This window comes from Planomonospora sp. ID82291 (assembly GCF_015711645.1).
Classification (GTDB): domain Bacteria; phylum Actinomycetota; class Actinomycetes; order Streptosporangiales; family Streptosporangiaceae; genus Planomonospora.
Genome location: NZ_JABTEX010000003.1, coordinates 1,146,578 through 1,202,304 on the forward strand (window position 1 = coordinate 1,146,578; position 55,727 = coordinate 1,202,304).

The window sequence follows — 55,727 nt, forward strand, 5'->3', positions numbered from 1 at the left end:
GCGCGATGCCGTTGGTGATGACGGAGATGGCCTCGGCGGTGCTGAGCGTTCCGCTGGGCGACTTGACCTTCGTCCGGCCGTCCTCGGTGACGCCGGTCCGCAGCTCCCGGAAGACCGTGACGACGCGGCGGATCTCCTCCAGGCCGGTCAGCGTCTCGGGCAGCTCCAGGGAGCGGCCGAGCTGCTCCACCCGGCGGGAGACGATGTCCACCTCCTCCTCGGCGGTGGCCGGCACCGGCAGCACCACGGTGTTGAACCGGCGGCGCAGCGCGCTGGACAGGTCGTTGACGCCGCGGTCGCGGTCGTTGGCGGTGGCGATGACGTTGAACCCGCGCGCGGCCTGGACCTCCTCGTTCAGCTCCGGGATCGGCAGCGTCTTCTCCGACAGCACGGTGATCAGCGCGTCCTGCACGTCGGAGGGCATCCGGGTCAGCTCCTCGACCCGGGCGATCCGTCCCTCGGCCATCGCGCGCATCACCGGGCTGGGGGTGAGCGCGTCCCGGGACGGGCCCTCGGCCAGCAGCCGGGCGTAGTTCCAGCCGTAGCGGATCGCCTCCTCGGCGGTGCCCGCCGTACCCTGCACGAGCAGCGTGGAGTCGCCGCTGACCGCGGCGGCCAGGTGCTCCGAGAGCCAGGTCTTGGCGGTGCCGGGCACGCCGAGCAGCAGCAGCGCCCGGTCGGTGGCCAGCGTCGCCACCGCCACCTCCACGATGCGGCGGGGCCCGATGTACTTCGGGGTGATCCGGTCGCCGTCGCCGAGGATGTACGTGGTCACCGCCCAGGGCGACAGCTTCCAGCCCGGCGGCCTGGCCCGGTCGTCGTCCTTGGCCAGCACGGCCAGTTCCTCGGCGTACTGGTCCTCGGCGTGGGCGCGCAGCACCGTCGTCATGGAGTGAGCTCCTTCAGCATGTCGTCACGGAAACGCAGGAGGGCGGCGACCTCCTGGATGGGGGGTTCGAGCGAGAGGCGCTCCGCCAGGCCGTACAGGGCGGGGTCGGCGCGCTCGCCGGCCAGTCTGACCAGCTCGCCGACGTTCCACGCCTGCGTGCCGGACAGGTCGAGGATCTTCTGCAGCACGGCCCGGGTCAGCGCGGGCCCCCAGGGGGCGGCGGCGCCGCCGAGGACCATGATGAGCTGCCCGTCCAGGCCGTGGTCCCGGACGAACCCGGCGGCGACGGCCTCCTGCTCCCCGCGGGGCAGTACGGCCAGCAGGTCGGCGAGCGGGTCCCGGGCGAACAGCTCCCGCGCCCAGGCGGGATCGCCCTGGAGCACGGTCGCCCTGACCCATCCGGCCACGACCTCCCGCTCCCAGTCGGGGATCTTCGCGCGGACCAGCTCGCCCGGCGGGCGGCCGAGCAGGGAGGGCCAGACCTGCAGCGGGGTGCGGGCCACGAGCTGCTGCAGCCACCAGCTCCGGGCGCCGGTGCCGTGCGGCGGCCGGGACCGGACGCCGTCGCGCTCCATCGCGGCGTCGCACTCCTGCGGCGGCGTGACCAGGATCCGGCGGCCCGCCGCGGTGAAGCAGCGGGCGGCCCGCTCGGCCATCCGGCGCGCCAGCCGGGAGTCCGGCAGGCGGGTGAGCAGGTCGGCGGCCTGGTGCCTGACCTCGCGGCGGCGGTCGTCGAGCGCGGCCTCCAGGAACGGCTCGTCGCCGGGGCCGAGCCCGTCGGCGAAGGTCTCCAGGAAGGCCGCCCGGTCGTCGGGGGTCTCCTTCTCCCAGGTCGCCGCGAGCAGCTCCCGGGCGGCGGCCGGGTCGTCGGCCCGCAGCGCGGCCAGGTAGGCGCGGCGGTCGCCGGGCGTGCCCAGCTCCCACTCCTGCGGCCTCGGCCGGGCCGCCCCGGCCTCCTGCTCCAGGAAACCCCAGGCCGGGTTGAGACCGGCCAGCCAGCGGCCCCGCCGCCCGGCGAGGACGGCGGCGAACGGCCGGATCGAGCGGTCGCGGGCGGCGTGGTCCAGCAGGTCGGGCAGCAGGTGCGCCGGGACCCTGCGGCCCAGCCCGGCGGCGGTCCGCAGCCATTCGGTGAGCAGTCTGGCCTGCTCGCCGCCGAGGATCCGGGCCAGCCGGTCGCCCGCGGCGCGCGGGACGGCGGGCTGCTCCTCGGCCGGGGCGGGCTCCAGCGGCTCCCCCCGCCGGAGCCGCCGCCCGGCGCGGACCCGCACGGTGTGCACGGCGGCCTGCTCCAGCACCGCCGCCGCCGGGTCCGCCGCGCCGGGCGGCGGCCTGCGGTCGGTGCCGACGAGCGCGGTGGAGACCAGGTCCTCCCAGGGGGTCGTGAGGCCCGTCGCAGGGCTCGTCACCGGCCCCGCGGCGGGGACCGGCACCCCGCCCGCCGCCGGGGCCTCGGGCGTCGCGGGACCGGACACCGGCCCGTGGCCCTGCGGGACGTCCGCGGAGGCGCGCATCGGAATGTTCGCGTGGGTGCTCACAGCACGACCGGTCCTTCCTCGTTCCAGGCCGCCAGCGGCAGCAGGCCGCGCGGGGTCCACTCGGCGGCGACGGTCAGCGGGTGCCCTCCCGAGACGGCGAGCAGCCGCCAGGGCGCGCCCGCCGACGGGTGCAGCGGGAGCCCGCCGTCCGGGCCGCCGAGCAGCCACCCGCCGTCCCGCATCGGGGCCACCCGGTCGAGCACGAGCGGCCACGAGTCGATCCAGGGATCGCCCGCCAGCGCCGCCGCCACCTCCGCGAGGGCCTCCTGCGGGGAGGAGCCGGGCGGGCCGCCCTCGGAGACGGCGCCGCGGCGCTCGGCGACCAGGGCGCGCAGCGGAGCCGAACCGGGGTAGAACGCCAGGTCGGCGTCCAGCGTGGTGCCGGTGACCAGCGAGGCGTCCAGCGCCTGCCCGGCGGGGGCGAAGGAGAGCACGAGCGCGGCCCGGCCGGTCGTCCTGCCGCGCAGCCACACCCGCCGCGCGGTCAGCCGGTCCTGCTCCTCGTCGCGCCGTCCGAGCACGTCCCACCGGTCGCGGACCGTCTCGCCGGCGAGCACCTCCTCCTTGGCGACGGGGAAGCCGATCCGCGTGCGCACGGTCTGCCGCAGCCCCGCGCCGAGCGCGTCCGGCGCCCCGTCGGGGACCGGCCGCCGGTGGGCGGCGAGCAGCAGGTGGAGCAGGGCGTACTCGCCGAGGAGGCGGGCCGGCCAGTCCTCGGCCGCCAGGACGGAGCCGAGACGGGAGACGGTCCCGGCGACCCCGGGGGCCTGCGCGTCGACCAGGCGCTTGACCAGCCCGTCCCACTGGTCGTGCCGCCGCGTCCCGGCCAGCCCCTGCCTGACCTGGTCGGCCAGCCAGCGCTCCAGCTCCGCCAGGCCGGCCGCGACCCGCTGCTCACGCTGCTCGGCCCGCTTCGGGTCGGGGGCCGCCTCGCTCCGCTCCGCGCGGGCGGGGGCCGGCCGGGCCGCGCGGGCGCGGCGCTGGTCGAGCCACTCGGCCGCCCAGCCGGCGGGCTCGGCGGCGTCCGCGACGCCGCCCGCCGACCAGAGCAGCAGCAGGCCGAGGGCGTGCTTGCACGGGAACTTCCTGCTGGGGCAGGTGCACTTGTAGGCGGGCTCGGTCAGGTCGACGCAGGCCCGGTAGGGCGTGGAGCCGCTGCCCTTGCACTCGCCCCACACCGCGTCGGCGGTGACTCCGGCACCCGACCACTTGCCGGGCGCGGAGACCCCCTGGGCCGCTTTCTGGGACGAGGCGTCGGGCGCGAGCGCGAGCACCTGATCCCGGTTCCACCGTTCGATCACGTGCCGCACGCTATCGGGGCGCCCCGACAAAACCTCTGATCATGGTTCCGGACGCCCCCGCCCGAGGCGCCCGCCCCGGTCCCGCCCGCCTTCTAGGATCGGTGCGGTGACGACCTCTTCCCTCCCGTCTTCCCGCCCTCCGCTCGCCGAGGCCCTGGACCTGCTGCCCCATCCCGAGGGGGGCTGGTTCCGGGAGACCTGGCGCACCTCCTGCGACCTCGCCCCGCCCGGGTACGGCGGGCCGCGCGCCACCGCCACCGGGATCTACTTCCTGCTGGAGCCCGGTGAGGAGTCGCGCCCGCACGTGGTCCGCTCCGACGAGGTGTGGCTCTGGCACCGCGGTGGCCCGCTGACCCTGGTCCTGGGCGGCCACGAGGGCCAGCCGGTCCGCACGGTGACGCTCGGACCGCGGGTGGAGGACGGCCAGGTCCCGCAGGCCCTCGTCCCCGGCGGCACCTGGCAGGCCGCCCGCCCCGCCGGGGACGAGGGCGCGCTGGTGAGCTGCGTCGTCTCCCCCGGCTTCGACTTCGCCGACTTCCGCATGCTCTGACCCGACTTCCGCATGCTCTGACCCGACTCCCGCATGCTCCGACCCGACTCCCGCATGCTCCGACCCGGCCTCCGCGGGCCCTGCCCCGCCCTGCTCCCGTCCCGGGACGCCTCGATCCCGCCCCGGCCGCCCCGGCCCGGCGGGCGGATGTGACGGGCCGCCGGCGGGCGGAGAGAATGCGTGCACACGCCCTAGAAGGAGGTCAACGGTGACCCTCGACATCTTCTCCGTCGTCGGAGGCAAGGACGCGACCGGCGGCGCGGTCTACGACTCGATCAACCCCGCCCGCGTGGACGAGGTCGTCGCGCGCGTCCACCTGGCCGACGCCGGCGCGTTCGCCGCCGCCTGCCGTACGGCCGCGGCCGCCCAGGCGGAGTGGGCACGGGTGCCCGCGCCGGTGCGGGGGCGGGTGATCGCCTCGGCCGGACGGCTGGTGGAGGCCAACGCCGAGGCGCTGGCCCGGCTGGTCACCCGGGAGATCGGCAAACCGTACGCCGAGGCGCTGGGCGAGGTCCGGGAGATCGTCGACACCTGCGACTTCTTCCTGGGCGAGGGGCGGCGGCTCTACGGGCAGACCGTCCCCTCGGAGATGCCGGACAAGAGCCTGTTCACCTTCCGGGTCCCCGTCGGGGTGGCGGCGGTGGTCACCGCGGGCAACTTCCCGGTCGCGGTGCCGTCGTGGTACCTGGTCCCGGCGCTGCTGTGCGGCAACGCCGCGGTCTGGAAGCCCGCCGAGTACGCCGCGGCCTCCGCGCACGCGCTCTACCGGCTGCTGGCCGCGGCGGGACTCCCCGAGGGCGTGCTGAACCTCGTCCTGGCCGACGGCGAGCAGACCTTCGCCGGCCTGGAGACCGCGCTGGAGGAGGGCACGGTGCACAAGGTCGGGTTCACCGGCTCCAGCGGGGTCGGCCGCAGGATCGGCGAGCTGTGCGGGCGTCATCTGCAGTCGCCCTGCCTGGAGCTGGGCGGCAAGAACCCGATGGTCGTCATGCCGGACGCCGACCTCGACCTGGCGGTGGAGGGCGCGCTGTTCGCCGGGTTCGGCACGGCCGGGCAGCGCTGCACCTCGCTCGGGACGGTGATCGTGCACGAGAGCGTGCACGACGAGTTCCTCGCCCGCTACACGGCGGCCGTGGCGGGGGCGGAGATCGGCGACCCGGCCGGGGAGGTGCTCTGCGGACCGCTGCTGGACCACAGGTTCGCCGAGCGCTACGAGGAGTACCTGGGCTGGATCGAGCCGCACCACACGGTGGTCTCCGGCCCGGTCGGCCGGATCACGCCGGAGAACCCGCGGGGCGGCTTCACCGGTTCCGGCGGCCTCTACTACCACCCGGTGGTCGTGGACGGCGTGCGCGCCGACGACCGGCTCTTCCTGGAGGAGACGTTCGGCCCGATCGTGGGCGTGACCTCCTTCGGCACGCTGGAGGAGGCGATCGCCCTGGCCGACCGGCCCGGTTACGGGCTCTCGTCGTCGATCTACACCACCGATCCGAAGGCGGTCTTCCGGTTCCGCTCGGGCATCGGCGCGGGCATGGTCAGCGTCAACAACTCCACCTCCGGCGCCGAGGCGCACCTGCCCTTCGGCGGGAACGGCAAGTCCGGCAACGGCAGCCGCCAGTCGGGCATGTGGGTGCTCGACCAGTTCACCCGCTGGCAGGCGATGAACTGGGACTACTCCGGCCGCCTGCAGAAGGCCCAGATGGACGTCGCCGAGATCGTCCCCGACCTGGGCTTCCGCCTCTGACCCGCGCTCCGGCGCGGGGACGCGGCCGGCGGCCCCTCATGGCCGGACCGGAACGCGACCGGCCGCACGCCCAGGAGCGAGGCGGCCGGTCCCGGTCGGCGTTCCGCCAGGTCTTTGCCGTTGTGCGGGGTTCTCCCCATCATGATCGCGGCATGTCCTCAGAGGGCGGCCCGACGGGTCGCCTCCACCGCGGGGGCCGCGTGCTGCGGCGCGGCCTCCGCGGATCCCGGCGGAACCCACCCGGCGCCCGCCGATCCCGCGGAATCCGCGAGGGCCGCTCCGGCGGGCCGCTCCGCCGGGACGGCCCGCCGGAGGGGTCAGTAGAGCGGGACGGGCGGCTTGCGCGGGACGGGCGAGTACAGCGCCTCCACGGGAGGACGGCAGACGCCCGCGTCCGTCCGGGCCGCGGCCGACCGCAGTCGCCCCCCCTGCGGGAAGGCGCTCACCGTGGAGGCGCCGCATCCGGGGCAGTCCGCCCCCGACCAGGGAGGCTGGACCGGTTCGCCCGCCTGCGTCCAGACCACCGCCTCGTGACCGCGCTCGTCCGCGACGTGGCGGACGCCGTACCCCTCCTGCCAGACGCGCCCGCAGCACTGGCACTCCAGCGACCACACCTCGTGCGTGCTGAACTCGTCGCGCACGGAAACCACCCCCGTTGGTGACGGTGACGACCCATTCGAGTCCCCCTCCTCTCTTTTCCCCGAGGGCAGGCGGGAAGACATGCCGCTTGAATCTATCTCATATGAAGAGACAAGTCCTCTCATTAAGTGAGACGAATGCTACGGTCGATCCACTCGACGAAGGAGTGGCCATGACCGCGAAGGACGCCGTCTACACCCACGGGCACCACGAGTCGGTGCTGCGCTCCCACCGCTGGCGCACCGCGGAGAACTCCGCGGCGTACCTGCTCCCCCACCTGGTGCCGGGGATGTCGCTGCTGGACGTCGGCTGCGGTCCCGGCACCATCACCGCCGACCTGGCCGAGCGGGTCGCGCCGGGCGTCGTCACCGCCGCCGAGGTCACCGCCGAGGCGCTCGGCCTGGCCCGCGCCGAGGCGGAGCGGCGGGGTACGGCCGGCATCGCGTTCGCCGTGGCCGACGTGCACGCGCTGGACTTCCCCGACGACACCTTCGACGTCGTCCACGCCCACCAGGTGCTGCAGCACGTGGGCGACCCCGTCCGGGCGCTGCGGGAGATGCGGCGGGTCTGCCGGCCGGGCGGGATCGTCGCGGTCCGCGACAGCGACTACGCCGCCTTCACCTGGTTCCCGGAACCGCCCGGGCTGGACGAGTGGCTGGCCCTTTACCAGAAGGTCGCCCGGGCCAACGGGGGCGAGCCGGACGCCGGGCGCAGACTGCTGTCGTGGGCCCGCGCCGCCGGTTTCACCGACATCACCGCCACCTCCTCGACCTGGTGCTTCGCCACGCCGGAGGACCGGGAGTGGTGGGGCGGCATGTGGGCCGAGCGGATCCTGCAGTCCGACATGGCCCGCCAGGCCCTCGCCTCGGGCGCCGCGACCGAGGCGGACCTGCACCGCGTCTCCGCGGCCTGGCGGACCTGGGCCGCCGCGCCGGACGGCTGGCTGTCGCTGCTCCACGGGGAGCTGGTCTGCCGGGCCTGACCCGCGTCGGGCCCGGAGGCGCTCCGGGATGCGCGGTCGCCGGGCGGCGACCGCGCACCGGGCCGGGGGTCAGGCCCCCCGGGTGATCTTCACGTCGTCCACTCCGGCCTCCACCAGGGAGGCGCCCGAGGCGTCGGCCGCCTCGACCAGGATCCGGACGGTCTGCCCGGCGAAGGCGGAGACGTCCGCCGTCGCCGTCGCCCACGCGCCGTCGCGGTCGGCCGCCGCGCCGAGCTGCTGGAACACCTGGGTCGTCCCGGACGGGCCGACGACCTTCACCCGCAGGTGGTCGGCGCTGGAGGAGTTGGAGCCGTGCGCCAGGTACCACGCCAGCGACAGGGTCAGCGTCCCGCCGCTCGGCAGGGCGATCTCCGGCGACCGGATGCTCGTGACGCCGCCGTCGAGGTCGTGGGCGCCGGCCGAGGAGCCCGCCAGGCGCCCGGTGACCAGGGCGTTGACGCCGCCGGCCGTGGTGCCGGGCTGCTTGGTCCCGCTGGAGGAGGTGGCCTCCGGGTCGCCGCGCTCCCACTGGCCGGAGGTGGCGGTGTCGGTGCCGGACGGGTTGGCGGTCCAGCCGGTCGCCGTCTCGAAGCCGTCGGAGTAGACCGTCTCCGGCGGCGGGCCGGAGGAGCAGTACTGCGCCTCCTTGCCGGTGATCCGGTAGACGCAGTCGGAGTACTCCAGGAAGCGCAGGACCGCCTCCTTGTTCCGGCTCGTCTGCGGACCGATCTGCTCGTCGGGCGGGTAGAAGCCCGGCGAGGCGCCCGTCGGGTACATCTCGAAGGTGTAGCTGAAGATCTTGTGGACGCCCCACATCCAGTCGTCGATCGTGCCGTCGGTGATGTAGAGGTCGCTCGCCTGCTCGGGGGTGTAGCCGTTGGTGGAGGCCATGTTCCGGCCCAGGGCCGCGTAGGCCGCGTGGTCGTCCTGGGTGAGGCCGGGCGCGGTGTCGTCGTAGGTGTAGCCGTACGGCCACAGGATCAGCTCGCTGTAGGTGTGCCAGTCGATGTGCGACCTGATCTGCTGCCTGCCGCCGACGACCCGGCTGTTCACCCAGTCGGCGACCGCCCTGACCTCGGGGGCGGAGGCGGCCGAGGGACCGCGGTAGGTGTCGCTGGAGGGCGAGGTGGAGGAACCGCCGCAGCAGCCCCACCGGTAGGCCCAGTTGCGGTTCATGTCGGTGCCGACGGAGGAGGAGCCGGCGTTGGGCTGCCGGTTCTTCCGCCAGGAGCGGTAGGAGCCGGTCGCGATGTCGTACTCGCCGCCGTCCGGGTTGAGGTCCGGCATGATCCAGATCTCGCGGCCGTTCACCAGGCCGGTGATCCGGCCGTCGCTCCCGTAGCCGTCGGTGAGCGTGTTCATGATGTACAGCGCCATCTCGACGGTCAGGTGCTCCCGGGCGTGCTGGTGGTGGGTGAACAGCACCTCGGGCTCGTCCTCGTCGGTGGCGACGTTGTCGCTGATCTTCACGGCCATCAGGTCGCGGCCCTCGTAGGAGGTGCCGTAGCTGATCTTCCTGGCGATGGTCGGGTGGTCGGCGACGATCCGGTTCACCGCCGCGGTCATCTCGGCGTAGTTGTGGTACGCCGAGTCGGCGGGCGGGAAGTCGGCCAGCGACGTCGGCGGCGGAGGGGGTTCCTCGATCTTCGTGACGGTGTAACCCAGCTTCTCGATCGCGGCGACCTCGGCCTCCGTGGCGGTGACCACGACCGAGGCGGAGTCGACCTGGTCGATCGCGGCGCCGGTGGCCGCGACCGCGCTGCGCTGCCGGGAGTCACTCGGACCCTCGACCGTGTACCGGCTGTTGGGCGGCGGCTCGGCCGAGGCTCCCACCCCGGTCATGCCGAGACATGACAGCGCCAGGACGGCGATCCCGACGATCAGACGGCGTCTCACCCGTGTCCTCCTCAGACGCGTTCTCGGGGGTTGTCACGCGCCTGAACCGAGAGTCGGGCACACCGATCCGTCGGCAAAGACCCAAACACCACATCATGCGGAGGTTATGGCCGCCGGAGCCCCTGCCGTCCGGGGCTCAGAGGCGGCCCCGGGACCGCCGGAGACCGGGAGGGGACCCGGAGGGGCCCGGGGAGCGGCCCCGGGGAAGGATCCCCGGAAAGCCCGGGGGAGGGCTCAGAAGGCGACCTCGAACCAGAGGGTCCTGACTCCGCACGGGTCGCTCTCCCGGATCCCCCAGCGGGCGGCGAGCAGGTCCACCAGGAACATGCCGCGCCCGTTCTCCGCCTCGGGCTCGTTGCGCACGTGGGGTGCCGAACGCCCCGAGCCGGCGTCGCTCACCTCCACCCGCACGGCGTCCGCGCCCACCGCCACCGTCATCGCCACCCGCCCTCCGTCGCCGGAGCAGGAGTGGACCACCGAGTTGGTGACGACCTCGCTGACGAGCAGCGTCACGTCGTCACAGGCCGGGTGGGCCTCGCCCAGCAGCTCCCGGACGCGGCGCCGGGCCAGCGCCACGGACTCCGGTACGCCGTGGAGGGTGACCGTGGATCGGGGTGGAACGGTCTGCTGCCCGGTCGTCATGATCGCCTCATTCCCCGGTGGATGCATTCCCATGCGGACGCCGCTCTGGGATGGCACACTCACTCACGGTGAACCTTTCTATCAAGGACTGCAACAGCTCATATTGAAATTCCACAGTTTCTTCTACCGGACGATCGGAGGTGCGGGTGTGGCGTCCCGAAGGAGTCCCACCGCCCGGCATCGCCGTCTGATGGCCGAGCTGAACCGTCTGCGAGAGAACAGCGGCCTGTCGCGGGTGGAGGTGGCGGAGCGGATCGGCACCACCGACACCACCATCTGGAGGTACGAGACGGGCCTGACCCGTCCCAAGCCGACGGACGTGGCGGCCCTCACCGAGGTGTACGGCGTGACCGGGCAAGAGCGCGACTCCCTGGTCCAGATGGCCAAGGAGGCCCGGCAGCGGGGGTGGTGGCACCGCCACCGCCAGGCCCTCAAACCCGGTTTCGACTCCTACATCGGTCTGGAGGCCGAGGCATCCGTCGTGCGGTGCTACGAACCGCTCGTCGTTCCCGGCCTGATGCAGACCGAGCCGTACGCCCGTGCCGTCATCGAGGCGACCTCCATCACCCACACCCCCTCCGAAGTGGATGAGAAGGTCTCCGTGCGCATCTCGCGCCAGCGGTTGCTGCACGGCTCGAGCGACCCGATCCAGCTCGTCGCGGTGCTCGACGAGGCGGTCCTCCGGCGCCGGGTAGGCGGCCGCGAGGTGATGCGCGAGCAGTTGGAGCGGCTGATCGACCTCGGCAGGCTGCCCAACGTGGAGATCCGGGTGATCCCGTTCTCCGCGGGGGCGCACGCCGCGGTCGACGGCAAGTTCTGCCTGCTCGGCTTCCCCGAGCCCGAAGATCCCGACCTGGTCTACCTGGAGCAGGCCGCGAGCGGGCTCGTTCCGGAGGATCCGGAGGAGGTGCGCCGCTACACCCTGATGTTCGGAAGCCTGACAGCCATGGCCTTCGGCACCGAGGCGTCGGCGGCCTTCATCGCCCAGGTGGCGAAAGAACTGTGAAAACCGATCGAAGAGGAGAAATGCGGGTGTCCACTGTGGATCCGTCCCGCGTCATGTGGCGCAAGAGCAGTCTCAGCACCGGAGGCGACTGCGTGGAGGTGGCCGTCGTGCCCGGTGACCCGGCCCTGGCGGCGCACAAGGCCGACGTCGACGAGCTCTACCTCGTGCGCGACTCCAAGGACCCGCACGGCCCGGCGCTGGCGTTCACCCCGAGCGAGTGGGACGCCTTCGTCGGAGGCGTGAAGGCCGGCGAGTTCGACTGACATATCCCCGGGGGGACCGGACGCCGGTTCCCCCGGGGCCGTCAGTCGGCCCGGCGGTCGCCGCCGTCGTAGCCCAGCACGCGCATCGCGATCTCCGGATCGAGCGCGGCGGCCAGGAGCTGGGCCCGCTCCACCGCCCGGTCGCGCTCCGCCTCCGCCCTGACCCGCGCCGCCTGGACCGCCCGGACCGTCAGGAAGGCGATCCCCGCCAGCACGCAGGCGGCCACCACCGCCGCGAACGCCGCCATCGAGGCGCCCCGCCCCGCCGCGTCGGCCAGACCGGCCGCCGCACTGACCCGCCCGCCGCTGAACGCGTCCGCGCCGAGCAGCGTGAACGCGGCCAGCGCGACCAGACTCGCGGCGATCACCGCGACCCGCCGCAGGCCGCGCCGCTCCTTCCGGCCCTTCGCGCCCCCTGCACCCCCGCGGGTCTCCTGCCGCCCGTGCTCCTCCGCAGCTTCCCCCGCCCCGCGCCGCGGCGTGCCGTCCCGCCCCGGCCCCGCCGCGCCGGGCCGTACCGGGCCCGTCGCCCGGGCCGGCGGCGCCGGTGGGGTCTCCGGGCGGTCCTGCGCCCACGGCACGAACTCGGGTCCCGCCGGAGCGGGCCCGGCGACGGCCGGGGAGCCGTGGCCGTTTCCCGCCGCGACCGCGCCCGGGACCAGCGCGGCGGGTTCGATCCGGGGCACGGCCGCCGGGACGGGCAGGTCGCGCGCCACGCGGCTGTGCTCGCGGTGCGCCCGGGCCGCCTCCCGGTGGTACTCCTCGATCTCGGCGTAGAAGTCGTCGGAGGCGTAGACCGAGCCGTCGACCAGCGGCCCCCGGCGGTGCTCGATCACCGCCACCACGTCGTCGCCGTTCAGCGTCTTGTCCGTCTCCAGCGCGTGGGCGAGGCAGAGGACCTCCCGCCGGTGCGCGCGCAGCAGGTCCTCGGTCCGCTCCAGCAGCCGCACCAGGTTGTACTCGATGCGCTCGCCGAGGACGTCCGGGGCGATCCCCTGCCCGCCGCCCGCCGGCCGGGCTCCCCCGCCGGTCCCGGCGGGCTTCGGCAGGGACGTGCCGCCCATGATCTCCAGCTCCTGCAGGGCGGGCACCGACGTCACGCCGCGGCCCATCCCCCAGTGCGCCTCCATCAGCGCGGTGAGGTAGGTGGCCGAGTAGAGGTCTCCCGAGACGCCCGAGGAGTTGTCCTCGGCGAAGAACATCCGCTCCCCGGCCAGGGAGGCGAGCGAGACCACGATGTCGGCCTCGTGCTCGGACTTCCACCGGGTGAACTGGTCCTCGGGCTTGATGCTCGCGACCATGCCGAGGTAGTCGGCGCCCTTCTCGATCGTGGCGATGTCGATCTCGAGGTGGTAGCGGGTCCGGTAGGCGGCCACCGCGTGGCACGCCTCGTGCACGGCCACCGCGTGCCGCTCGCGCTCGATGTACTCCACGTCCTCGGGCGGGCCGAGCTGCTTGAGCCGCTTGGCCCGGGTCACGTCGGACCAGGTGATGACCTCCCGGCCGTCCCGGATCGCGGTGATCAGCGACTCGTTGACCAGGTCCTTGATCGTGGCGCCGGTGGCGTAGGGCGTGATGGTGGCCAGCTTGTCCAGCTGCTCGTCGGTCAGCTCGTGCCGCACCTTGTCGAAGTAGCCCCGGTAGGTGCGGACCCGGCCCGCCTTGGAGGGGTAGCCGACCTTGTAGATGCGGTCGATGCGGCCCGGCCGCAGCAGCGCCTCGTCCAGCGAGTCGGGCATGTTGGTGGCCATCATGACGAGGATCCGGTACTTCGGCGGTGGCTTGGGCCGCATGCCGAGCAGCCGCCGGACGTGCCGGTTGACGATGCCGCGCGGCTTCTTCAGGCCGGACAGCTCGGTCAGCAGCGCCTGCAGGGTGCCGGGGTCGCCGCCGCCGCCCATGTTCCCGCCCATGAAGAAGCGGCTGCGGCCGGTCTCCGGCTCTGCCGTACCGGCGCGTGCCCCCGCCCGGCCGAGCAGCCACCGGGTGTCCTCCGACAGGTAGCCGAGGCCGTGGCAGCCGCCGGAGTGCGGGGAGAAGCCCGGGCCGCCCCGCGGCCCCTGCTGCGCCAGGGAGCCGCGCCGCCCGAGGGAGTCGGCCTCGTCGAAGAAGACGATCACCCCGCCGTAGCGCAGGGAGAGCTTGCGGAGCTTGCGGAAGAGCGACTTCACCTTCAGGATGCCGATGCCCATGAACATGTTCACGAACGCACCGGGATCGACGAAGACGTACGGCTTGCCGGTCTCCCCCGCCACCGCCTCGGCCATCAGGGTCTTGCCGGTGCCCGGCGGCCCCCACAGCAGCAGGCCGCTGGGCACGTAGCCGCCGCGCTCCTCGATCTCGTCCGGGCGCTCCAGGAAGACGATGTTCTCCTTGACCCGCTCGACCACGTGGTCCTGACCCCAGACGTCGGAGAAGCGGGTCGTGATGTCGTCGGGGAAGTAGGTCTCCACCCCGCCCCGCGACAGCAGCCAGAACAGGCCGATGAACTGGAAGGCGATGAAGAAGAACGCGAAGGCCAGCTGCGCGGCGTACGGCAGCGCCTGCCAGAGCAGCGCGGGGGCCTCGAAGAGCGCGAGGGCGGGCGAGGTGTCCAGCATCTCGCCGAGGACGAGCGCCAGCACCGCGATCCAGAACAGCCACTTGACCGCGCGGGCCGTCCGGAAGCGGTTCCAGTCGGAGAAGCGGCGGTGGCTCCAGCGCTCGAAGCCGCCGAACACGCCGCGGGTCCAGAACCGGTGGTAGCCGGCGGAGCGCTCGCTGACCAGGAAGTGCAGCTGCCGCAGCAGTTCGGCGCCGAGCAGCCAGAAGATCCAGGGGGCCTCGATCGCCGTACGGAGCATCGCGTCCTGGAAGGTCATGATGCCCGTGAAAGACGCCAGCTGGTTCCAGACCAGGACGAGGTAGACGATCGTCAGCGCGAGGACGAACTTGATCCGGTCCCACAGCGGCATGCGCTTGCGGGTCTCGGCGCGCGGATCGGTCGGGCCGGTGCCGGGCGGGCGCAGGCCCTCGGGGTGCGGGGACGGGGGCGGCTTCATCTCCATAGGCGGGCTGCTCCTCACCCGATGGCTCTCTTGACCTTGAAGGACTGGGTGATCCTGTCGAGCTCGGCGGCGCGCTCGCGGTAGCACGCCGCCGAGCAGCGGACCAGCATCGTGGAGAGCCGCCGGCCGTCCTCGCTCAGGTAGGAGGTGAGGTCGAAGGTCTGCGTCCCCGCGCCCTGGACGGCGTAGTTGAACCGCACGTGCACCCCGCGCAGCCCGTCGCCCGGGTGGAGCACCTCGTCGGCCAGGAGCTCGAAACCGGTCAGCGGGTAGCCGGGGATCTGCTCCGCCTGGGCGCGCACCCCCTCGGAGACGGGCAGGAGAACGTCGCGCATGCCGTTCAGGGAGAGCGCGTCGAGCTCGGAGGGCAGCAGCGTGGCGACCCGCGCCAGGACGAACGGCTCGCCGGAGGCGCCCAGGCCGTACAGGTGCTGCACGGCGGGCTCGGCGTGGGCGTCGTAGGCGACCGACCAGACGAGTTTCCTGCGGGCCCGGGCGGTGGCCGACTCGGGATCGCTCCGCTCCAGGGCGGCGTCCAGGGCCTTCGGGTCGATCTGCCGCCAGACGGCCGGGACCTTGAAGTAGGTCCGCCCGTCGGTGTCGTGGACGTAGGTGAACTCGGGACTCGCGCATCCGGCGGCCAGGGCCGCGACGAGCGCCACCGGTGTCGCGGCGAGCCGCGCCCGTGAACTTCGCACCAGGGCTGTACCTCCGCGTTGCGGGCCGCCAAGAGATCTGTGCCCGTTTTTTGAGTATCCCTCCCATTCCGCCGATGGCAATCTTGGAAATCTCGACCAGATCTCGGCGATGAATCGGCTCTCTTCGTTACGCGGTTTCGGCGGAGCGACGGCGACGGACTCGTCCCGGCGCACGGACGCATCGCCGCAGGCGGCCCGCGGAGGCCGGGACCGGTCGCGGAGCCCGGAACTCATGGAGCCCGGAACCGGCCGGCGGCCCGGGATCCACCGGGATCTCACGGCGGTCCCGCCGGGGGGCGGCGTTCCGGGCACGGCCCCGAGTGTGCGATCTTGGACCTCGTCGGACGGCTCGGATCCGCGCTCCCGGAGAGCGCCGGTTCCGGCGCCCTCGACGATTTCCCGATGGGATGTTCATATATGTCGCGACTATTGGCGGGAAGGAGCTACCGCTCGCAGCGGAACCGGCCAAGGATGGAGGGACCGCGACGCCGCTCGTCGCGTCCGCCCCCGACCGGCCGACCGGAGCACTCATGAACGAGCACCTCGACGACACCGCTCCCGACCGCCGGGCCCGTGGATTGGAGATCATGAAGCAGGTTCACGGTGAGGACGACCCCCCGGGCGGCCCCGGCGACTTCTTCGGCATGACCGTCGAGCACCTGTTCGCCGAGGTCTGGTCCCGCGACGGGCTGAGCCTGCGCGACCGGCGGCTGCTCCTGCTCGGCCTGCTCGTCGGACAGGGGATGGACGGCGACGTCGACCTCCAGCTCGACGCGGCGCTGCGCACCGGGGAGCTGACCCCGGACGAGCTCCGCGAGATCGTCATCTTCCTGACCCACTACGCCGGCTGGCCCCGGGGGGCCCGGCTCAACGTGCAGGTCGAGGAGCTGCTCGCCCGGTTCATGAAGGATTAGCCGTCCTGTCCCACGAGGTGGGGGACGCGGCCGGCGGATGGCCGGCCGATCGGCGCGACGGGGCCGCCGGGCCTCACCTCCCGTGTTCGACGCGGAGCCTCACTGCCCGTGTTCGAGGAGCCGCCGCAGCAGGCCCTCGGCCTCCCGCCGGCCGGTCCGGACCCGTGCCGCGAGCTCCTGCCCGACCGCACCGGCCACCGACCACGGCAGCTCCACCAGCCGCGCCGGGCGGAGCGCGGCCCCCAGCGCCGAGGCGATCACCGCGGCTCCCACCGCCCCGGCCCGTCCCGCGGTGTGCAGGAACAGCGGCGTCCCCACCTCGTCGGCGAACCGCTCTTCGCCGATCCCCGCCTCGGTGAAGGCGGTGAAGAGGAACTCCATCGGCGGCGGCTCCGGCCGCTTCCGCCAGGCCTCCAGGAACCGCCTCCCGCCCGGACCGGTCCGGGCGCCTGCGCCGAGGTCCTCCCGTACGGCCTCGGCCAGGCCGTCCATCTCCTCGTCGAGGATCTCCGCGTGCAGCCGGCGTGCGACCGCCAGGACCGTGGCGGTCAGCTCCGGAGCCGCCGGTCCCGGGCACGGCGCGCCGCCGTCCGGTTCCGGGTACGGCGCACCGCCGTCCGGCCCGTCCGGCCCCTCCGGCGCGGTGGCCCCCGGCCCGCCGGATCCCGGACCGTCCGGCTCTCCCGGCGCGAAGCCGTCCGCTCCCCTCCCGGCCGCCAGGAAGGCGAGCTCGCGCTCGATCCGCTCGCGGTCGCCGTCGAAGCGGGCCGCCAGCTCGTCGGCGAACCTCCCGCCGACCGCGACGGCGCGCACCCTCCGGTACGCCTCCTGCGGGGACAGCCCGAGCTGGAGCAGCCGCGCCGGGTCGAGCACGGCCTGCACCATCCGGGTCGCCCCGTCCAGGCGGCCCCAGATCCAGTCGTTCACCCGCCAGGACCTCTTGTAGAAGGCGCCGAACTGGCCGAGTCCGGTCCCGGCGAGTTTCCCCGGGTCCGCAGGACCGCCGAAGGAGTTCGGCGTCCGGGCACTGATCTGCTGCAGGATCACCTCCTGCTCCACCTGCGGCGGCTCACCGCCGAGGACCAGCCGGCAGACGCCGGCGGCGAGCATCCGGCGCAGCACCGCGGCGGGCGACGCCGTCCCCTCCCCGGGCACCAGTTCGCGGAGCAGGTCCCGCAGCAGCCCGGCCTCGTGCGCGGCGGCCGGGACCGCGGCCCGCGGCGGCCCGTCCTCGCCGGCCCGGCCGGCGGCGCGCCACAGGTCGTCCCGGGCCCCCGCGAGCACGGCGGCGATCCGCACCGCGATCCCGCCCCGCCGGATGGCCGCCTCCGCCGCCGCCGAGGGTCCGCCGCCGGGCGCCGTCCGGGCCGTCGCCCCGGCCAGCCAGCCGTACAGCGTCCGGCGGCGGCGGTGCGGGTCGGGCGGCGGCGGAGGGAGCAACCGGACGTGCCCGGCCCAGAACCCCTCCTCCTCCCGGCGGGCCTCCGCCAGGTCCGCGAGCACGCCGTGGAGTTCGCGCCTGCGCTCCCGGAGCCTGCGGCGGAGCCCCTGGTCGGGCAGCGGCGCCAGCCAGATGGCGCGCTTGAGGACGTCGACGGCGAGCTCGCCCGCCTGCTCGATCGCATCGACGTCCCAGTCCCCCTCCCCGTCCGCGGCGGCCGGGTCGTCCCCGGGCAGCGCGGCGGGCACCCGGCGGACCACGTCGCGCGCCCCGGCGCACGCGGTCAGCGCGGCCTCGAAGTCCTCCCTGCGCCAGTCCGCCGCCCGCCCTCCCGCGCGGGCGGCCGCGGCGTGGATCCGGGCGGCCTCGCGGCGCGTCCGGATCCGCGCGTACTCGGGCATGAGCCGGGCGGCGAGCGCGCCGTCCAGCACCCCCATCAGGGACGGACGCTCCGCCCTGCGGGCGCGCACGCGCGCGTTGCCCTCCTCGATCCGCCTGAGCTCCTCGGCCACCGACTGCTCGAAGGGCAGCCGGAACAGGGCCTCCAGGACGTCCCCGAGTTCCGGCGGGGCGTCAGGGCGGGCAGGGCGGCGGCCATCATGCTCGGCATCGTGGCGGGCATCGTGGCCAGCGGGGCGGCGGGCGGGTTCCTCCGTACCGGCCGGGGCGGGCGCGGGGTTGACGTACATCAGCAGCCGCCGCACCTGGCGCTCCGCCGGCTGCCGGTAGATCGCCGACAGCGCCGGCTCCACGGGCCGGTTCAGCAGGACGCCGCCGTCCAGGACGTAGCGGCTCGAGGAGAAGGAGGCGACCGCGGGCCTGGTCCCGGCCGCACCCAGGTCGGGGTGGAGCCCGTCCGGCCCGTCGGCGCCGACCGGGGCGAACCCCGGCTCGAAGGCGAGGGGGAACGAGGAGGTGCACCGGGCGGCGAGCGCCAGCCGGCGGACGACGTCGTGGGAGAAGTGGAACGGATCCTCCTCCGGACGGGTGCCCGCCTCCCGGGTGAAGCGGAACATCCCCGCGGAGTCGATCTCGGTGATGGGGTTGCCGAAGTCGTCGTGGAACGGCATGCGCTCGCCGTTCATCAGGGTCCCCGTGATCATGAGGTCGATCGGCCGTTCACCCGGCGGGACGTATCGGTCCGGCCGCCGGTCGGGGGGCACCAGCCGGTCGAGGGCTCCGGCGAGCTCCGGCAGGAGGTGGCCGTCGCCGCGCAGCAGGGAGGGCCGGTGCGGGGAGACGGGACTGCGGAGCAGCCGCACCAGTGATCCCGTGTCGGCCCACACCTCGCCCAGCGACCGCAGATCCGCCCGGTACACCTGGGCGTACGCCAGCGCGGCCCCGTTGATCCCCCCGGCCGACGTGCCCGCGATCACGTCCACCCGGGCCGTCGCGCCCACCAGCTCCAGCAGGCCGCCGTAGACCTCCGCGCGGACGTCCTCCCGGTCCGCACGGGCGCCGCGGTCCGCACGGTCCGTACGGGTGCCGCGGTCCGCACGGGCGCCGCGGTCCGCACGGGCGCCGCGGTCCGCACGGGCGTCGCGGTCCGCACGGGCGTCGCGGTCCGCACGGGCGTCGGGCGAGCTCAGGGCCAGCCGGTTGATCTCGTTCGTCACCCCGCCCATCCACACCGCGAGGCTGACGCCGCCGTTCATCACGACGGCGATCCGGATGTCCTCCCGATCGTCGTCCGGAACGACGGCGGAGGGTGTGTGCCGTGCTCCCATCGCGCTCCCCCGGATCGGTCCTGCCCTGTCCCGCGACCGGTTCCATGACAGCGCCGAGCGCGGGCGTCCCCCCGGCGACCCGGCGGGTGCACGCGGAAAGCCGACCGGACCGGGACCCGGATTTCACCTCCGCTTTGCCCGTCACCCGGATTCCGACGAGGCGGCCCGCGGGGAGCGGGGAGCGGCGAGACGGCCCGCCAGGAACGGGGAGCGGCGAGACGGGAGACGGAGGGGCGGGCTTCCTGCCGGGTCCTCCGAGGGGCCGCGGGCGGCCTTTCCATAGACTGCGGACATGCCTTCCGCACTGATCACGGGCGCGACCGCCGGCATCGGCGCCGCGTTCGCCCGCCGCCTGGCCGCCGACGGTTTCTCCCTCGTCCTGGTCGCCCGCGACGAGAAACGCCTGCTCGTCCGCGCCGAGGAGCTGCGCCTGCGCTACGGGGTGGAGACCGAGGTGCTCCCCGCCGACCTGGCGGACGAGGAGGGTCTGGCCGCGGTCGAGCGGCGGCTCCGCGAGGGCGTCGACCTGCTGGTCAACAACGCCGGGTTCGGCCTGCCCGGCACGTTCCCCGACGTGCCGGTCGCCGACGAGGTGCGCATGCTGAAGGTGCACTGCGAGGCGGTGCTCCGGCTGACGCTGGCCGCCCTGCCGGGGATGCGCGAGCGCGACCGGGGCGCGGTGGTCAACGTGGCCTCGGTGGCGGCGTTCTTCACCCGGGGCACCTACAGCGCGTCGAAGGCGTGGGTGGTCAACTTCAGCGAGTCCGCGGCCACCGAGCTGGGCGGCGGCCGGGTCCGGGTGATGGCCCTGTGCCCGGGGTTCGTGCGCACCGAGTTCCACGAGCGCGCCGCGATGAACGTCTCCGGCATCCCCGGCATCCTGTGGCTCTCGGCCGACGACGTCGTCGGCGAGGCCATGCGCGATCTGGCCCGGGGCCGGCGGGTGAGCGTGCCCGACCTGCGCTACAAGGCGATCGTCGCGGTCGGCAGGCTCCTGCCGACCGGCCTGACCTCCCGGATCTCCCGCCGCATCGGCCGGAGGTAGCCGGGGACGGCGCGAAAGGGCCCGTGCCGCGGGAGGGGGTCGCGGCACGGGCCCGATCGTCTTACGGGGATGGTCAGATGCGGGCGTTGGCCGCGTGGCCGATCGCCAGGCCGGAGGTCGGGTCGAAGAAGTGCAGGTTGTGGGTGTCCACGACCAGCTCGATGTTCTGGCCGGGGCGGACGTGGCTGCGAGAGTTCACCCGGGCGGTCCACAGCGACTTGTCGCCGACCAGCGGCAGGGTCGCGTCCTCGTCGTCACCGGCGTCGGCGGCGGCGACGGTGTCCTGGTGCTGGACCGGCGGGGCGTCGATCAGGAACAGGACGTTGATCTCGGAGCCCAGCTCCTCGGTGACCTCGGCGCGGACCGGCAGGCGGACCCAGCCGCCGGCGTGGCCGTTGGCGGCGACGGCGTCCTCGAAGTCGGAGGGGCGGATGCCCAGGATGATCTTCTTGCCGATGTACTGGTCGAGTCCGGCCTTGTCGGCGAAGGTCGAGTCCGGGACCGGCAGCTTGTAGCCGGCGAAGGCCACGGCGGCGCCGCCCTCGGTGCGGATCAGCTCGGCGTTGACGAAGTTCATGGACGGGGAGCCCATGAAGCCCGCGACGAACAGGTTGACCGGCTTGTCGAAGAGGTTCTGCGGGGTGTCGACCTGCTGGAGCAGACCGTCGCGCAGGACGCAGACCCGGTCGCCGAGGGTCATGGCCTCGACCTGGTCGTGGGTGACGTAGACGGTGGTCACGCCCAGGCGCTCGTGCATCGTGTTGAGGGAGGCGCGCATGGAGACGCGGAGCTTGGCGTCCAGGTTGGACAGCGGCTCGTCCATGAGGAAGGCCTGCGGCTCGCGCACGATGGCGCGGCCCATCGCGACACGCTGGCGCTGACCGCCGGAGAGGGCGGCCGGCTTGCGCTTGAGGTACTGCTCCAGGCCGAGCATCTTGGCGGCCTCGCCGACCCGCTTGGAGATCTCCGCCTTCGGCATCTTGCGGAGCTTCAGACCGAAGGCGAGGTTCTCCTCGACGGTCATGTGCGGGTAGAGCGCGTAGTTCTGGAAGACCATCGCGATGTCGCGGTCCTTCGGCGGCAGGTGGTTGACCACCCGGTCGCCGATGATGATCTCGCCGCCGCTGATGTCCTCAAGGCCGGCGATCATCCGCAGCGCGGTGGACTTACCGCAGCCGGACGGGCCGACCAGCACCATGAACTCGCCGTCCTTGATCTCAAGGTTGAGGCCGTTCACGGCTTTCACGCCGCCCGCGTAGATCTTGTCGACGTTGCTGAGAACGATGGAAGCCATGGGAGTCCTTAACGCCTCGGGCCAACCCCGCGTTCACCCGATAGTGGATACGTTTTCATGCATCTCACCCGAACCGGACACCCATGTCAAGAGAAAAGCCCGTTTTCGGCCGTCATCGACTCCTCCGTTATCCCTCCGTGCTGGAGCGAACACGGAAAACATGATGGAATCGTTTCCATGAACACGCGCAGGACGACCATCAAGGACGTCGCGGAGGCGGCCGGCGTCGGCGTGGCCACCGTCTCGCGGGTCCTGTCGGGCGGCTCGGCCAGCCCCGAGACCCGGGAGCGGGTGCTGGCCGTCGCGACGCAGCTCGACTACCGGCCCAGCGCGCTCGGGCGCAACCTGCGCCAGCAGCGCTCCGGCGGGATCGGCCTGCTGGTGCCCGACATCACCGACAGCTTCTACGGCCGCCTGGCCGACGGCGTGCTCGCCTGCGCGCGGGCCGCCGGCGAGCCGGTGATCCTGGGCACGACCGGCGACGACGCCGAACGCGAGGCCGAGCAGATCGGCATGCTGCTGGAGCAGGGCGTGGGCCGGGTGGTCGCGGTCCCGGCCGGGGACGCGGAGATCTGGGCGCCGACCCTGCGGACCGGGCTGACCACGGTGTTCGCCCACCGCTCGGCGGCGGGCCATGACGACGTGCCCGCCGTGCTGGCCGACGACCGGAGCGGGGTGCGGACGGCGGTGGACTACCTGACCGGGCTGGGCCACCGGCGCATCGCCTACCTCGGCGGGCCCGGCCAGGAGCAGCGCGTGGCGGTCTTCCGGCAGGCGCTGGGCGCCCTGGTGGACGAGGAGCTCATCGTCTTCGCCCGCGGCAGCCGCGACTCCGCCTACGCCGCGGCGGCCGGGCTCTTCCAGCACCGCCCCGACCTGACGGCGGTGCTGGCCGGCGGCAACCTGCTGGGCGAGGCCGCCGTGCTGGCCGCCCGGGAGCTGGACCTGCGGGTGCCCAAGGACCTGTCGATGATCATGTTCGACGACGTGCCCTGGGCCGAGCTCTGCTCCCCGCCATTGACCGTGATCGCCCAGCCCGCGCAGGACATCGGCTACCGCGCGGCCGAGCTGGTGCTGCGCGAGGGAGGGCGCCGTCCGCGCGGGGTGCTGCTCCCCACCGAGCTCGTCGTCAGGGGCAGCTGCGGCCCCCGGCGCACCCCGTGAACCGCACCGCCGTACGGCCCGCCCCGTACGGCCGTACGGCGCCGCCTCCGGAGCGCCGCCGTACGGCACCGGCCCGGGGACGCCCCGGGGACTCAGGTCACAGGGACTTCTCGACCGCGTCGACCAGAGCGGGGTCCTCCGGTGTGACACCCGGGCGGAACCGCGCGAGCACCTCCCCCTCGCGGGAGACCAGGAACTTCTCGAAGTTCCACTGCACGTCGCCGGCCGCGCCCTCGGCGTCGGCGGCCCGGGTCAGCTCGGCGTAGAGCGGGTGCCGGCCGTCCCCGTTGACGTCGGTCTTGGCCAGCAGCGGGAAGTCCACCCCGTAGTTCGTCGCGCAGAACTCCCGGATCTCCTCGGCCGTGCCCGGCTCCTGGCCCATGAACTGGTTGCAGGGCACGCCGACGACGGTGAAGCCGCGGTCGGCGTAGGCCTGCTGCAGGCGGACCAGGCCGGCGTACTGCGGGGTCAGGCCGCACCGGGAGGCGACGTTCACCACGAGGACGGACTTGTCCGCCGCGAGCTCGGCCAGCGTGGTGGGGGCTCCGTCGAGGGTCTGCACGGGGATGTCACGGATGCTCATGGTGGGCAGCCTAACCGTCCGGCGGAAGGACGGCGGCCGGACGGTCCCGGCGGACGGTCCCGGCGGACGGGGCGCATCTGACGGACGGGGCGCACCTGCCGGACGGGCACGGGGTCCCCGGCGGGTGAGCGGGGACTTCCCGCGGGCGGGGAGAGCGGGCGACGCGCCGGGGCGGGCGCGCCGCGGGAGCCGCCCTCCCACCGATGCGGGCGGTCCAAACCCCATGCCGGGGCGATCTTTACCCCACTCCTCCGCATCGGCCCGTCCGCCCCGGTCAGCCGGATCCACTCGAACCGCCCCCCAACCGCGAAGATCGCGCAAACAGCCTTCCCGACCGTGTCGCAGGGCCCGTCCGGCGTTTCCCCGGCGTACTAGAAACCGCGTAGAGAGACCGCCGCGGTGTCCCGCCGGAAGCATGCCGGCAGGACGGGCGGGCGTCCTTCGTGCGATCCACGGGCGCGGGACCGGCCGGCGCGCCCGGGTGTCACGGTGCCCGGACGCGTCTCCCGCACGCGGCCCGAAGGAAGGACGGTTTTGGACAGTCACCGCGCTTTACGCGCCGCAGCCGTGACCGTGGTCGCCACCTCCGCCGTGGTCGGCTCCACGGCGACCGGCACGACCGAGGCGACCCGCACGACGGCCGTGGAGAGGACGACCGCCCCGGGGACGGCGGAGCGGCTCCATCTGGTCACCTGGTCCACCCGGGCCAGGCCCGTGACCAGGCCTCCGGAGAGGAGCACGAAGGGCAGGAACAAGGCGATCGCGTTCCGCCTCGTCTCCCGCCGGGCGTGGTCCCACGACCAGTTCCGCTGCCTGGACAGTCTCTGGACCAGGGAGAGCAACTGGAACCACCGGGCGTACAACCGCCACTCGGGTGCCTACGGCATCCCCCAGGCGCTGCCGGGCTCGAAGATGAGCGGCAGCGGCGGGGACTGGCGGTCGAGTCCGGTCACGCAGATCCGCTGGGGCCTGCGGTACATCAAGCAGCGCTACGGCTCGCCGTGCGGTGCGTGGGGTCATTTCCGGTCGACGAACTGGTACTGACCGCCCTCCACCGGGAGCGTCCAGGGGAAGGGCGCGCTCCCGCCGGACGCCCGGGGCCGCCGGCCCCGGGCGTCACCCGTGCCGCCCGCGCTGGACGGCGACGGCCCGGATGAGCAGTTCCAGGCCGAACTCGAACTCGGCCTCGTGGTCGCACGCGCCCAACTCGGCGGCCAGGGAACTGGTCTGGGGGAAGAGCACCGGATCCACCTGCCCGATCTCCGCCCGGGAGTGGTGGACCGGGGCGAAGGTCGGGGTCACGCCGACCTCCCGCAGCAGCGAGCCCACGATGTAGGCGATGAACACGCGCAGGACGCGCACCGCCTCCTCACCGCCGAACCCGGCGCCGTGCAGCGTGGCCAGCGCCCGCTCGACCGGGAGCAGCCCGGCGGCCGACTGGAGCTGGCGGCTGACCACCACCATCGTGCACCGCGGGTAGTGGTGGGCGATCTGCCGGAACGCCCGCGCCTGGATGCGCACCCGCTCGGTCCACTCGGCGTCGGGGTCGTCGGCGAACTCGATCTGCGACAGCACCGTCTCGGCCACCGCGTCCAGCAGCGCCGCCTTGTTGGGCACGTGGTTGTAGAGCGACATGACGCCCACGCCCAGCTCGCCCGCGATCCGGCGCATGGACACCGCGTCGGCGCCCTCCCGCTCGATCAGGGCGATGGCGGCGGCGACGATGCGCGGACGGGACAGCGGCTCGGGCGACATGCCCTCATTCTCTCTCCGCCCATTGACGCACGTACACCGTACGTGCCACGCTCGCGGTATACGTACGGTGTACGTCTCTGGAGGCCGCATGTCGACGCACGATCTCTACACGATCCCGGCCGAGCTCTCCACGTGGGACGTGGAGGCCGCCGGCGCCGCCCGCTTCACCTGGGAGTACGACGACGGCAGGGGCCGCATGCTCGCCCTCTACCAGAAGGGCAAGGACAAGCAGTGGGACTCCGTCAAGCGCATCGACTGGGGCCTGGAGGTCGATCCGTACAACGTGCTCGGCATCCCCGACACCACCATCGCGATCTACGGCACCCCGCTCTGGGAGCGGATGGGCGAGGCGCAGCGCCAGGACGTGCGGCTGCACGGCGCGGCCTGGCAGTTCTCGCAGTTCCTGCACGGCGAGCAGGGCGCGATGATCTGCTCGGCCCGGATCGTCGAGTCGGTGCCGGACCTCGACTCCAAGTTCTACGCCGCCACCCAGACCATGGACGAGGCCCGGCACGCCGAGACCTACGCCCGCTTCCTGCAGGAGAAGGTCGGCCTGGCCTATCCCATCAACGAGCACCTCAAGGCGCTGCTGGACAGCACCCTGAGCGACTCCCGCTGGGACATGCCCTACCTGGGCATGCAGGTGCTCATCGAGGGCCTGGCCCTGGCCGCCTTCGGCGTGATGCGCGACATCACCACCAAGCCGCTGCCCAAGCAGATCCTCGCCTACGTGATGCAGGACGAGGCCCGCCACGTCGCCTTCGGCCGCATGGCGCTGCGCGACCACTACGCCGGGCTGTCGGAGACCGAACTCCGCGAGCGCGAGGACTTCGTCATCGAGGGCTGCTACCTGATGCGCGACCGGCTGCGCGGCAAGGAGACCTGGGAGAACCTCGGCCTGAACCGCTCGGAGGTGGCCGAGGCCATGGAGTGCGTCGACCGCTCCGAGTACCTACGACTGTTCCGGTCCCTTCTGTTCAGCCGCATCGTCCCCTGCGTCAAGGACATCGGCCTGTGGAGTCCCCGCCTGCAGCAGGCCTACGCCGACATGGGCGTGCTGGACATGGCCGGCCAGAGCCTGGAGGCGCTGATGCGGCAGGACGAGGAGATCGCCGACAAGCTCGACGCCGAGCGCTTCGCCGCCGAGGAGGCCGAGCGCCACGCCGAGGTCGCCGAGACCATCGCCCTCGGCACCGACTCCTGACCCGGCCGCCGTACGTCCTCCCGCACGGCGTGCGCCGATCGGCGTACGCCGTAAACTTCCGCAATGCTCCCCAAACGTCTGGCGGCGCCCCTGCTGGCCATCGTCCTCGTCTCCGGTTGCGGAAGCGGAAGCGGTGAGCTCACCGTGCGGGGAGGAGATCCCGTCCCGGCTCCCGCCGAGGACGTGCAAGGACGCTGGTGGACCTGGGCATCGTCGGAGCCCGAGGAGACCAATCCGGTGGCGGACCCCACCGGGCGGTTCTGCGACCGGAACCAGCCGGAGGACGTCTGGTTCCTGGCTGGGACCTTCGGCGGCACGGTCAAACGGACGTGCGGCGTCCCCGCCGACAGGCCCATCGTGGTCCCGCTGGTGAACCTGGTCGCCGACCGGGCGTCCTGCACGTCGTTCATGGCGACGGCCGAGGGGTCGGCGACCCTCGACGGGAACGAGATCGCGCCCGAGCGTCTCGAGCGCGACGGCGTCTCCGTGACCGGGGTCGAGGGGAACCCCCTGACGGGGGCGTCCGGCAGCCAGGACTACTACGCCTGCGGCCTGTGGGTGCGGCTGCCGCCGCTGGAACCCGGCGAGCATACGCTGGTCGTCCGTGGCTCCTCGGAGGACTTCGAGGTAGGCGTCGACTACACGATCACCGTGGGAACCGCGCCTCGGGCATGAGGGGCCCGCGTCCCCGTCACCTCGTCGGGCGCGGGCCGCCACCACGGCGGCCGTCCCTGCGGGAAAGGTCCGGCACGGAGATTCCGGCGTCCTACGGCCTTGCCGGAGAGCCGGATCGGGCGTACCGTCCGGCCATGACCGTCGTACACCATCGGTCTCGTACGGCGTGGGACGCCGCACGCGCGTTCGTCGCCGCGGCGGACTGCGACGTCTACTGGTGGCTCACCGACGCGGTGGCGCACCACCTCGGCGCCGCCTACCGGCAGGCTCTGACCGAGACGCGCCTGCGCCTGCAGCGGCGGGAGGACGCGGTGTCCGCCGAGGCGGGGGCCTGGCGGGCGCGTCTGGAGGAGCTGCTCCAGGACCGTCCCGACCTCGCTCCCGTCCTCCGGCGGCTGGCCGCGGAGACCGCCGGGCGACTGCCCCGCTGAGCCCGTCGCCCTGCTGAGCCCTTCCCCGCCCCACCGGGTCCGGACCTCCTGGCCGGACCGGCGGGACAGACCGGTGAAGGCGCGCCGCGGTCACCGCGCGGATCCCGGCGGGCCGGGCTCCCCGAAGAAGGCGCGCAGTTCGGCGGCGAGCTGTTCCGGGGCCTCCTCCGCCATGTGGTGTCCGCTCTCGACGGCACCGCCCCGCAGGTCGTCGGCCCAGTCGCGCCAGACCGCGAGCACGTCGCCGTAGAGGTCCTCCATGTCGTCCCGGGTCGACCAGAGCACGAGGAGGGGGCAGCCGATCCGGCGGCCCGCGGCACGGTCGGCGTCGTCCGCGGCCCGGTCCACGCCGAGCCCCGCCCGGTAGTCCTCGCACATGGCGTGCACGGTCCGCGGGTCGTGGATCGCCCGGCGCACGTCGGCGTAGGCCTCCTCGCCCATCGCCCGCGGGTCCAGCCGGTACCAGGCGTCGGGATCGGCGTTGATCACGCGCTCGGCGGGCTTCTCCTCCTGCCCGAGGAAGAACCAGTGCCACCAGCGCCTCGCGAACGTCGCGTCGCAGCGGGCCAGCGCCTCGCCGATCGGCACCGCGTCGAGCACCGCGGCGCGGGTCACGGCCGACGGGTGGTCCAGGGCCAGGCGCTGGGCCACGTAGGCGCCCCTGTCGTGCCCGGCGACCGCGAAGCGCTCGTGGCCGAGGGCGCGCATCAGCGCCGCGCAGTCGCGGGCCATGGCCCGCTTGGAGTAGGTCTCGTGGCCGGGGGTGCCGGGCGGTTTGGACGACTGCCCGTAGCCGCGCAGGTCGGGGCAGACGACGGTGAAGCCGGTGGCCAGCAGCGGCGCGACGCGGTGCCAGGTGGCGTGCGTGCGGGGGTGGCCGTGCAGGAGCAGCACGGGCGGCCCGGAGCCGCCGTGCCGCACCCGCAGTTCCGCCTCTCCCACGTCGACGCGCTCGTCGGTGAAATCCTCGAACATCCCGTCCGCACTGCCCCGGCTCCGGCCGTTCAATGCAGCAGACCAGGATGTCCGGCGGACCCGGTCCTTCGGTACGGCGGACCCGGATGCCCGGCGCCGGCCCGCGATCCGTCCCGGCCGAGACGGCCGAGACGGCTGGGAGGCGCCTACCGGGACAGGACGAAGACGGCGGAGGCGGCGACCGCGGTGAGGGCGCCCAGCCAGGCCAGGACCGCGTCGGCGCGCTCGTCCAGGAGGCGGCCCCCGTGGAGGGCGTCCTGGACCCGCTGGTAGCGCACGCCGGTGCGGGCCAGCAGCGCGGCCCCGCACAGGGCCGTCAGGGCGAAGGGCGCGGCCACCAGCGGGGACGCTCCGGCGCGCAGGGCCATCCCGCCCATCCCCAGCCCGCCGGCGGCCAGCATGGCCGCGGTACGGACCCAGGCCAGCCGGGTCCGCTCGCTCTGCAGGCCCTCGTCCCAGAGGTCGGTCACCGCCCGCCCCCCGGCCCGGTCACCGCCCCGTCCGGCGGGGCGCACGCCCTTCTTCTCCGGCATCCGGTCTCACCTGGCCGTCAGGATCAGAACGAGCGCGAGCACGGCCACGGCCGCCACGCCGTACCCGAAGAGCGCGGCGAGGGCGGGCGGCGGGAGGGGCGCGGAGGTGCGCAGGGCGTGCTGGACCCGGCGCCAGCGCGGGTAGGCCATGGCCGCGGCCAGCGCCGACAGGGACACCAGGACGACCGCGAGCAGCGTCCGCATCCAGGGCACGAAGACGTCCGGCGAGACGGCCGCCATGGCGACGCCGCCCGCGGTCAGCGCGAGCGAGGTGCTCAGCCAGGTCAGGAAGGTGCGTTCGTTGGCCAGCGTGAACCGGGGATCCGGTTCCTTCCCGGGGATCTCCATGGGGCCGACGCTATTTCAGCGACATTTCCCCTAGAGAAGCCGGGATTGCTCCCTTGGGGATGCCGGGACCACCCGGGGAGCCTCAGCAGGCGTTGGTGAGCTGCTCGGCCCACTTCACGCCGTCGGCGGCGACCTTCTGCGCCGCGTCGACCGCGTCGTTGGCGTTCTGCACGTTGATGGCCTCCAGGCTGCCCGCCACGCCGTCGGCCGCCTCCTTGAGGGAGGTGTTGGCGGCCTTGTCGGCCACGTCGCCCAGCTTGGCGGCCCCGTCGTTCAGCGCCTTCTCCATCCCCGCGGGGTCGTTGAGCAGGCCGGTGACCTTCGCCATGGTGTCGGTGACGATGCCCGCGGCCTGGATGCACTGCTGGGCCCGGTCGACGCCCTCACTCACCTGCTGGATCTCGGAGCACCCGGTGGTCAGCAGTGCGGCGGCCAGGGCGGAGGCGGCGAGGGAGACGGTCCGTCGCGGAAGGGCTCTCATGTCCCGACTCTACCCAACAGGTGGTACGGCGCGGCGGGCCCGCGACGGCCCGCCTCCGTGCGGCGGGCCGCACCGCCCGTACGATGATCGTGACACCACCGAGGGGGACGACCATGCCGACCTGCCAGCATCTCACCGAGGCCCAGGACCCGCCCGCGCGCACACCGGAGGGCTGCGAGGAGTGCCTCGCCGCCGGGAGCGGCTGGGTGCACCTGCGCCGCTGCCTGGCCTGCGGCCACGTCGGCTGCTGCGACTCCTCGCCGGGCAGGCACGCCACCGCCCACTTCCAGCAGGCCGCCCACCCGGTCATCTCCTCGTTCGAGCCGGGCGAGACCTGGCGCTGGTGCTACGTCGACCAGATCATCGGCTGAGCCCGGCGCCCTTCCGCCCTCGGTGGAGGGATCGGACGGGCGGAGTCCGCCGGACCCGCCGGTGGAGCGGGCGACCGTCCATCGGGCGGACCCGTCGGACCCGCCGGACGTTCACGCAACCCGGGTTGCCGGCATGGCAAACTGGCGGACGTGGACGACGACCTCGACCAGACGCTCGGCGCGGTCGGACCCCGGCTGCGCGCGCTGCGCCGGCAGCGCGAGACCACGCTGGCCGATCTGTCGGCGGTGACCGGCGTCTCGGTGAGCACCCTGTCCCGGCTGGAGTCCGGCGCCCGCCGGCCGACCCTGGAGCTCCTGCTCCCCCTGGCCAAGGCGCACGGCGTCACGCTCGACGAGCTCGTCGGGGCCCCGCCCACCGGCGATCCGCGCATCCACCTGCGCCCGGTCACCCGCTACGGCATGACCATGGTCCCCCTGACCCGCAGGGCCGGCGGCATCCAGGCGTACAAGATCGTGATCCCGGGCGGCAGTCCGCGAAGGGAACCCGATCCGCAGACCCACGAGGGCTACGAGTGGCTCTACATCCTCAACGGCCGGCTCCGGGTCGTCCTGGGCGAGCAGGACCTGGTCCTCTTCCCCGGTGAGGCGGCCGAGTTCGACACCCGCGTCCCGCACTGGTTCGGCGCGGCCGACGCCGAACCGGTCGAGTTCCTCAGCCTGTTCGGCGCGCAGGGCGAACGCGCGCACCTGCGCGCCCGCCCCAGGAGGGACGGGGAGTGATCCCGGGCACCCGGTGTTCCGGAGGACGGCCCGGGTGACCGGCCGGAACCGGCGGGAGGACGGGACCGGCGGGAGGACGGGACCGGCGGGAGGACGGGACCGGCGGGAAGGCCGGTCAGTCGCGCTCCAGGGTGGCCTCTTCGAAGTCGAGCTCGTGCATGACCCGGCGGAGCACCTCGTCGTCGATGCGGCGCTCGTCGCGGAAGCGTACGAACACCTCGCGCTCGGCGGCCAGCATCTCCCTGCGCAGCCGCCGGTAGACGGTGCTGGGCGTGTCCTCACCGCCCGGACCCGTGCCTCCGCCCAGGCGCTCCCAGGCGCTCAGGGTACGGCGCTCGGCCCGCAGCCTGAGCTGCTCGACGACCTCCCGGTGGACGTCGGCGACCCCGTCGGCCACCAACCCGTCCAGCCGGGCGAGGGCGGCCGCGGCCGCCGCCTGCTGCGCGGCCGCCTCCGCCAGGTCGTCGGCGAAGGCCTCCCGCTCGTTGGAGACCCTCAGCCGCCGGATCAGCGAGGGGAACGACAACCCCTGGAGCAGGAGCGTGCCGATCACCACCGTGAAGGTGAGGAACAGCAGCGTGGGCCGCTCGGGGAAGTCCTCCGGGACGGCGAAGGCCGCCGCGAGGGAGACCACCCCCCGCATCCCGGCCCAGCCGATGATCGTGATGTGCTGCCAGGAGGGCGCCTCGGGCTCGCGGCGGCGGACTCCCGGGGACAGGAGCCTCGGCAGGTAGGCGGCGGGCACGATCCAGACCGCCCGGACCAGCACCGCGGCGGCGAACACGGCCAGCGCCATGCCGACCGGCTCCATCGGCTCGGACCAGTCGAGCGCGCTGACGATCGGCCACATCTGCAGGCCGATCAGTGCGAAGACGATCGACTCCAGGAAGAAGTCCATGATCTTCCACACCGCGTCGGACAACAGGCGGGTACCGAAGCCGCTCCGCGGCAGGCGGTGGCCGATGAAGAGGCCGACGACGACCACCGCGACCACGCCGGAGGTGTGCGCGAGCTCGGCCGCGAGGTAGACGCCGAAGGGGATGAGCAGCATGACGGTGTTCTCGACGAGCGCGTCCCCGAGCGCCCCGAGGACCTTCGACAGCAGCCACGCGAGCACCAGGCCGATCACCACGCCGCCCACCGCCGCGTAGACGAACTGGCCGACCGCGCCCAGCCAGGTGATGCCCTGCCCCAGCGCGGCGGCGACCGCCACCCGGTAGGCGGTGAGCGCGGTGGCGTCGTTGAACAGGCTCTCCCCCACCAGGATCGTGATCACCTTGCGGGGCAGTCCCAGCCTGCGGGCCACCGCGACCGCGGCGACCGCGTCGGGCGGCGCCACGATCGCCCCCAGCGCGAAGGCCGCCGCCGGCGGCAGGGCGGGCAGGAGCAGATGGACGACCCAGCCGATGACCAGTGTGCTGAACAGCACCAGCCCCACCGAGAGCAGCGCGACCGGTCTGCGGACGGCCTTGAGCCCCAGGTAGGAACTGTCGATCGCGGCGGAGTAGAGCAGCGGCGGCAGGAAGACCAGCAGGACGACCTCAGGATCGAGCGTGTACTCCGGCACGAACGGTGAGAGCGCCAGCCCGGCCAGGACCAGCAGCAGCGGCGCGGGCCACCCCCGGCGCCGGGACACGGCGGCCACCGCAATCGCGGCGACCGGCACGACCAGCATCTGCAGCGCGACCGTCTGGTCCATCCCACCCCGTCCATCCCAAGACCCGGGAAGGGATCCTAACCTCCCGGTCCCCGCCGCCGGCGGGCCGGGAGGCGCACCTCACCAGTCGCGGCGTCCGTCCCGCTCGTCGTAGCCCTGCTCGGGACGGAGCCGCTCCCCGGTGGCGTGCGGCGCGTCCGGGTAGGAGCGCGACGTCCCCGGCTGTCCGTGCTGGTCGGCCTGCTGGGCGCGCAGGTTCAGCGGGTCGTCGGGGTCGTACGGCTGGTCGTAGGTCGGCGGCGTGCCGTAGAGGTCGCGCAGGTCCGCCGGGTGCCCGCCCGGCGGGACCTGCCGTTCCGGAGCGGGCTGCGACGGGTTTCCGAACGCGTAGGGGTCGGGCTGCGCCGGAGCGGGATAGCCGTAGGGGTCGGGCCGCCCTCCCACCGGCGGGATGCCGTAGGGGTCGGTGGAGTGCCCCTGGGAGGGGTAGGCGTCGGGCTGCGACGGCGGGAACCTGTCGGCGGGCGGGGGGAAGGGGTCGGCCTGCCGGTGAGGCGACGCCGCGAACGGGTCCGCCCCGGGCCGGGGCGCCGGAGGGAACGGGTCGGGCTGCGGAAGCTGCTGCGTCCCGTAGGGATCGGGCTGCGCGTAGGGGTCGGACGGTGGGACCTGCTGCGCGTAGGGGTCCGGCTGCGCGTAGGGGTCGGACGGTGGGACCTGCTGCGCGTAGGGGTCCGGCTGCGCCGGAGTGAAGAGGTCGGGCTGACGGCCCGCGGCGAAGGGGTCGGCCTGCCGGTGAGGCGACGCCGCGAACGGGTCCGCCCCGGGCCGGGGCGCCGGGGGGAACGGGTCGGGCTGCGGAAGCTGCTGCGTCCCGTAGGGGTCGGCGGGCACCGGGTAGGACGGCTCGCCCGGCTGGGGGGCCCCGTAGGGGAGCGAGTCACCGACGATCATGTTCTCGGGCGGCACCACGTCGGCCGCGCCGTATCCCGGCACGCGGTCCGGGATCGCGTCCGGCGGGGGGACGGCGCCCCGCGCCACGAGCACGTCGTTGGGTCCCAGCGCGGGCGGGCGCGGGTCCTCCGCCGCCGGGGGCGGGGCGACCTGGGTGGCCGCCGGATCGGTGGAGGGCGGCGGCTGGACCGGGTGGGCGTAGTCCTCCGGGCGCGGTCGGGCGTACTGCCCGGTGCCGGGGAACTCCATGGGCGCGGCGGGAGCCGCATGGCCCCCCGCCGGGGCGTCCTCCCCGACCTCGTCGGGATAGCGGCCCCCGGCCTCGACGAACCCCTCGTCGAGGGTGTCCACCAGGCGGGCCACGTCGTCCATGGGCATGCGGAAACTGGCGGTGCACATCTCACCGCGCCAGAGGCTCAGCACCAGTGTGCCGTCGTGCCAGGTGACCCGGAGCACCCGCTCCTGGCCACGCTCGTCAAAGAACACCTCGCCGAACGACGGCAACGGGACCACTTCCGACATGGATGACATGGTGCTTTAACCAGCCTTTATTCGTCCACTCGACCTCGGGAAACCCTACCGAATCCGTCTTTCCATCCCCATCTTCCACCCCGCGCACACCGGCAGGACGATCCTGTCCGGCCCTTCACGCACGCGCAGCGGTGGTTCCGCCAGTTTGCCATGCGAGGCGAACCCCGCGGCCCGGAATACCGGGACACGTCCACGCGGTGACTCTCCGGAGCCAGGCCCGGTTGTCGGAGCGAGCGGGTACGGTTGGCTGTCGTGCCGACCGACTCCCTCAGTCCCGCCGAGAGCCCCGCCGCAAGCCCCGCCGAGGGCTCCGCCGAACACCCGGCGGGAGACCGGGCGGAGCACCGCTCCGGTCCTCCCGCCGGCCGGCGCCCCGGCGCCCCGGACGCGAAGGCCTCGAAGGCTCCGAAGGGCGCAAAGGCTCCGAAGGGCGCGAAGACCGCGAAGGCCCCCTCCGGCGCGGACCTGCCCCCGGTGGAGGAGCTGCTCGCCCTGGCGGTCAAGGCCGTCGGAGGGGTCGAGCGGCCCGGTCAGCTCGCGATGGCCCGGGCCGTCCAGCGGGCGATCGACTCCGGCGACCACCTGGCCGTCCAGGCCGGCACCGGCACCGGCAAGTCCCTGGCCTACCTGATCCCCTCGATCCGGCACGCGATGACCTCCGAGGGCGCCGTCGTCGTCTCCACCGCGACGATCGCCCTGCAGCGCCAGCTCGTGGACCGCGACCTGCCCCGCCTGGCCGAGGCGCTCGCCCCGCTGCTGCCCGCCGAGCCCACGTTCGCGATCCTCAAGGGCCGCCGCAACTACCTGTGCCGCTACAAGGCCGGCGCGGGCTGGCCCGACGACGAGCAGGAGCAGCTCTTCGACCCCGGCGAGGTGAGCCTGACCGGGCGGATGGTCCAGCGCATCCAGGACTGGGCGAACGAGACCGAGACCGGCGACCGCGACGAGCTGGTCCCCGGCGTCAACGAGCAGGCCTGGCGGCAGTTCTCGGTGAGCTCCCGGGAGTGCCTGGGCGCCCAGCGCTGCCCGAGCGGCACGGAGTGCTTCGCCGAGCTGGCCCGCGCCCGCGCCGCCGAGTCGAACGTCGTGGTGACCAACCACGCGCTGCTGGCCATCGACGCGATGGAGGACATCCCGCTCCTGCCCGAACACGACGTCGTGGTGGTCGACGAGGCCCACGAGCTGGTCGACCGGGTCACCTCCGTGGTCACCGGCGAGCTGTCCGACACCGCCGTCGCGCTGACCGTGCGCCGGGTCGGACGCCTGGTCGAGCAGGGCATCGCCGACCGGCTCCTGCAGGCGGGCGAGGACCTCAAGGCCCTGCTCGCGGTCGCGCCGCCCGGACGGCTCGACGAGCTGCCCCAGGTGCTGGGCCTGACGCTCGCCCTGATCCGCGACGCGGCGTCGGCCTGCGTCACCGCGCTGGGCCCGCGCGGCGCCGGCGACAAGGACGACCCCGAGAGCGCCGGGCTGCGCAAGGCGGCCTTCACCGCGCTGGACGAGGTCCACGACACCGCCCAGCGCATGCTGGACGCCTTCGGCCACGCCGAGGAGGTCGACCGGGCCGAGGTGGTCTGGCTGGACGGGGCCACCGACCGCCGACCGCCGACCCTGCGGATCGCCCCGCTGACCGTCGCCGGGATGCTCCGCGACAAGCTGTTCGGCGACCGCACGGTGGTGCTGACCTCCGCGACGCTCGCCCTGGGCGGCGCCTTCGACGGCCTGGCCCGCCAGTGGGGCCTGAGCGCCGCCGACGGCGACCGATCCGGCTGGTCCGGCCTGGACGTCGGCTCCCCCTTCGACCACCCCCGCAGCGGCATCCTCTACGTCGCCAGGCACCTGCCCCAGCCGGGCCGCGACGGCCTGCCGGAGGCCTACCTGGAGGAGATCACCGAGCTGATCGAGGCGGCCGGGGGCCGGACCCTCGGCCTGTTCTCCTCGATGCGCGCGGCCAAGGCCGCCACCGAGGCGCTGCGCGACCGGCTGAGCGTGCCGCTGCTGTGCCAGGGCGACGACTCCACGATGCAGCTGGTCAAGCGGTTCGCCGAGGACGAGCCGACCTGCCTGTTCGGCACGCTCTCGCTCTGGCAGGGCGTGGACGTGCCCGGGCCGTCGCTCCGGCTGGTCGTCATCGACCGCATCCCCTTCCCCCGGCCCGACGACCCGCTGAGCTCCGCCCGGCAGCGCCACGTCGCGGCCAAGGGCGGCAACGGCTTCATGTCGGTCGCCGCCACGCACGCCGCCCTGCTGCTCGCCCAGGGCGCCGGACGCCTGCTGCGCAGCCAGCACGACAAGGGCGTGGTCGCGGTCCTCGACCCCCGCCTGGCCACCGCCCGCTACGCCGGGTTCCTGCGCGCCTCGCTGCCGCCCTTCTGGCCCACGAACGACCCGGCGAAGGTCCGCGAGGCGCTCCGCCGCCTGGCCGCGTCCTGACGCGCCGCGGATCCCGCCGCGCGGCCCCGGCCTTCTCCGGTCGCCCCCGCGGGCGGCGTCCTCGGCCGGGGGCGCCCGGACGTCAGGCGAAGGGCTTCAGGTCCGGGCGCTTGGGGTCGAGGTCGTCGCCGGAGGAGCGGCCGCGCAGGCGGCGCAGCACCCACGGTCCGAGGTGCGTGCGGACCCACTCGACGTCCTCGCGGCGCCTGGCCCGGGGGTCGACGTCCTGCCGGGGCGGCCAGGTGACCCGCCAGTCGTCGTCGCAGGGCACGCCGAGCACCTCGCACACCTTGGCGGCCACCATCCGGTGGCCCTCCTCGTTCATGTGCAGGCGGTCGTCGCTCCACGCCCGCCAGTCCCGCAGCCCCTGCATCGACCACTGGTCGACCAGGCGGCAGCCGTACAGGTCGGCGATGGAGCGGACGTGCAGGTAGAAGACCGCGAAGGTGCCGCGGGCGCGGCGCATCAGCGGGGTGTCGCGGGGATCGACCCCGGTGAACAGCAGCACCTCGGCCCCGGTGTCCCGCAGCCGCCGTACGGCTCCCGCGAGCTTCTTGGCCATCCGGTCGGGGTCGCTGCCCGGGCGCAGCAGGTCGTTGCCGCCGGCGCAGAGGCTGACCAGGTCGGGCCGCATCTCCACGGCGACCGGCACCTGGTCGGCGACGACCTGGTCGAGGAGCTTGCCCCGCACGGCGAGGTTGGCGTAGCGGAACTCCTCATCGAGGGCGGCCAGCCGCTCGGCCACCCTGTCGGCCCAGCCGCGGAAGCGCCCGGCCTCGGCCGGGAGCCCGGAGGCGTCGACGGCGGGGTGCACGGCGGGGTCGTTCATGCCCTCGGTGAAGCTGTCGCCGAGGGCGACGAAGGACCGGTAGCGCGTCATGGGAATCCTCCGGTCCCGTTCAGACCAGATCGGCGACGGCCCGCAGCGCCAGCACGTAGGAGGCGAGGCCGAACCCGGCGATCGTCCCGGTGGCGACGGCGGCGACCACCGAGGTGTGCCGGAACTCCTCGCGCGCGGCCGGGTTGGAGATGTGCACCTCGACCAGGGGCGCGGTGCGCTGGGCGATGGCGTCGCGCAGCGCGTAGGAGTAGTGGGTGAACGCCGCGGGGTTCAGCACCACCGGGACCTTGCCGTCGGCCGCCTCGTGCAGCCAGCCCACCAGCTCGGCCTCGTCGTCGGTCTGCCTGACCTCCACCGACAGGCCCAGCTCCCGGCCGGTCTGCCGGCAGAGCGCGGCCAGGTCGGCGAAGGTCTCCGCGCCGTAGACGTCCGGCTCGCGGGTGCCGAGCCGCGACAGGTTGGGGCCGTTGAGAACGTAGACGGTCCTCATCTGCTCGTCTCACTCCTCACTCGCGGCGCGGACGGGCGCCCCGCCCGCCGTGCCGGGTCCGCCGCCCGGCTCATCTGGCGATCTCGTTGTAGGCGGCCTCCAGCAGGGCCTCCGGCGGGTCCTCCAGCGCGGACACCTTCGCCAGGTCGTCCAGGACGACGAAGCGCAGCATGGCGCCCCGGCTCTTCTTGTCCAGCCGCATGTGGTCGCGGAGCTCGGGCCAGGCCTCCCGGCGGTAGGCGGTGGGCAGGCCGACCGCGGTCAGGACGGCGCGGGTCCGGTCCACCAGGTCGATGCCGATCCGGCCGTCCAGGCGGGACAGCTCGGCGGCGTAGACCATGCCGATGGCGACGGCCTCGCCGTGGCGCATCCGGTAGTCCTCGACCCGCTCGATGGCGTGCGCCAGCGTGTGGCCGTAGTTGAGGATCTCCCGCAGGCCGCTCTCGCGCAGGTCGGCGCCGACGACGCGGGCCTTGACCCGGATCTTCCGCTCGATCAGCTCGCGGGTGTGCCGCCCGTCGGGGTGGCGGGCGCCCTCGGGGTCGGCCTCGATGAGCGCCAGGATCTCCGGGTCGGCGATGAAGCCGCCCTTGACGATCTCCGCGAGCCCCCCGACGTAGTCGGCGCGGGGCACCGTCACCAGCGTGGCCAGGTCGCACAGGACGCCGGCGGGCGGGTGGAAGGAGCCGACGAGGTTCTTGCCCTCGGGGGTGTTGATGCCGGTCTTGCCGCCGACCGCGGCGTCCACCATGCCGAGCAGGGTGGTGGGGACCTGCACCACCGTGACGCCGCGCAGCCAGGTGGCGGCGGCGAACCCGGCCAGGTCGGTGGTGGCTCCGCCGCCGACGCCTACCACGGCGTCGGAGCGGGTCATGCCGTGGCGGCCGAAGGCCGACCAGAGCCCGGCGGCCACCTCGGCCGTCTTGGCCTGCTCGGCGTCGGGCACCGGGAGCCGGACGACCTCGTAGCCGGCCGCCTCGATCGCGCCGCAGACGGGCCGGGCGATCTCCGGCAGGCCCTCCGGGTGCACGACCGCGACGGTGCGCACCCGGGGCCCGAGCAGGCCGGGCAGCTCGCCGAGGATGCCGGTGCCGACCACGACGTCGTACGGGGACTCCCCGCCGACGCCGATCCTGGTGATCGTCACGCCAGTCCCTTCACGATCTCGTCGACGACCTCGGCGGGCTCGCGCCCGTCCGTGGCGACCGTCACGGCGGCCAGCGCCTCGTAGATCGGGCGGCGGGCGTCCATGAGCTTCTTCAGCTGGCTGCGGGGGTTGAGGACCAGCAGCGGGCGGGCCGCGCCCAGGCCCACCCGGGTCACCGCCTGCGCCAGGCCGACCTCCAGGTAGACGACGCGGTGGCCGGCCAGCAGCCCGCGGGTCGTCTCGTCCAGGATCGCGCCGCCGCCCAAGGAGAGCACGCCGTCGTGCTCGGCCAGCGCCCGCCGTACGGCCTCGGCCTCCAGTGCGCGGAAGCGCTCCTCGCCGTCCTCGACGAAGACGTCGCTCACCGGCTTGCCCGCCGCGGCCTCCACGTCGGCGTCGGTGTCGCGGAAGGCGACCCCGAGCCGCTCGGCCAGCAGCCTGCCCACGGTCGACTTGCCCGACCCGGGAGCACCGATCAGTACGGCGCGCGGTCCCATCTCAGCCCTCGATCCGCTCTCTCGCTCGGTCGATCCGGTCACCCGACCGGCCGCCGACTACTTGATCACCAGTGACGACAGGTAGCCCGACACGTTGCGGGCCACCTCCTCGACGGAGTCGCCGCCGAACTTCTCGATCGCGGCGTCGGCCAGGACCAGTGCGACCATCGCCTCGGCGACGATCGCGGCGGCCGGGACCGCGCAGACGTCGGAGCGCTCGTGGTGGGCGCGGGCGGCCTCGCCGGTCAGCACGTCGATCGTGGCCAGCGCACGCGGCACGGTGGAGATCGGCTTCATCGCGGCGCTGACGCGCAGCGCCTCGCCGTTGGTCATGCCGCCCTCGACGCCGCCGGCCCGGTTGGTGATCCGGCGCACGCCGTCGGAGGTGTTCTCGATCTCGTCGTGGGCGCGGGAGCCGGGGCGGCGGGCGGTCTCGAAGCCGTCGCCGACGGCGACCCCCTTGATCGCCTGGATGCCCATCAGCGCGGCGGCCAGGCGGGCGTCGAGGCGGCGGTCCCAGTGGGTGTAGCTGCCCAGGCCCGGCGGGAGGCCGTAGGCGAGCACCTCGACGACGCCGCCGAGGGTGTCGCCGTCCTTGTGGGCCCTGTCGATCTCGGCGACCATCGCGGCGCTGCCGGTCGGGTCGGCGCAGCGCACCGGGTCGGCGTCGACGGCGTCCATGTCGCCGGGTCCCGGCACGACGCCCTCGGTGGTCTGCGCCGAGCCGATGGAGACGACGTGGCTGACGATGTCGACGCCGAGGGCCTGCTTGAGGAAGCCCCTGGCGACCTGGCCGAGGGCGACGCGGGCCGCGGTCTCGCGGGCGCTGGCCCGGTCGAGCACCGGGCGGGCGTCGTCGAAGCCGTACTTCTGCATGCCGGCGAGGTCGGCGTGGCCGGGGCGGGGGCGGGAGCGCGGCGCGTTGCGGGCCTGGCCCTCCAGCACCGCCGGGTCCACCGGGTCGGCGGCCATGACGGTCTCCCACTTGGGCCACTCGGTGTTGCCCACGCGGATCGCGACGGGACTGCCGAGCGTGCGGCCGTGCCGTACGCCGCCGACGATCGTGACCAGGTCCTGCTCGAACTTCATCCGGGCGCCGCGGCCGTAGCCCAGGCGGCGCCTGGCCAGCGCCCTGTCGATGTCGGCCGTGGTCACCTCCACCCCGGCGGGCAGCCCTTCGAGGATCGCGACGAGTTCGGGGCCGTGGGACTCTCCGGCGGTCAACCAGCGCAACATGGGGACCAGTCTTCCACGTGTCGCCCACTGGAATGGCCGCAGCTCACCAGGTGAGACACCGGCGGATCTCCCCGCACATCCGGCGTTCCCGAAAAATCGATACTCCGAAATTCCGGATTATCGGTTAGCGTGGAGCCATGAACGCGATCCTCAGCATCTCCCTGGCGACCGCTCTGGCCGCGACCCCGACCGCCCCGGCGGCTGCGCGCTTCCGGCCGACGCCTGCCTGAAGCGGTACGTCAAGGCGGGGAAGCAGGTGACGCCCGCGCTGCCGGACTTCGCCCGTCAGGCCGCCTTGGCCGAGACCGTGACCCGCGTCGAACCCGGCGTCCTGCGCCGGGTGCTGGCCGGGCTCAGGAAGGACGCGGTGGCGAGCAGGCACCTGGAGTGGCCGATGCGGCAGCCCGGCGCCGACCCCGCCGAGCTGCGCATCGGCACCAAGGGCGGTGCGCTGCCCGGCGTCATCAGCGAGGCCATGTACACCGCCCGGCCCGGCGAGCGGCCGCGGGAGACCGTCCTGGTCCTGCACCGGCTCCCGGAGGCCACCTGGTACTCCGGGATGCGCGGCTATGCTCATCAGCGGTTCATCCTGAAGCTGGCGACCGAGCCCGCCTTCTTCGCGAAGGTGCGCGCGGCGCTGAAGTGAGGCATTGAGGTGAGGTTCCGCTGACCGGCGTCGACGACAGACTCCAGGCCCTCGAGGCGCGGGTCGCGGCCCTGGAGGCCCGGCCCGCCGCCCCAGCGGCGCGGGAGGCGGAGACGGCCGACGATGAGACCGGCCTGTTCGCCTACGGCGGCCGGGCCCACTTCGGCGGCTACCGGTGGCAGTGGGAGATCCACCGCTTCCCCGGCTGGCTGCTCCGGCGGCCGGCCGGGCCGCTGGCCGCCGTGCTGGCCGCCGCCGGGCACCCGGCGCGCTTCGAGATCCTGCAGCTGCTGGTCACCGGGCCCAGGCCCATCGCCGAGCTGCAGACCGCACTCGGACTCGCCTCCCCCGGCCAGCTCTACCACCATCTCAAGACGCTGGCCTCGGCCGGCCTGGTCGAGCAGCCCGAGCGGGGCGTCTACCGGGTGCCGGCGCACGCGATCTTCCCCGTGCTGGCCCTGGCCGCCGCCGCCACCGACGTGGCCGAACGCTCCGGCACGGAAACGGGCTGACGGCGGGCACCGGCCGCCCGTTAACATCGGCGCATGACGCTCGAAGATCAGCTCTCCGCGCTCGCCGGGGTCGGGATCGGCCTCGCCCCCGGCAGGACCGTGGAGGAGCTGCTGCACTCGTTCCCGCGCGAGGAGTACGAGAGCGAGCCGTTCACCCTGCTGCTGTTCGTGCTGGGCATCGAGGTCGAGGCCGAGCCGTGGGGCCGCCGGTTCTCCGAGCGCGTGTGGAACTTCGACACCGAGTGCGTCGAGGGCCCCGGCGCCTACGTCGGGATCGCCCGGCGGCTCTGCCGGATCGCGGGCCGCCCCGACGCGCTGACCGACGTGCGCGACCACGTCGACCTCGCCGCCCGCGAGGCCTGGCTCGAGTACACCTCCGGCGGCCGGCGGCGCCGCTGGAGCGTCGAGGTCGTCGACGACTGGGCCGACCCGATGGTCGTCTCCTACCTGATGGACGAGCTGGAGGGCGACGGCCGCCGCTTCCACGGCATGGACAACGGCCAGGCGACGGTGCTGATGTTCCTCACCGACGACGAGGCGCGCCGGCTGAACGGGCTCATCGGCGAGGAGCTGATCGTTCCGGCCCTCCCGTCCTGACCGGGGAGAGCGGCCGGCGCGGGGTACGGAGGTCCGGCGGCAGGCCCCTCATGATCCGGACCGCCAGGGCCGCCACGAACGCGAACTGGACCGCCGACGCGATCAGCAGCCGTACGGTGAGGCTGCTCGGGTCGGGCCACCCATGGAGTCCATCGCCCGCAGGGTCGGCTACGAGCATCCGCGCACGCTGCGCGTCCTGCTGCGCCGCCGTACCGGAAGCACGGTCGCGGATCTGCGCGGGCGGTGAACCGGGACCGGCGGCGTCTCACCGGCGATGACCGTCGCCAATGGAATCTGCGACGGCCTATCCGGGTGCGCTCAGCCGAAGCGCAGCGCGGCGGCGGTCTCCACCAAACCGCCGCGCTCAAGCTGCTTGAGCACCTCGTCCAACGTCTCCGGCGGATTGATCCGTTGGTCGGCTATCTGCTGAACGCACGAGAAGACGACTCTGTCAGCGATGTCTACGAGGTCCAACAGGAACGCGTCCGGAGACTTGGCGACGATGCCCCACGGGTCCAACGCATCGGCGGGGAAGTCCGCGAGATTCGAGGTGACGATGACCTCTGCTCCGGCTTTGATCGCCGCAGCGAGTACGTGGCGGTCGTCCGGGTCCGGCAATTTCAGCCCTTCGACCAGCGGCTCGAACCCGGTGACGAGGCAGTCCGCCACCGCTTGGAGCATGAGCGTCCGCAGACGTTCACGCTTCGCCTCTGTCGCGGCGGGGCGCCTGGCAAGTGCACGGTCGAGCTCGTCAAGGATCTGATGGGTCCATCGGGGCTGTACGAGGCGCGCCCGGCCCACTCGAATGAGCAGGTCCCGAACGGCGTTGCCGTACAGCGCGCAGGCGTCGTAGACGACCACCGGAGCCACGGATCAATCCTCGCCGAGTTCTTGTCCAAGGCGTGACAGTTCGTCGACCACGGCTCTGCGTTTGAGATCGTCATGGCGCATGTACTCCATGACGGCCTCGAACCGAACCCGTCGATGGCGCCCGACGAGGCGATAGTCGATCTCACCGCGTTCGAGAAGACCGATGAGATACGGGCGGGAGACGTTGAGCAGGTCGGCGGCCTGCTGAGTCGTGAGTTCGGCGTTGAGCGGCATGATCTGGACGCCCTGTCCTCGTGCCATTGCTCCGAGGATGTACGCGAACATCTCCACCGCCTGACGCGGCAGCACCAGAGCCTGATCGGCACCGCCTTCGACGAGGATCTCGAATTCCTCGCTGTCGCTCGGACTGTGGACGAGGTAGTCGTTGATGCGTCGCAGCGCTCTGGCCGCCTTCTCGGGATCAACAGCTCCAGGCGACACCGAGCCGACCTGTGCGATAGAAGTCACCCCCACCTCCTATTCGCATTATTCGCATTACTCGATACAAACGCAAGGAGATGAGCCTCTGGGTGGAAGGATCTTCACCCCTGCCGACGGAGTCCACGGACAGACCACCTGGTGCGGCGTCGGCGCCTCCGGGCCGCAGAGGGCAGATCAGGGGGCAGGGCCCGCCAGGAGGACGGCGAACGTGCCGATGATCATGAACGGGCCGAAGGGGATCTCGCTCCTGCGGTTCGCGCGGCGGGCGAGCAGCAGCGCCCCGCCGTACAGGCCGCCCGCCAGGAAGCCCAGGAAGGCGCCGGCGACCAGGACGTCCCAGCCGAACCAGCCCAGCGCCGTGCCCAGGCTCGCGGCGAGCTTGACGTCGCCCAGCCCCATGCCGGCCGGGTTGACCAGGAACAGCACCAGGTAGAAGACGGCCAGCGCCAGGCCGCCCAGTCCGGCCCTCAGCAGGTCGTCCGACCTGCCGCCGGCCGCGGCGGCCGCCGTGAGCGGGACGGCGGTGCCGAGGTAGGCGGCGAGGGTGAACCGGTCGGGCAGCCGGTGGACGGCCGCGTCGACGAAGGCCAGCAGGACGCAGACCGCGGCCAGCCAGCACAGGGCCAGCAGCTCCGCCGACCACGCCACGACGGCGGCCGCCGACAGGTCCGGGAGGGGCCCGCCCGCCACCGCCCGCAGGGCGAGCGCCCCCAGCGCCGCCGCCGTCAGCGCCTCCACCGCCAGCGGCGGCGGGCCGGGCCGTACGCCGCGGGAGGTGCCGCCGGGTCCGGACCGGTGAGCGGGCTCAGGCTCCCGGCCGGGCTCCGCCCCGGATCCGACCTCGGACTCCGCTCCGGGCTCCGTTCCGGACTCCGGTCCGGAATCCGGGCCGGGCTCCGGGCCGGGCCGTTCTCCTCCGGGGACCGCGTACCGGACCACCAGGACACGGGACCGCAGTCCGATCAGCAGACCGGCGAGGGCCGCGAGCGCGGGCACGAGGATCACCGACCGACCATAGTCCGGGCGGAGCCCCCCTGTCCCCCGGTCGCCGGCGCACCGGCGTCCCGGGCCCCGTACGGCCGCGGCACGGGGAGCCCGCCCGCCCCGGCCGCCGGTCCGCATGACGTTCGAGGTCATTGACGCCCGCCGCGACGATCATGGAGTCTGGAGGTCACTCCTACCCCGGGGAGGGCCGGATCACGTGGACAGCAGGGACCGCTTCGCACGGCTGCCGGTCGTCATCGCGTCGCTGGTCCTGCTGCCCGTCCTGCTGGAGTTCCTCGCGTGGTACATCGAGGGCGAGGAGTACGACACCGCCCGCGCCGTCACCGTCGTCGGGGTGATCGTGACGCTCGCCGCGGTCGCCACGGTGATCGGCCGGATCCGGGCGCGGCTGCCGGTGCTGATGGTGGCCGCGCTGACGGTCACCGCCGCGGGCGAGGCCGTACTGGGATTCGCCGCCGCGTTCGGCCCGGTGCTCTGGCGGGGCTCGGTCCCGGGCGAGCTGCACGGGCTCATCACCACGGGGGTCAGCGCGTTCGCCTTCGCCACCGGCGTCTACCTGCTGGTCCAGTACAACCGGGGCCTGTACCTGCCGTACCTGGAGGCCGGGATGGGCCCGCTGCCGACCGCCACCAAGCGGAAGGTGATCGGCGAGTCGGAGATCCTGATCCGCACCGTGCCGGACATCGGCCCGGCGGTGGAGAAGGCCCTCGGCAGCTGCGTCTCCCTGGTCGACCAGGACGACCTGCACTTCGTCGCCTACTACGCCGGCGGGCGGTGCTGCTTCTACACCGACGTGCTCGACGACGCCGACCTGGCCCACTTCTTCCACGACACCGCCCAGGAGGAGCGCCGGGAGCTCTACCTGAAGGCCGGCAACCAGCTCAACTGGCTCACCGGCAGGCTCAACGACCAGTTCCGGCGGATCGAGGGCGGCATCCTCATCCGGACCGTGCTCGACGTCGAGCGCGGCGCGCTGTACCTGTACTGGGTCGACGAGACCCGCTACCTGGTCGGGGTGACGCTCGACCAGCGCAAGGTGGACGTCGCCGACGACAAGATGGCCCGGCTCGTGGACATGATCCGCGGCCACTTCACCCTGCCCCCGATCAACCAGCGCGAGCGCCCCCCGAAACCGGGGGGCCACCTACGGTCCGTCCCGAGGAGTGAGCATTGGCCCGAATCGGGCTCCTGATCGCCGTCGTCGCCGCCGGCTGGCTGGCCGCCGAGCTCGGCGGGCTGGACGGCCTGGAGCACTCCTCCGCCTACGTGCTGTTCAGCAGCCTGCTGCTGGCCATCGGCCTGTACGGCAGCACGCACGGCATCGACCGGGCCGAGGCCAGGGAGCACACCCGGCTGATCGTGCTGGCGGTCACGGTCGGGGTGGTGCTGAAGACGGCGTTCATCGCCGGGGTGGTGCACCTCGTCTCGGGCGATCCGCGCGCCCTGATCATGGCCGTGGTGGTCGCCCAGATCGACCCGCTCTCCGTCGCCTCCGTGATGAAGGACGACCGGCTCTCCGCGCGGGCCAAGACGATCCTCGGCGCGTGGTCGTCCTTCGACGACCCGGTGACGATCATCCTGGCGGTCTACGCGGCGGCTCTGGTGCGGGGCTCGGGCGGGGGCGGCCTGTCGGCGGACTACTTCGCCGACCTGGGGCTGAACGCGCTGTTCGCGCTGGTCGCCTACCTGGTGTGGCGGCTGGTCAGGAACGCCCCGCCGGTGCTGAGCTATCTGGCGGCGGCCGGCGCGGTCGTGTCGGCCGCCTGGAGCTCCCTCATGCTGGGCCTGGCGACGGCGGGCCTGTACCTGCGGCTGCCGGACGCGCGCTGGCTGCTGCGGGCGGTGAGCGCGGCGTTCGCGCTCTCGGCGTTCCTGATGGGGCTGCTGCTGGTGGGCGGCACGAACCTGGGCATGGGCGTGCTGCTCGGCCTGGCCGCGTTCGCCGCGCAGATGGTCGCGGCGCTGGTGCTCACCCGCGGCCTGCCGGTGGTCGACCGGGTGCACCTGGGGCTGGCCCAGCAGAACGGCGTCACCGCGGTGATCCTCGCCCTGGTCTTCGAGCGCGACTTCGGCGGTTTCGTCGCCGTGGTCGCTCCGGCGATCCTGACGATCAACCTCGTCCACGTCGTGGCCAACCGAGCCGCCGACGCCTGGGGGCCGGGGCGGGGGGCTCGGGGGCCTGTTCCATCCGCGCCACGGTGACCCCGCTCTCCGGCCCCAGCCGGTCGAGCGTCCCGGACTGCACGGCGGCGAACGCGGCGAGCACGCCGCCCTCGATCACGAACGGCACCGGTCCGGCGACGTCGACCACCACGGCCGCGGCGCCCTCGGCCGCGGCGGCCTGGCAGACCTGGGGCGTCGTGGACTGGATGGGCCGGGCGTCCGGGCGCCAGAGCCGCAGCGGCTCGGCCCCGGTGAAGGCGAGCACCGCCTCCCGGCCGTCCCTGCCGACGAGCTTCGGCAGGGCCATCTCGCTCTCCTTCTCCTGGCGCAGGCCGTGCCCGCCGATCTCCGAGGAGGTCAGCAGCGCCACCACCGGGACCAGGAGCCGGGCGCCGCTCAGTGCGGCGATCACCTCGTCCGCCCCGGCCGTGCCCGCGGCGTGGGCGGCGAGCGCGGACGCCACGGCGGCGTCGGAGCCGCCGTCGTCGCCGGGGACCAGGGGTTGCGGAATGGTCAGCACGAACGTTCACCCTACCGGCGGGGTCATGCGGGCCGGCCGCGCGGTTTCGGCGTCCCGGGCGGACCGGTCCGTACGGCGGGTGTCAGCCGAGGTCGGCGATGGCGGCCACCGGGCCGCCGCCGCTGGGGCCCTGGTGGACCGCGGCGACGCTGACGAAGACGGCGGGGTCGCCGGTGACGCTGGCCGCGACGCCGCCGACGGCGGCCTTGATCTGGCGGTGCCAGTGCACGTCGGAGTCGTCGAGCATGATGTTGCGGCGGCCCCGGACGCTGCCGGAGGGGTCGGCCTCGCACTTCATGAAGACGTTGACCAGGCGGCCCTGCAGGTCGGACGGGTGCGGGCGCTCGGGCAGGTCGATGCCGCTGGAGCGGATCGCCTCCCAGATGCCGTCGGCGTCCAGCGCGTCCTTCATGACCGAGTGGCCGATGCGGTAGCGCCCGCCGATGCCGCGCACGTTGCCGACGACGACGATCTGCGCCCGGTCGAGTTCGACCCCGCTGGAGCAGGACGCCACGGAGGAGTACAGCGACAGGTCCCGGTGGATCTGGTCGGCCCGGGGCGTCTCGATCTCGCCGAGGGCGACGGCGACGCCGAGCGCGGTGGTGGAGTTGGAGATGTCCATCGACGGGCCGGTGTCCTCGGTCACCACGTCCCCGCCGCGCGACTTGGCGTCGTTGATGGTGGCCAGGGTCAGCAGCGGCGTCTTGGTCTGCACGTAGTGCACGTCGGCGGGGTCGTCGATCCCGGCGGCCTTCATGGCCTCGCGCACTCCGGCGGCGACCTTCTCCACCATCGCGGGGCGGCCGATGTCCTCGGGCAGGATGACGTCGCTCATCGCGATGCCGACGCTCAGGCGCGGCTCGTCACCCGGTGCGGCGTCCGGGTCGGGATCCGTCGCGGCGAAGATCGTGGCGTGCGGGCTGAGCACGCCGTCGGTGCCGCCGGACCACACCAGCGGCACGCTGTCGGGGGCCGGGTGGCCCTTGGCGGCGAGCACCTCGCGGAAGGCCCGGTCGGCGAGGATGCGGGTGTAGTCGTTCACCCCGCCGTTGCCCTCGGTCTTGCCGATCACCGCGAGCACCCGGTGCGCCTCGATCACCCCGTCGTCGATCAGCCGCTCCAGTCCGGAGGCGTCGGTCACGCTCTCGATGGCCACCTTGCGCACTTCGATCGGTTCCGGCATCCCGGCCGCCTTTCCGTTCCAGGGGTTGCACTTCCGCACCACGCAGGGGTCTCACTTCCGCACCACGGTCCCGGTCTCCCCGGCGACCGCCGCCCCGATGCCCTCCAGCGAGGTGATCACCGCCCGGTCGCCGCCGTGCTCGACGAAGCGCAGGGCGGCCTCCACCTTCGGGCCCATGCTGCCGCCGGCGAAGTGCCCGGCCGCCTGGAGCCGTCTGAGCCCGGCGGCGGTGACCGCGCCGATCGGGCGGGCGGCGGGCGTGCCGAAACCGGTGGCGGCGCAGGGCACATCGGTGGCGATCACCAGGATGGCGGCCCGGACGGTCCGGGCCAGCAGGGCGGCGGCGAGGTCCTTGTCGACGACGGCCTCGATCCCGGCCAGCCTCCCGGCGGGGGTGCGGACCACCGGCACGCCCCCGCCGCCCGCCGCCACGACGACGAACCCGGCGGTCATCAGCGCCGCCACCGCGGGCGCATCCAGGATCTGCAGCGGCTCCGGAGAGGCGACCACCCGGCGCCAGCCGCGCTCGAAGCGGCGCCAGGTCTGGCCGAGCCCCTCGAACCGGCGGACCTCGTCCTCGGTGACGTAGCGGCCGATCGGCTTGACCGGGTCGGCAAAGGCGGGATCGGCGGGGTCGACGAGCGTGCGGGTCACCACGACGGCGGCGCGGCCCTCCAGCGCGTTGAGGACGAGCGTGCCGATGGTGGCCTGGGTCTGGGCCCCGCACCAGTCGAGCGGCACCGGCGGCACGACGCCGGCGGCGAGCTGGTTCTTCAGCATCAGGTTGCCCACCTGGGGGCCGTTGCCGTGGGTGAGGACCACCTGGTGGCCGGCCGCGAGCAGCGCCGCGACGTGGCCCATCGCCCCCTCGACCGCGCGGCGCTGGTCGCCGGGGGAGGCGCTCCCGTCCGAGGCCGTCATCGCGTTGCCGCCGAGCGCGATCAGCACACGTTCACCCACAGGGGCGACGGTAGCCGCCCGCCGGGTCCCCGCTCATGGGCACTCCTTGCCCAAGGAACGGGTCTTCTTCGACAGCACTCGCCACCTCGGCCGTCCTCACCGCTTCCCGCCGATCGCCACGTCGCCCTCGACGTTCCCCGCCGGTCGTCCCACGTCGCCCTCGGTGGGGACGACCGCTCAGGACGACGTACAGCGGCGGCACCCGCCCCGCCTGCGCAGGCGGTATCCCAGCGCGGCGGCACCGAGCGCGACGGCCCACAGGGGCCAGTACGCCATCGGGTTGAGCAGCCAGGCGGCGGGGTCGCCCCAGTCCGTGATGCGCACCATCATGGCTCCGGCCGACGCCAGCACGGCCGTGACCAGCGAGGCGAGGACGACGGGCAAGGCGGGGGGCACGGGCCTGCCGGCCAGTCCCACCATCCAGCGCGGCCAGATCTCCCCCCAGCGCTGCGTCAGCCCCAGCGAGAGGATCCCGCCGAGCGTCGCCAGCGTCGCCAGTGCCGCCCCTCCCCAGACCAGCCCGCTGCGGTGCAGCTCCTCGACCTCCCGCCCGGAGATCAGAAACGGGATCTCCAGCGCCCACGCCCATCGCACCGCGGCGTAGAGCAGGGGCACGGCGAAGGCGACGTACGCCGCCCGGCGGCCCCACCGCTCCGCCGAGGCGGGGCTCGCCCAGCCCGCGGACCGGCCCTCCACCCGGCCGCAGCCCTCGCAGGCGCCCCGGGTGCGCCGCTGGAACGCCAGCACCGCGACCGTCCACAGCAGACCGCCGACCAGGCAGACCAGCATGTTCACCACCGGCCACGGCAGCGCGACCTCGAAGTAGTCCGCATCCGGCCAGCCCCACGGCGCCCCGGCCAGGGCGATCGGCGCGTAGGCGAGGGCGAGCAGGACCCGTCCGTCGGGAACGAGCGCGACCAGCGTGAAGGCGGCTCCCCATGCGGGGACGAGGAGCGCGGCGCGGAGAACCCCGCGCGGCCGTACCAGGGCCAGGAGCAGTGCCAGCAGTGCGCCCACGGCTCCGAGGGCCGCGATGACGGGGGCGGTCCCCGCCGCGGTGGCCGAGCCGAGGAGCGACTCCGCCCGCGCGTCGGGGACGTCGCCCTCCCCGAAGGGGAAACCCGCGCCTCCGCGCGACCACCACAGTCCGAGCGCGCCGTACCCGAGCGACCACGCGCCCGCCGCGGGCGCGGCCCACCGGGCCCATCGGGTCGCTGTCCGAGTGAGTGTCGTGTCCATGGCGACCAGCCTGGTCCGGGGCCGGGCGGCCGCCCATCCGCCATCCGGCGGATCCTGTGCGGCCGCGGCCCCCGATGATCCGCCGTTCGGCGGATCCACCCGCCGCCGCTTTCCTTCTAGAGTCCCTGCCATGGACATGATCGCGGCTCTCGCGGCGCTGGGCGCCGTGGTCTTGCTTCTCACCCCGCGGGTGCCCGTCGCCCTGGCGGCGGAGACGGGCGGCGCCGTGTCGCTCGTGATCACCGCCGCCCATCCGCTGCTGGGACTGCGGGACTCCGCCCCGCTGTGGATGATGGCCGAGGTGCTCGCGTTGATGACGCTGGTCCTGCTGGCGGCCCGGCGCACGCCCGGCCGCCGGGCGATCTCCGCGGCGGGGCTGCCGGGCGTCGCGATCGCTTCGGTGCTCATGCGCGTGCTGTGGCCGGGCGAGCCGTCGCTCATGGTCACCGGGTGCGCGGGCTGGTCCCTCCTGGCGGTCGCGGCCGCCGCGTTGGGCCTGTACATGCGTTCGCTGGACACCGCCCGGCGCCGCGCGGTGGCCGGGGCCGAACGGGAGCAGCGCGCTCGAACAGGCCCGCCTGCTCCGCCCCGACGTGGTGCTCACCGACATCCGCATGCCGCGGCTGGACGGGCTGGAGGTCACCAGACTGCTGGCGGCCGAGACGCGGGTGATCGTGGTGACCACCTTCGACCTCGACGAGTACGTGCACACGGCGCTGCGCGACGGCGCCTGCGGGTTCCTGCTGAAGCGGTCGGGGCCCGCGCTGCTCGTCGAGGCGGTCCGCGCGGCCATGGCCGGCGACGCGCTGATCAGTCCGCAGATCACCGTCCGACTCCTCCGCCACCTGCGCGTCCCCCCGGCGGCCGGGCGACCGCCCGCCGAGTCGCTGACCGACCGGGAGCTGGAGATCGCCCGGCTCGTGGCGCGCGGCGGGACGAACGCCGACATCGCCGCCGAGCTGACGATCAGCGTCGGTACGGTCAAGACGCACGTCGCCAACATCCAGCGCAAGATCCACGCGCCCAACCGGGTCGGCATCGCGGCGTGGGCGTGGGGCGCCGGCCACATGGAGCGCGGTTAGCGCTCCGGACCGGAGCCGCCGGCTGTCACACCGCGCCGACGACGGAGCGGCGACCGGGGCGGAGCGGGCCGCGATCGTCGGGCACGGTCTGGGCGGGCTCGTCCCCCGGGCGTACATGCGGTTCGAGGGCGGGGCGGCGAAGGTGGCCGAGCTGGTCACACTGGGGTCGCCGCACCGCAGCCCGGCGGCGGGGCTGCGCGGGGACTGCGGGCCGGACTGCTCCGCGCTCCTCTTCTGATCCCGGCGGTGCCGCCCCTCGGATGATCGAGCGTCTAGAGGCGCCGGGTCACCTCGGCGACGACCTGCTCGCGGAGCGGCTGCAGGTAGAAGTGGTCGCCGGGGAGGACGGTCAGCGAGAAGTCCGAGGAGGTGTGCGCCTCCCAGGACTTGGCCTGGGCGGGGGTGACGACCGGGTCGGCGTCCCCGACGAGGACGGAGATCGGGGTGCGCAGCGGCGGGCCGGGCCGGTGGCGGTAGGTCTCGGCCAGCCGGAAGTCGCCGCGGACGTACGGCAGGACGAGCTCGCGCATCCCCGGGTGGGACAGCACCTCCGTCTCGGTGCCGCCGAGCCGGTTGAGCACGGCGACCAGGCGGTCGTCGTCGTAGCCCGCGTACCGGTGGTCCCGGCGCTCGTGCGGCGCCGTGCAGCCCGAGGCGAACAGCCGGGCCGGGCCGGTGCCGCGCTCCTCCAGGATCCGGGTGACCTCGTAGGCGACCAGCGCGCCCAGGCTGTGCCCGAACAGGGCGAATCTCCGGTCCAGCAGCGGGGTCAGCTCCTCGGCGACCGCGGCGGCCAGGGCGTCCATGCTCTCGGGCAGCGGCTCGCCGTAGCGGTCGGCGCGGCCGGGGAGCTGCACCCCGTACAGCTCGACGGTGTCCGGCAGCAGGGCGGGCCAGTCGCGGTAGGCGGTGGCCGAGCCGCCCGCGTGGGCGAAGCAGACCAACCGGGTGGTCGCCGCCGGGCGGGGGCGGGGGCAGCGCAACCAGGTCATGCGGTCTCTCCTCCGTTCGGGCCCGGTCCTGCGCCGGATCCCGTCCTGCTCCGGATCCGGTCCTGCGCCGGGTCCCGTCATGCGCCGGGCCCGGCCGCTCCGGACCCCGCTCCGGGCCCGGCCGCTCACCGGGTCCGGCGGATCATTCTTCCATCTCCCCCATCGCCCGGATCAGGCTCCTCGGGCGCATGTCGGTCCAGTTCGCCTCGATGTGCTCCAGGCAGGCCTGGCGGGTGTCCTCGCCGAAGGCGACGGTCCAGCCGGGCGGGATCTCGGCCCACGCCGGCCACAGGGAGTACTGGCCCTCGTCGTTGACCAGGGCCAGGTACGTGCCGTCGGGGTCCTCGAAGGGGTTGACGGTCATGGCGACTCCTTCCTCAGCAGCGCGGCGATCTCCGCGACGGGTCCGGGGTTCAGCATGCTCTCGTGGTCGCAGTCGACGGCGTGGTCGACGACGGCTCCGGTGACGTACGGCTTCCAGTCGGCGGCGGTGGGGGCGCCCGCCTCGCGGCCCCGGGCGGCGGTGAAGAAGAGCACGTCCCCGTCGAAGACGCGCGGCGCGTACTCCCGGGAGATCTTCACGCCGTTGCGGTAGTGGCGGTGGACGGCGCGCAGCGTCGGCTCGTCGAGGGTGGCGTACCGGCCGCCGTGGGCGCGCACGAACGCCATGACGTCCTCGGCGTCGCCCGGCCCCGCGTAACCGATCGCGGCCAGCAGGCCGGACAGCGCCCCGTCCTGCTCCGGGTCCTGCTCCGGGTCCTGCTCCGGGTCCTCCGGACCGTCCTGCGCACCGGGGGGCGTTCCTCCGGAGCCGGCCGTGTCCGGACCGACCGCGTCCCGGCCGCCGCCTCCCGGGCCGGTGCCCGCCGGGATGACGCCGGGACCGGCGCCGGGGTAGGCGTCGAGCATCGCCAGCAGTGCGACCTCCTCCCCGCGCTCGCGCAGCTCGACGGCCATGGCGTGCGCGATCAGGCCGCCCATCGACCAGCCCGCCAGCCGGTACGGCCCGTGCGGCTGGACCTCGCGGATCCGCTCCAGGTAGTCCAGGGCCGCGGCCTCGATCGACGGGGCGGTGTGGCCGGGCTCGGTCAGCGTCCGCGCCTGGAGGGCGTAGAGCGGCTGGTCGGGGCCGAGATGGCGGAGCAGGCCGGAGTACGGCCAGCCGAGGCCCGCGCCGGGGTGCACGCAGAACAGCGGGGGCCTGCCGCCGGTCGCACGGAGCGGGAGCAGCACCTCCCGGCCGGTCGAGCCGCCGCGGGTCCCCGAGGCCAGGGCCTCGGGCGTCTGGCGGGCGAACACCTCGCGGGGGCTGATCTCCAGCCCTTCGCCCCGGGCGCGGGAGACGAGCCGCAGGACCGCGATGCTGTCGCCGCCCAGGTCGAAGAAACCGTCGTCGGCGCCGACCCGGTCCAGGCCGAGGACCTCGGCGAACAGGCGGCAGAGCCGTTCCTCGGCGGGCGTCCGGGGATCCCGCCCGGCCGCCGGCGCGTCCGGCTCGGGGAGGGCGGCCCGGTCGACCTTGCCGTTCGGGGTGAGCGGCAGGGCGTCCAGGACCACGACCGTCCGCGGGACCATGTACTCGGGCAGGGTCCGCGCCAGATGCGCGTGCAGCTCCGCGGGATCCGCGGCTCCTGCCGTACCGGCCGTGTCGGCGGCTCCTGCCGCCGGACCCGGACCGGCCATGAGGCCGTCCGCGGGGCCGGTGGCGGGGCCGGTGGCGGGGCCGTCCGGGAGAACGTCCGCCGGACCGGCGGTGAGGCCGTCCGCCGAACCGGCCGCGGAACCCTTCGGGGAACCGGCCGCGGGGCCGGTGACGTAGGCGACCAGGCGACCGTCCCGCGCGACCACCGCCGCCTGGCCGACCGACGGGTGCCGGAGCAGCGCCGCCTCGACCTCTCCCGGCTCGATCCGGAAACCCCGGATCTTGACCTGGGCGTCGGCCCGACCGACGTACTCCAGCTCGCCGTCGGCCGTCCACCTGGCCAGGTCGCCGGTCCGGTACATCCGCTCGCCCGCGCCGTACGGGCAGGCGGTGAACCGCTCGGCGGTCAGTCCGGGGCGGCCCAGGTAGCCGCGGGCCAGTCCCGCTCCCGACAGGTACAGCTCGCCGACCGCGCCGGGCGGGACCGGCCGGAGGAGGCCGTCGAGCACGTGGGCGCGCATGCCGTCCAGGGCCCGGCCGATGGGCGGCGCGGCGGAGTCCGGGACGGTCCGGACGGCGTGGTAGGTGGCGTAGGTCGTGGCCTCGGTGGGGCCGTAGACGTGCCCGAGCACCGTGTCCGGGCAGGCCCGGAGCACCCGGCGCATCGCCTCGGGCGCGGCGGCCTCACCGCCGGTGAGGACCTCCGCGAGGGCGCCGAACGCCCCCGGGTCCTCCTCGGCGACCAGGTTGAACAGCGCGGTCGTGATGAACAGGGCGGTCGGCCGGTGCCGCGCCACCAGGTCGCGCAGGCGGCCGGGGTCCAGCTCGCCGGGGGGCGCGACGACGACCGTGCCGCCGGTCAGCAGCGGTACCCACAGTTCGTAGGTGGAGGCGTCGAAGGCGTGCGGCGAGTGCATCAGCAGCCGCCGGTGCCGTACCGCCCACCGGTGGTCGGCGGCCAGGGCCAGGACGTCCCGGTGCCGTACGGCCACCCCCTTGGGGGTGCCGGTCGAGCCGGAGGTGTAGATCACGTAGGCGAGCCGGTCGGGGTGGATCCGGACGTGCCCCGGGTCCTGTCCGGGCTCGCCGCCCGCACCGCCCGGGAAGGCCGGGATCCTCGCATCGTCCGGGGGAGAATCCGCGGGCTCCGGGTCCGGGGAGGCCGAGGGGGCCGCGGCCTCCGGGTCCGGGAGGTCGAGGCGGAGCACCGCG

Annotated in this window: 55 protein-coding genes and 1 pseudogene (2 of these 56 running past the window's edge); 23 read left to right on the plus strand and 33 right to left on the minus strand. The window is 74.0% G+C overall.

Going from position 1 to position 55,727, the window contains the following annotated elements; all coding sequences use genetic code 11:
• The 3 genes in view from HS045_RS24280 to HS045_RS24290 are tightly spaced (each overlapping or abutting the next) and all read right to left on the minus strand, a layout consistent with a single transcriptional unit that may run on beyond the window.
• Positions 1-889 carry the 5' portion of an AAA family ATPase gene (locus tag HS045_RS24280; protein WP_068895698.1) on the minus strand. 179 nt of this gene lie to the left of the window's left edge, so 889 of the gene's 1,068 nt are visible here — the first part of the coding sequence; its start codon is at positions 887-889; its stop codon lies off the left edge, out of view.
• Positions 886-2,427: a DUF5691 domain-containing protein gene (locus HS045_RS24285; RefSeq protein ID WP_307827679.1), complete on the minus strand. Its 1,542-nt coding sequence runs from the start codon at positions 2,425-2,427 to the stop codon at positions 886-888. The genes HS045_RS24280 and HS045_RS24285 overlap by 4 nt, the downstream gene beginning before the upstream one ends.
• Positions 2,424-3,728, minus strand: coding sequence for an SWIM zinc finger family protein (locus HS045_RS24290; RefSeq protein ID WP_196453680.1), 1,305 nt, complete (start codon positions 3,726-3,728; stop codon positions 2,424-2,426). Before HS045_RS24290 ends, HS045_RS24285 begins: the two co-directional genes overlap by 4 nt.
• Positions 3,729-3,834: 106 nt before the next feature.
• Between HS045_RS24290 and HS045_RS24295 the strand changes: the two genes are divergently transcribed.
• Together HS045_RS24295 and HS045_RS24300 are read left to right on the plus strand one after the other, a co-directional pair.
• Complete coding sequence (locus HS045_RS24295) at positions 3,835-4,278, plus strand: cupin domain-containing protein (RefSeq protein WP_196453681.1); 444 nt, start codon at positions 3,835-3,837, stop codon at positions 4,276-4,278.
• Between the two features lie 208 nt (positions 4,279-4,486).
• Entirely contained in the window at positions 4,487-6,022 is a 1,536-nt protein-coding gene (locus tag HS045_RS24300) for an aldehyde dehydrogenase family protein (protein WP_196453682.1), read from the plus strand.
• A 317-nt stretch (positions 6,023-6,339) separates the two neighbouring features.
• On the opposite strand, the gene HS045_RS24305 is transcribed toward HS045_RS24300, so the two are convergent.
• Positions 6,340-6,663 carry a hypothetical protein gene (locus tag HS045_RS24305; RefSeq protein WP_196453683.1) on the minus strand — a complete coding sequence of 108 codons (324 nt, stop codon included), beginning with the start codon at positions 6,661-6,663 and terminating at the stop codon, positions 6,340-6,342.
• Positions 6,664-6,833: 170 nt separating this feature from the next.
• Between HS045_RS24305 and HS045_RS24310 the strand changes: the two genes are divergently transcribed.
• Positions 6,834-7,643: a class I SAM-dependent methyltransferase gene (locus tag HS045_RS24310; protein WP_196453684.1), complete on the plus strand. Its 810-nt coding sequence runs from the start codon at positions 6,834-6,836 to the stop codon at positions 7,641-7,643.
• A 69-nt stretch (positions 7,644-7,712) separates the two neighbouring features.
• On the opposite strand, the gene HS045_RS24315 is transcribed toward HS045_RS24310, so the two are convergent.
• Both HS045_RS24315 and HS045_RS24320 read right to left on the minus strand, forming a co-directional pair.
• Positions 7,713-9,539 carry a M14 family zinc carboxypeptidase gene (locus HS045_RS24315; RefSeq protein WP_196453685.1) on the minus strand — a complete coding sequence of 609 codons (1,827 nt, stop codon included), beginning with the start codon at positions 9,537-9,539 and terminating at the stop codon, positions 7,713-7,715.
• 234 nt (positions 9,540-9,773) lie between these two features.
• Positions 9,774-10,181, minus strand: a complete 408-nt coding sequence (locus HS045_RS24320) for an ATP-binding protein (protein ID WP_196453686.1) — start codon at positions 10,179-10,181, stop codon at positions 9,774-9,776.
• 190 nt (positions 10,182-10,371) lie between these two features.
• On the opposite strand from HS045_RS24320, the gene HS045_RS24325 reads away from it, so the two are divergent.
• Together HS045_RS24325 and HS045_RS24330 are read left to right on the plus strand one after the other, a co-directional pair.
• Positions 10,372-11,187, plus strand: coding sequence for a helix-turn-helix transcriptional regulator (locus HS045_RS24325; RefSeq protein WP_196453687.1), 816 nt, complete (start codon positions 10,372-10,374; stop codon positions 11,185-11,187).
• Positions 11,188-11,213: 26 nt separating this feature from the next.
• Entirely contained in the window at positions 11,214-11,450 is a 237-nt protein-coding gene (locus tag HS045_RS24330; RefSeq protein WP_374191407.1) for a DUF397 domain-containing protein, read from the plus strand.
• Positions 11,451-11,491: 41 nt separating this feature from the next.
• Here HS045_RS24330 and HS045_RS24335 read toward each other — a convergent pair whose 3' ends face one another.
• Positions 11,492-14,497, minus strand: coding sequence for an AAA family ATPase (locus tag HS045_RS24335; RefSeq protein WP_230884569.1), 3,006 nt, complete (start codon positions 14,495-14,497; stop codon positions 11,492-11,494).
• Positions 14,498-14,511: 14 nt separating this feature from the next.
• The gene (locus tag HS045_RS24340) at positions 14,512-15,195 is read right to left on the minus strand and encodes a hypothetical protein (RefSeq protein WP_196453688.1); all 684 of its coding nucleotides are present in this window, start codon (positions 15,193-15,195) and stop codon (positions 14,512-14,514) included.
• Positions 15,196-15,725: 530 nt separating this feature from the next.
• Here HS045_RS24340 and HS045_RS24345 point away from each other — a divergent pair.
• Complete coding sequence (locus HS045_RS24345; protein WP_196453689.1) at positions 15,726-16,109, plus strand: carboxymuconolactone decarboxylase family protein; 384 nt, start codon at positions 15,726-15,728, stop codon at positions 16,107-16,109.
• Positions 16,110-16,208: 99 nt separating this feature from the next.
• On the opposite strand, the gene HS045_RS24350 is transcribed toward HS045_RS24345, so the two are convergent.
• Complete coding sequence (locus tag HS045_RS24350) at positions 16,209-19,277, minus strand: patatin-like protein (protein ID WP_196453690.1); 3,069 nt, start codon at positions 19,275-19,277, stop codon at positions 16,209-16,211.
• 292 nt (positions 19,278-19,569) lie between these two features.
• Between HS045_RS24350 and HS045_RS24355 the strand changes: the two genes are divergently transcribed.
• Positions 19,570-20,322 carry an SDR family oxidoreductase gene (locus tag HS045_RS24355; protein WP_196453691.1) on the plus strand — a complete coding sequence of 251 codons (753 nt, stop codon included), beginning with the start codon at positions 19,570-19,572 and terminating at the stop codon, positions 20,320-20,322.
• Between the two features lie 73 nt (positions 20,323-20,395).
• Here HS045_RS24355 and HS045_RS24360 read toward each other — a convergent pair whose 3' ends face one another.
• Entirely contained in the window at positions 20,396-21,616 is a 1,221-nt protein-coding gene (locus HS045_RS24360; protein ID WP_196453692.1) for an ABC transporter ATP-binding protein, read from the minus strand.
• Positions 21,617-21,793: 177 nt separating this feature from the next.
• On the opposite strand from HS045_RS24360, the gene HS045_RS24365 reads away from it, so the two are divergent.
• A complete protein-coding gene (locus HS045_RS24365; RefSeq protein WP_196453693.1) occupies positions 21,794-22,780 on the plus strand; it encodes a LacI family DNA-binding transcriptional regulator in 987 nt (328 codons plus the stop codon).
• Between the two features lie 97 nt (positions 22,781-22,877).
• Here the strand turns inward: HS045_RS24365 and HS045_RS24370 are convergent, their stop codons facing one another.
• Entirely contained in the window at positions 22,878-23,363 is a 486-nt protein-coding gene (locus HS045_RS24370) for a glutathione peroxidase (protein WP_196453694.1), read from the minus strand.
• A gap of 567 nt (positions 23,364-23,930) precedes the next feature.
• On the opposite strand from HS045_RS24370, the gene HS045_RS24375 reads away from it, so the two are divergent.
• Entirely contained in the window at positions 23,931-24,407 is a 477-nt protein-coding gene (locus tag HS045_RS24375) for a lytic transglycosylase domain-containing protein (RefSeq protein ID WP_307827680.1), read from the plus strand.
• 72 nt (positions 24,408-24,479) lie between these two features.
• Here HS045_RS24375 and HS045_RS24380 read toward each other — a convergent pair whose 3' ends face one another.
• Positions 24,480-25,118: a TetR/AcrR family transcriptional regulator C-terminal domain-containing protein gene (locus HS045_RS24380; protein WP_196453696.1), complete on the minus strand. Its 639-nt coding sequence runs from the start codon at positions 25,116-25,118 to the stop codon at positions 24,480-24,482.
• Between the two features lie 88 nt (positions 25,119-25,206).
• Between HS045_RS24380 and HS045_RS24385 the strand changes: the two genes are divergently transcribed.
• The 3 genes from HS045_RS24385 to HS045_RS24395 all read left to right on the plus strand — a co-directional run bounded on the left by HS045_RS24385 (position 25,207) and on the right by HS045_RS24395 (position 27,428).
• On the plus strand, positions 25,207-26,322 hold the full coding sequence (locus HS045_RS24385; RefSeq protein WP_196453697.1) for a ferritin-like domain-containing protein: 1,116 nt from the start codon (positions 25,207-25,209) through the stop codon (positions 26,320-26,322).
• A gap of 63 nt (positions 26,323-26,385) precedes the next feature.
• Positions 26,386-26,997 (plus strand): signal protein, encoded by a 612-nt coding sequence (locus HS045_RS24390; RefSeq protein WP_196453698.1) that lies wholly within the window; start codon positions 26,386-26,388, stop codon positions 26,995-26,997.
• A 134-nt stretch (positions 26,998-27,131) separates the two neighbouring features.
• A complete protein-coding gene (locus tag HS045_RS24395; RefSeq protein ID WP_196453699.1) occupies positions 27,132-27,428 on the plus strand; it encodes a hypothetical protein in 297 nt (98 codons plus the stop codon).
• 90 nt (positions 27,429-27,518) lie between these two features.
• Here HS045_RS24395 and HS045_RS24400 read toward each other — a convergent pair whose 3' ends face one another.
• The 4 genes from HS045_RS24400 to HS045_RS24415 all read right to left on the minus strand — a co-directional run bounded on the left by HS045_RS24400 (position 27,519) and on the right by HS045_RS24415 (position 29,765).
• Positions 27,519-28,403 carry an alpha/beta fold hydrolase gene (locus HS045_RS24400; RefSeq protein ID WP_196453700.1) on the minus strand — a complete coding sequence of 295 codons (885 nt, stop codon included), beginning with the start codon at positions 28,401-28,403 and terminating at the stop codon, positions 27,519-27,521.
• Between the two features lie 146 nt (positions 28,404-28,549).
• Positions 28,550-28,936, minus strand: a complete 387-nt coding sequence (locus tag HS045_RS24405; RefSeq protein WP_230884570.1) for a DUF202 domain-containing protein — start codon at positions 28,934-28,936, stop codon at positions 28,550-28,552.
• Positions 28,937-28,942: 6 nt separating this feature from the next.
• Positions 28,943-29,284: a YidH family protein gene (locus HS045_RS24410; protein WP_196453701.1), complete on the minus strand. Its 342-nt coding sequence runs from the start codon at positions 29,282-29,284 to the stop codon at positions 28,943-28,945.
• Positions 29,285-29,366: 82 nt separating this feature from the next.
• Entirely contained in the window at positions 29,367-29,765 is a 399-nt protein-coding gene (locus HS045_RS24415) for a hypothetical protein (protein ID WP_196453702.1), read from the minus strand.
• A 113-nt stretch (positions 29,766-29,878) separates the two neighbouring features.
• Between HS045_RS24415 and HS045_RS24420 the strand changes: the two genes are divergently transcribed.
• Complete coding sequence (locus HS045_RS24420) at positions 29,879-30,136, plus strand: ubiquitin carboxyl-terminal hydrolase 14 (RefSeq protein ID WP_196453851.1); 258 nt, start codon at positions 29,879-29,881, stop codon at positions 30,134-30,136.
• 150 nt (positions 30,137-30,286) lie between these two features.
• Positions 30,287-30,877: a helix-turn-helix domain-containing protein gene (locus tag HS045_RS24425; protein ID WP_196453703.1), complete on the plus strand. Its 591-nt coding sequence runs from the start codon at positions 30,287-30,289 to the stop codon at positions 30,875-30,877.
• Positions 30,878-30,992: 115 nt separating this feature from the next.
• On the opposite strand, the gene HS045_RS24430 is transcribed toward HS045_RS24425, so the two are convergent.
• Positions 30,993-32,576 carry a Na+/H+ antiporter gene (locus HS045_RS24430; RefSeq protein WP_196453704.1) on the minus strand — a complete coding sequence of 528 codons (1,584 nt, stop codon included), beginning with the start codon at positions 32,574-32,576 and terminating at the stop codon, positions 30,993-30,995.
• A 78-nt stretch (positions 32,577-32,654) separates the two neighbouring features.
• Entirely contained in the window at positions 32,655-34,010 is a 1,356-nt protein-coding gene (locus HS045_RS24435) for a hypothetical protein (RefSeq protein WP_196453705.1), read from the minus strand.
• 483 nt (positions 34,011-34,493) lie between these two features.
• On the opposite strand from HS045_RS24435, the gene HS045_RS24440 reads away from it, so the two are divergent.
• Entirely contained in the window at positions 34,494-36,452 is a 1,959-nt protein-coding gene (locus tag HS045_RS24440) for an ATP-dependent DNA helicase (protein ID WP_307827688.1), read from the plus strand.
• 82 nt (positions 36,453-36,534) lie between these two features.
• On the opposite strand, the gene HS045_RS24445 is transcribed toward HS045_RS24440, so the two are convergent.
• The 5 genes from HS045_RS24445 to aroC all read right to left on the minus strand — a co-directional run bounded on the left by HS045_RS24445 (position 36,535) and on the right by aroC (position 40,663).
• Positions 36,535-37,332: an SGNH/GDSL hydrolase family protein gene (locus HS045_RS24445; RefSeq protein ID WP_196453706.1), complete on the minus strand. Its 798-nt coding sequence runs from the start codon at positions 37,330-37,332 to the stop codon at positions 36,535-36,537.
• 19 nt (positions 37,333-37,351) lie between these two features.
• Complete coding sequence (gene aroQ / locus HS045_RS24450) at positions 37,352-37,783, minus strand: type II 3-dehydroquinate dehydratase (RefSeq protein WP_196453707.1); 432 nt, start codon at positions 37,781-37,783, stop codon at positions 37,352-37,354.
• Between the two features lie 70 nt (positions 37,784-37,853).
• Positions 37,854-38,930 (minus strand): 3-dehydroquinate synthase, encoded by a 1,077-nt coding sequence (gene aroB / locus HS045_RS24455; protein WP_196453708.1) that lies wholly within the window; start codon positions 38,928-38,930, stop codon positions 37,854-37,856.
• A complete protein-coding gene (locus HS045_RS24460) occupies positions 38,927-39,427 on the minus strand; it encodes a shikimate kinase (RefSeq protein ID WP_196453709.1) in 501 nt (166 codons plus the stop codon). Before HS045_RS24460 ends, aroB begins: the two co-directional genes overlap by 4 nt.
• Before the next feature lie 57 nt (positions 39,428-39,484).
• Positions 39,485-40,663, minus strand: a complete 1,179-nt coding sequence (gene aroC, locus HS045_RS24465) for a chorismate synthase (protein WP_196453710.1) — start codon at positions 40,661-40,663, stop codon at positions 39,485-39,487.
• Positions 40,664-40,919: 256 nt separating this feature from the next.
• Here aroC and HS045_RS24470 point away from each other — a divergent pair, with 256 nt between their 5' ends.
• The 3 genes from HS045_RS24470 to HS045_RS24480 all read left to right on the plus strand — a co-directional run bounded on the left by HS045_RS24470 (position 40,920) and on the right by HS045_RS24480 (position 42,418).
• Complete coding sequence (locus HS045_RS24470) at positions 40,920-41,309, plus strand: hypothetical protein (protein ID WP_196453711.1); 390 nt, start codon at positions 40,920-40,922, stop codon at positions 41,307-41,309.
• A gap of 242 nt (positions 41,310-41,551) precedes the next feature.
• Positions 41,552-41,821 carry a helix-turn-helix transcriptional regulator gene (locus HS045_RS24475; protein WP_196453712.1) on the plus strand — a complete coding sequence of 90 codons (270 nt, stop codon included), beginning with the start codon at positions 41,552-41,554 and terminating at the stop codon, positions 41,819-41,821.
• A 33-nt stretch (positions 41,822-41,854) separates the two neighbouring features.
• Positions 41,855-42,418: a hypothetical protein gene (locus tag HS045_RS24480; RefSeq protein ID WP_196453713.1), complete on the plus strand. Its 564-nt coding sequence runs from the start codon at positions 41,855-41,857 to the stop codon at positions 42,416-42,418.
• Positions 42,419-42,736: 318 nt separating this feature from the next.
• Here HS045_RS24480 and HS045_RS24485 read toward each other — a convergent pair whose 3' ends face one another.
• The 3 genes from HS045_RS24485 to HS045_RS24495 form a co-directional block, all read right to left on the minus strand.
• Entirely contained in the window at positions 42,737-43,288 is a 552-nt protein-coding gene (locus tag HS045_RS24485) for a PIN domain-containing protein (RefSeq protein ID WP_189235671.1), read from the minus strand.
• A 3-nt stretch (positions 43,289-43,291) separates the two neighbouring features.
• Positions 43,292-43,756: an excisionase family DNA-binding protein gene (locus HS045_RS24490; protein WP_307827681.1), complete on the minus strand. Its 465-nt coding sequence runs from the start codon at positions 43,754-43,756 to the stop codon at positions 43,292-43,294.
• A gap of 147 nt (positions 43,757-43,903) precedes the next feature.
• Positions 43,904-44,734 carry a prepilin peptidase gene (locus HS045_RS24495; protein ID WP_196453714.1) on the minus strand — a complete coding sequence of 277 codons (831 nt, stop codon included), beginning with the start codon at positions 44,732-44,734 and terminating at the stop codon, positions 43,904-43,906.
• Positions 44,735-44,930: 196 nt separating this feature from the next.
• On the opposite strand from HS045_RS24495, the gene HS045_RS24500 reads away from it, so the two are divergent.
• Complete coding sequence (locus HS045_RS24500; RefSeq protein ID WP_196453715.1) at positions 44,931-45,926, plus strand: hypothetical protein; 996 nt, start codon at positions 44,931-44,933, stop codon at positions 45,924-45,926.
• Positions 45,905-46,936, plus strand: coding sequence for a hypothetical protein (locus HS045_RS24505; RefSeq protein WP_196453716.1), 1,032 nt, complete (start codon positions 45,905-45,907; stop codon positions 46,934-46,936). Before HS045_RS24500 ends, HS045_RS24505 begins: the two co-directional genes overlap by 22 nt.
• On the opposite strand, the gene HS045_RS24510 is transcribed toward HS045_RS24505, so the two are convergent.
• From HS045_RS24510 to HS045_RS24525, 4 genes are all read right to left on the minus strand, one after another.
• Positions 46,845-47,417 (minus strand): SseB family protein, encoded by a 573-nt coding sequence (locus HS045_RS24510; RefSeq protein ID WP_196453717.1) that lies wholly within the window; start codon positions 47,415-47,417, stop codon positions 46,845-46,847. The two genes, HS045_RS24505 and HS045_RS24510, sit on opposite strands and share 92 nt — an antisense overlap.
• 82 nt (positions 47,418-47,499) lie before the next feature.
• The gene (locus tag HS045_RS24515) at positions 47,500-48,600 is read right to left on the minus strand and encodes a ring-opening amidohydrolase (protein ID WP_196453718.1); all 1,101 of its coding nucleotides are present in this window, start codon (positions 48,598-48,600) and stop codon (positions 47,500-47,502) included.
• Between the two features lie 51 nt (positions 48,601-48,651).
• Positions 48,652-49,560 carry a carbamate kinase gene (locus HS045_RS24520; RefSeq protein ID WP_196453719.1) on the minus strand — a complete coding sequence of 303 codons (909 nt, stop codon included), beginning with the start codon at positions 49,558-49,560 and terminating at the stop codon, positions 48,652-48,654.
• A gap of 177 nt (positions 49,561-49,737) precedes the next feature.
• Positions 49,738-51,303 (minus strand): hypothetical protein, encoded by a 1,566-nt coding sequence (locus tag HS045_RS24525; RefSeq protein WP_196453720.1) that lies wholly within the window; start codon positions 51,301-51,303, stop codon positions 49,738-49,740.
• Positions 51,304-51,359: 56 nt separating this feature from the next.
• Here HS045_RS24525 and HS045_RS36255 point away from each other — a divergent pair.
• The 3 genes and pseudogenes from HS045_RS36255 to HS045_RS35590 form a co-directional block, all read left to right on the plus strand.
• A pseudogene (locus tag HS045_RS36255) lies at positions 51,360-51,572 on the plus strand (response regulator transcription factor); the annotation flags it as partial.
• 18 nt (positions 51,573-51,590) lie between these two features.
• A complete protein-coding gene (locus HS045_RS36260) occupies positions 51,591-51,881 on the plus strand; it encodes a response regulator transcription factor (RefSeq protein WP_307827689.1) in 291 nt (96 codons plus the stop codon).
• A 22-nt stretch (positions 51,882-51,903) separates the two neighbouring features.
• Entirely contained in the window at positions 51,904-52,119 is a 216-nt protein-coding gene (locus tag HS045_RS35590; RefSeq protein ID WP_196453854.1) for a triacylglycerol lipase, read from the plus strand.
• A 34-nt stretch (positions 52,120-52,153) separates the two neighbouring features.
• Here HS045_RS35590 and HS045_RS24540 read toward each other — a convergent pair whose 3' ends face one another.
• From HS045_RS24540 to HS045_RS24550, 3 genes are all read right to left on the minus strand, one after another.
• Entirely contained in the window at positions 52,154-52,873 is a 720-nt protein-coding gene (locus HS045_RS24540; RefSeq protein WP_196453721.1) for a thioesterase II family protein, read from the minus strand.
• Between the two features lie 142 nt (positions 52,874-53,015).
• Positions 53,016-53,237, minus strand: coding sequence for an MbtH family protein (locus tag HS045_RS24545; protein WP_196453722.1), 222 nt, complete (start codon positions 53,235-53,237; stop codon positions 53,016-53,018).
• Positions 53,234-55,727, minus strand: partial view of an amino acid adenylation domain-containing protein gene (locus HS045_RS24550; protein WP_230884572.1) — the 3' portion only. The gene runs 1,826 nt beyond the window's last position; only the last 2,494 of its 4,320 coding nucleotides appear in the window; its start codon lies beyond the right edge, outside the window; the stop codon is at positions 53,234-53,236. The genes HS045_RS24545 and HS045_RS24550 overlap by 4 nt, the downstream gene beginning before the upstream one ends.

Excerpts from the sequence above, each read along its gene's own strand:
- HS045_RS24320 (WP_196453686.1), bottom strand. The coding sequence starts at position 10,181 with ATGACGACCGGGCAGCAGACCGTTCCACCCCGATCCACGGTCACCCTC.
- HS045_RS24415 (WP_196453702.1), bottom strand. The coding sequence starts at position 29,765 with ATGAGAGCCCTTCCGCGACGGACCGTCTCCCTCGCCGCCTCCGCCCTG.
- HS045_RS24410 (WP_196453701.1), bottom strand. The coding sequence starts at position 29,284 with ATGGAGATCCCCGGGAAGGAACCGGATCCCCGGTTCACGCTGGCCAAC.
- HS045_RS24405 (WP_230884570.1), bottom strand. The coding sequence starts at position 28,936 with ATGCCGGAGAAGAAGGGCGTGCGCCCCGCCGGACGGGGCGGTGACCGG.
- HS045_RS24515 (WP_196453718.1), bottom strand. The coding sequence starts at position 48,600 with ATGCCGGAACCGATCGAAGTGCGCAAGGTGGCCATCGAGAGCGTGACC.
- HS045_RS24445 (WP_196453706.1), bottom strand. The coding sequence starts at position 37,332 with ATGACGCGCTACCGGTCCTTCGTCGCCCTCGGCGACAGCTTCACCGAG.
- HS045_RS24435 (WP_196453705.1), bottom strand. The coding sequence starts at position 34,010 with ATGTCGGAAGTGGTCCCGTTGCCGTCGTTCGGCGAGGTGTTCTTTGAC.
- HS045_RS24430 (WP_196453704.1), bottom strand. The coding sequence starts at position 32,576 with ATGGACCAGACGGTCGCGCTGCAGATGCTGGTCGTGCCGGTCGCCGCG.
- HS045_RS24350 (WP_196453690.1), bottom strand. The coding sequence starts at position 19,277 with ATGGGAGCACGGCACACACCCTCCGCCGTCGTTCCGGACGACGATCGG.
- HS045_RS24310 (WP_196453684.1), top strand. The coding sequence starts at position 6,834 with ATGACCGCGAAGGACGCCGTCTACACCCACGGGCACCACGAGTCGGTG.
- HS045_RS24325 (WP_196453687.1), top strand. The coding sequence starts at position 10,372 with ATGGCCGAGCTGAACCGTCTGCGAGAGAACAGCGGCCTGTCGCGGGTG.
- HS045_RS24525 (WP_196453720.1), bottom strand. The coding sequence starts at position 51,303 with ATGTACAGGCCCAACGCGGCGGCCGCGACCGCCAGGAGGGACCAGCCC.
- HS045_RS24370 (WP_196453694.1), bottom strand. The coding sequence starts at position 23,363 with ATGAGCATCCGTGACATCCCCGTGCAGACCCTCGACGGAGCCCCCACC.
- HS045_RS24360 (WP_196453692.1), bottom strand. The coding sequence starts at position 21,616 with ATGGCTTCCATCGTTCTCAGCAACGTCGACAAGATCTACGCGGGCGGC.
- aroQ (WP_196453707.1), bottom strand. The coding sequence starts at position 37,783 with ATGAGGACCGTCTACGTTCTCAACGGCCCCAACCTGTCGCGGCTCGGC.
- HS045_RS36260 (WP_307827689.1), top strand. The coding sequence starts at position 51,591 with ATGGCCGGCGACGCGCTGATCAGTCCGCAGATCACCGTCCGACTCCTC.
- HS045_RS24345 (WP_196453689.1), top strand. The coding sequence starts at position 15,726 with ATGAACGAGCACCTCGACGACACCGCTCCCGACCGCCGGGCCCGTGGA.
- HS045_RS24480 (WP_196453713.1), top strand. The coding sequence starts at position 41,855 with ATGACGCTCGAAGATCAGCTCTCCGCGCTCGCCGGGGTCGGGATCGGC.
- HS045_RS24545 (WP_196453722.1), bottom strand. The coding sequence starts at position 53,237 with ATGACCGTCAACCCCTTCGAGGACCCCGACGGCACGTACCTGGCCCTG.
- HS045_RS24380 (WP_196453696.1), bottom strand. The coding sequence starts at position 25,118 with ATGTCGCCCGAGCCGCTGTCCCGTCCGCGCATCGTCGCCGCCGCCATC.
- HS045_RS24385 (WP_196453697.1), top strand. The coding sequence starts at position 25,207 with ATGTCGACGCACGATCTCTACACGATCCCGGCCGAGCTCTCCACGTGG.
- HS045_RS24460 (WP_196453709.1), bottom strand. The coding sequence starts at position 39,427 with ATGGGACCGCGCGCCGTACTGATCGGTGCTCCCGGGTCGGGCAAGTCG.
- HS045_RS24395 (WP_196453699.1), top strand. The coding sequence starts at position 27,132 with ATGACCGTCGTACACCATCGGTCTCGTACGGCGTGGGACGCCGCACGC.
- aroC (WP_196453710.1), bottom strand. The coding sequence starts at position 40,663 with ATGTTGCGCTGGTTGACCGCCGGAGAGTCCCACGGCCCCGAACTCGTC.
- HS045_RS24355 (WP_196453691.1), top strand. The coding sequence starts at position 19,570 with ATGCCTTCCGCACTGATCACGGGCGCGACCGCCGGCATCGGCGCCGCG.
- HS045_RS24365 (WP_196453693.1), top strand. The coding sequence starts at position 21,794 with ATGAACACGCGCAGGACGACCATCAAGGACGTCGCGGAGGCGGCCGGC.
- HS045_RS24390 (WP_196453698.1), top strand. The coding sequence starts at position 26,386 with ATGCTCCCCAAACGTCTGGCGGCGCCCCTGCTGGCCATCGTCCTCGTC.
- HS045_RS24420 (WP_196453851.1), top strand. The coding sequence starts at position 29,879 with ATGCCGACCTGCCAGCATCTCACCGAGGCCCAGGACCCGCCCGCGCGC.
- HS045_RS24540 (WP_196453721.1), bottom strand. The coding sequence starts at position 52,873 with ATGACCTGGTTGCGCTGCCCCCGCCCCCGCCCGGCGGCGACCACCCGG.
- HS045_RS24400 (WP_196453700.1), bottom strand. The coding sequence starts at position 28,403 with ATGTTCGAGGATTTCACCGACGAGCGCGTCGACGTGGGAGAGGCGGAA.
- HS045_RS24335 (WP_230884569.1), bottom strand. The coding sequence starts at position 14,497 with ATGGAGATGAAGCCGCCCCCGTCCCCGCACCCCGAGGGCCTGCGCCCG.